The 57,671-nt window shown below is 60.2% G+C and carries 47 protein-coding genes and 1 pseudogene (2 of these 48 cut by a window edge); 21 read left to right on the forward strand and 27 right to left on the reverse strand.

The features are described 5' to 3' along the window. On the forward strand, positions 1-703 hold the 3' portion of the coding sequence (locus HUU46_05580) for a hypothetical protein (protein ID NUM53096.1). The gene continues 869 nt to the left of window position 1, outside the view; the window shows 703 of its 1,572 coding nt (coding positions 870-1,572); the start codon falls outside the window, past its left edge; its stop codon occupies positions 701-703. Here HUU46_05580 and HUU46_05585 read toward each other — a convergent pair. From HUU46_05585 to HUU46_05605, 5 genes are all read right to left on the reverse strand, one after another. Continuing rightward, positions 647-1,408, reverse strand: coding sequence for a hypothetical protein (locus HUU46_05585; protein ID NUM53097.1), 762 nt, complete (start codon positions 1,406-1,408; stop codon positions 647-649). The genes HUU46_05580 and HUU46_05585 overlap by 57 nt on opposite strands. Beyond that, a complete protein-coding gene (locus tag HUU46_05590; GenBank protein NUM53098.1) occupies positions 1,321-2,508 on the reverse strand; it encodes a Fic family protein in 1,188 nt (395 codons plus the stop codon). The genes HUU46_05585 and HUU46_05590 overlap by 88 nt, the downstream gene beginning before the upstream one ends. Before the next feature lie 150 nt (positions 2,509-2,658). Beyond that, positions 2,659-3,744: a glycosyltransferase gene (locus tag HUU46_05595; protein ID NUM53099.1), complete on the reverse strand. Its 1,086-nt coding sequence runs from the start codon at positions 3,742-3,744 to the stop codon at positions 2,659-2,661. Then, positions 3,741-4,928 (reverse strand): glycosyltransferase, encoded by a 1,188-nt coding sequence (locus tag HUU46_05600; GenBank protein ID NUM53100.1) that lies wholly within the window; start codon positions 4,926-4,928, stop codon positions 3,741-3,743. The genes HUU46_05595 and HUU46_05600 overlap by 4 nt, the downstream gene beginning before the upstream one ends. Positions 4,929-4,934: 6 nt before the next feature. Then, positions 4,935-5,294 carry a hypothetical protein gene (locus tag HUU46_05605; protein NUM53101.1) on the reverse strand — a complete coding sequence of 120 codons (360 nt, stop codon included), beginning with the start codon at positions 5,292-5,294 and terminating at the stop codon, positions 4,935-4,937. 1,408 nt (positions 5,295-6,702) lie between these two features. Between HUU46_05605 and HUU46_05610 the strand changes: the two genes are divergently transcribed. After that, positions 6,703-7,884, forward strand: coding sequence for an AIPR family protein (locus HUU46_05610; protein NUM53102.1), 1,182 nt, complete (start codon positions 6,703-6,705; stop codon positions 7,882-7,884). 155 nt (positions 7,885-8,039) lie between these two features. Here HUU46_05610 and HUU46_05615 read toward each other — a convergent pair whose 3' ends face one another. After that, the gene (locus tag HUU46_05615; GenBank protein ID NUM53103.1) at positions 8,040-8,378 is read right to left on the reverse strand and encodes a helix-turn-helix transcriptional regulator; all 339 of its coding nucleotides are present in this window, start codon (positions 8,376-8,378) and stop codon (positions 8,040-8,042) included. Between the two features lie 30 nt (positions 8,379-8,408). Further along, on the reverse strand, positions 8,409-8,678 hold the full coding sequence (locus tag HUU46_05620; protein ID NUM53104.1) for a hypothetical protein: 270 nt from the start codon (positions 8,676-8,678) through the stop codon (positions 8,409-8,411). 662 nt (positions 8,679-9,340) lie between these two features. Here HUU46_05620 and HUU46_05625 point away from each other — a divergent pair. Beyond that, on the forward strand, positions 9,341-9,523 hold the full coding sequence (locus HUU46_05625; protein NUM53105.1) for a hypothetical protein: 183 nt from the start codon (positions 9,341-9,343) through the stop codon (positions 9,521-9,523). Here HUU46_05625 and HUU46_05630 read toward each other — a convergent pair. Next, positions 9,520-10,347 (reverse strand): universal stress protein, encoded by an 828-nt coding sequence (locus HUU46_05630; GenBank protein ID NUM53106.1) that lies wholly within the window; start codon positions 10,345-10,347, stop codon positions 9,520-9,522. The two genes, HUU46_05625 and HUU46_05630, sit on opposite strands and share 4 nt — an antisense overlap. Before the next feature lie 371 nt (positions 10,348-10,718). Here HUU46_05630 and HUU46_05635 point away from each other — a divergent pair, with 371 nt between their 5' ends. After that, the gene (locus HUU46_05635; GenBank protein ID NUM53107.1) at positions 10,719-12,440 is read left to right on the forward strand and encodes a hypothetical protein; all 1,722 of its coding nucleotides are present in this window, start codon (positions 10,719-10,721) and stop codon (positions 12,438-12,440) included. Between the two features lie 225 nt (positions 12,441-12,665). Then, positions 12,666-13,136: a hypothetical protein gene (locus HUU46_05640; GenBank protein ID NUM53108.1), complete on the forward strand. Its 471-nt coding sequence runs from the start codon at positions 12,666-12,668 to the stop codon at positions 13,134-13,136. 58 nt (positions 13,137-13,194) lie between these two features. On the opposite strand, the gene hisB is transcribed toward HUU46_05640, so the two are convergent. From hisB to HUU46_05655, 3 genes are all read right to left on the reverse strand, one after another. Beyond that, a complete protein-coding gene (hisB, locus tag HUU46_05645; GenBank protein NUM53109.1) occupies positions 13,195-13,788 on the reverse strand; it encodes an imidazoleglycerol-phosphate dehydratase HisB in 594 nt (197 codons plus the stop codon). Positions 13,789-13,872: 84 nt separating this feature from the next. Then, positions 13,873-14,598 (reverse strand): metallophosphoesterase family protein, encoded by a 726-nt coding sequence (locus HUU46_05650; GenBank protein NUM53110.1) that lies wholly within the window; start codon positions 14,596-14,598, stop codon positions 13,873-13,875. Between the two features lie 200 nt (positions 14,599-14,798). After that, positions 14,799-15,254, reverse strand: coding sequence for a hypothetical protein (locus HUU46_05655; GenBank protein NUM53111.1), 456 nt, complete (start codon positions 15,252-15,254; stop codon positions 14,799-14,801). A gap of 144 nt (positions 15,255-15,398) precedes the next feature. Between HUU46_05655 and HUU46_05660 the strand changes: the two genes are divergently transcribed. The 3 genes from HUU46_05660 (at position 15,399) to HUU46_05670 (ending at position 18,133) form a co-directional block, all read left to right on the forward strand. Then, complete coding sequence (locus HUU46_05660; GenBank protein NUM53112.1) at positions 15,399-16,730, forward strand: Gfo/Idh/MocA family oxidoreductase; 1,332 nt, start codon at positions 15,399-15,401, stop codon at positions 16,728-16,730. Between the two features lie 135 nt (positions 16,731-16,865). Continuing rightward, a complete protein-coding gene (locus HUU46_05665) occupies positions 16,866-17,165 on the forward strand; it encodes a hypothetical protein (protein ID NUM53113.1) in 300 nt (99 codons plus the stop codon). 95 nt (positions 17,166-17,260) lie between these two features. Then, on the forward strand, positions 17,261-18,133 hold the full coding sequence (locus HUU46_05670) for a Gfo/Idh/MocA family oxidoreductase (GenBank protein ID NUM53114.1): 873 nt from the start codon (positions 17,261-17,263) through the stop codon (positions 18,131-18,133). A 125-nt stretch (positions 18,134-18,258) separates the two neighbouring features. Here HUU46_05670 and HUU46_05675 read toward each other — a convergent pair whose 3' ends face one another. The 4 genes from HUU46_05675 to HUU46_05690 all read right to left on the reverse strand — a co-directional run bounded on the left by HUU46_05675 (position 18,259) and on the right by HUU46_05690 (position 25,355). Beyond that, complete coding sequence (locus tag HUU46_05675) at positions 18,259-20,364, reverse strand: sulfatase-like hydrolase/transferase (GenBank protein NUM53115.1); 2,106 nt, start codon at positions 20,362-20,364, stop codon at positions 18,259-18,261. A 117-nt stretch (positions 20,365-20,481) separates the two neighbouring features. After that, entirely contained in the window at positions 20,482-21,282 is an 801-nt protein-coding gene (gene purQ / locus HUU46_05680) for a phosphoribosylformylglycinamidine synthase I (GenBank protein NUM53116.1), read from the reverse strand. Positions 21,283-21,295: 13 nt separating this feature from the next. Beyond that, the gene (locus HUU46_05685; protein NUM53117.1) at positions 21,296-24,301 is read right to left on the reverse strand and encodes a phosphoribosylformylglycinamidine synthase; all 3,006 of its coding nucleotides are present in this window, start codon (positions 24,299-24,301) and stop codon (positions 21,296-21,298) included. Further along, positions 24,294-25,355: a phosphoribosylformylglycinamidine cyclo-ligase gene (locus HUU46_05690; protein ID NUM53118.1), complete on the reverse strand. Its 1,062-nt coding sequence runs from the start codon at positions 25,353-25,355 to the stop codon at positions 24,294-24,296. The genes HUU46_05685 and HUU46_05690 overlap by 8 nt, the downstream gene beginning before the upstream one ends. A gap of 140 nt (positions 25,356-25,495) precedes the next feature. Here HUU46_05690 and HUU46_05695 point away from each other — a divergent pair, with 140 nt between their 5' ends. Next, on the forward strand, positions 25,496-26,377 hold the full coding sequence (locus HUU46_05695; GenBank protein ID NUM53119.1) for a LysR family transcriptional regulator: 882 nt from the start codon (positions 25,496-25,498) through the stop codon (positions 26,375-26,377). 1 nt (position 26,378) lies between these two features. On the opposite strand, the gene HUU46_05700 is transcribed toward HUU46_05695, so the two are convergent. The 5 genes from HUU46_05700 to HUU46_05720 form a co-directional block, all read right to left on the reverse strand. Further along, positions 26,379-27,962 (reverse strand): fused MFS/spermidine synthase, encoded by a 1,584-nt coding sequence (locus HUU46_05700; protein ID NUM53120.1) that lies wholly within the window; start codon positions 27,960-27,962, stop codon positions 26,379-26,381. A gap of 91 nt (positions 27,963-28,053) precedes the next feature. Beyond that, entirely contained in the window at positions 28,054-29,670 is a 1,617-nt protein-coding gene (locus tag HUU46_05705) for an aldehyde dehydrogenase family protein (GenBank protein ID NUM53121.1), read from the reverse strand. Positions 29,671-30,089: 419 nt separating this feature from the next. Further along, positions 30,090-31,361: a CCA tRNA nucleotidyltransferase gene (locus tag HUU46_05710; protein NUM53122.1), complete on the reverse strand. Its 1,272-nt coding sequence runs from the start codon at positions 31,359-31,361 to the stop codon at positions 30,090-30,092. Positions 31,362-31,410: 49 nt separating this feature from the next. Beyond that, positions 31,411-33,573, reverse strand: a complete 2,163-nt coding sequence (locus HUU46_05715; protein NUM53123.1) for a hypothetical protein — start codon at positions 33,571-33,573, stop codon at positions 31,411-31,413. Positions 33,574-33,605: 32 nt separating this feature from the next. After that, positions 33,606-34,931, reverse strand: coding sequence for a hypothetical protein (locus HUU46_05720; GenBank protein ID NUM53124.1), 1,326 nt, complete (start codon positions 34,929-34,931; stop codon positions 33,606-33,608). Positions 34,932-35,071: 140 nt separating this feature from the next. On the opposite strand from HUU46_05720, the gene HUU46_05725 reads away from it, so the two are divergent. Beyond that, positions 35,072-35,239, forward strand: a complete 168-nt coding sequence (locus HUU46_05725; protein ID NUM53125.1) for a hypothetical protein — start codon at positions 35,072-35,074, stop codon at positions 35,237-35,239. A gap of 32 nt (positions 35,240-35,271) precedes the next feature. Beyond that, a complete protein-coding gene (locus HUU46_05730; protein ID NUM53126.1) occupies positions 35,272-37,473 on the forward strand; it encodes a hypothetical protein in 2,202 nt (733 codons plus the stop codon). A 12-nt stretch (positions 37,474-37,485) separates the two neighbouring features. On the opposite strand, the gene HUU46_05735 is transcribed toward HUU46_05730, so the two are convergent. Both HUU46_05735 and HUU46_05740 read right to left on the reverse strand, forming a co-directional pair. Then, positions 37,486-37,695, reverse strand: coding sequence for a BrnA antitoxin family protein (locus HUU46_05735; protein ID NUM53127.1), 210 nt, complete (start codon positions 37,693-37,695; stop codon positions 37,486-37,488). A 25-nt stretch (positions 37,696-37,720) separates the two neighbouring features. After that, a pseudogene (locus HUU46_05740) lies at positions 37,721-37,994 on the reverse strand (BrnT family toxin). 108 nt (positions 37,995-38,102) lie between these two features. On the opposite strand from HUU46_05740, the gene HUU46_05745 reads away from it, so the two are divergent. The 4 genes from HUU46_05745 (at position 38,103) to HUU46_05760 (ending at position 45,506) form a co-directional block, all read left to right on the forward strand. Beyond that, entirely contained in the window at positions 38,103-39,098 is a 996-nt protein-coding gene (locus tag HUU46_05745) for a radical SAM protein (protein ID NUM53128.1), read from the forward strand. An 83-nt stretch (positions 39,099-39,181) separates the two neighbouring features. Beyond that, positions 39,182-40,138: an NTP transferase domain-containing protein gene (locus tag HUU46_05750; protein NUM53129.1), complete on the forward strand. Its 957-nt coding sequence runs from the start codon at positions 39,182-39,184 to the stop codon at positions 40,136-40,138. 296 nt (positions 40,139-40,434) lie between these two features. Next, complete coding sequence (locus HUU46_05755; protein ID NUM53130.1) at positions 40,435-43,770, forward strand: UTP--glucose-1-phosphate uridylyltransferase; 3,336 nt, start codon at positions 40,435-40,437, stop codon at positions 43,768-43,770. Further along, on the forward strand, positions 43,767-45,506 hold the full coding sequence (locus HUU46_05760) for a hypothetical protein (protein NUM53131.1): 1,740 nt from the start codon (positions 43,767-43,769) through the stop codon (positions 45,504-45,506). The genes HUU46_05755 and HUU46_05760 overlap by 4 nt, the downstream gene beginning before the upstream one ends. Positions 45,507-45,893: 387 nt before the next feature. Here the strand turns inward: HUU46_05760 and HUU46_05765 are convergent, their stop codons facing one another. Then, positions 45,894-47,270 (reverse strand): sulfatase-like hydrolase/transferase, encoded by a 1,377-nt coding sequence (locus tag HUU46_05765; GenBank protein ID NUM53132.1) that lies wholly within the window; start codon positions 47,268-47,270, stop codon positions 45,894-45,896. A gap of 615 nt (positions 47,271-47,885) precedes the next feature. Between HUU46_05765 and HUU46_05770 the strand changes: the two genes are divergently transcribed. Beyond that, on the forward strand, positions 47,886-48,971 hold the full coding sequence (locus HUU46_05770) for a hypothetical protein (GenBank protein ID NUM53133.1): 1,086 nt from the start codon (positions 47,886-47,888) through the stop codon (positions 48,969-48,971). 61 nt (positions 48,972-49,032) lie between these two features. On the opposite strand, the gene HUU46_05775 is transcribed toward HUU46_05770, so the two are convergent. The 3 genes from HUU46_05775 to HUU46_05785 all read right to left on the reverse strand — a co-directional run bounded on the left by HUU46_05775 (position 49,033) and on the right by HUU46_05785 (position 50,473). Continuing rightward, the gene (locus HUU46_05775; protein NUM53134.1) at positions 49,033-49,536 is read right to left on the reverse strand and encodes a GNAT family N-acetyltransferase; all 504 of its coding nucleotides are present in this window, start codon (positions 49,534-49,536) and stop codon (positions 49,033-49,035) included. Further along, positions 49,533-49,799 (reverse strand): DUF1778 domain-containing protein, encoded by a 267-nt coding sequence (locus HUU46_05780; protein NUM53135.1) that lies wholly within the window; start codon positions 49,797-49,799, stop codon positions 49,533-49,535. Before HUU46_05780 ends, HUU46_05775 begins: the two co-directional genes overlap by 4 nt. Before the next feature lie 80 nt (positions 49,800-49,879). Beyond that, positions 49,880-50,473: a sigma-70 family RNA polymerase sigma factor gene (locus HUU46_05785; protein ID NUM53136.1), complete on the reverse strand. Its 594-nt coding sequence runs from the start codon at positions 50,471-50,473 to the stop codon at positions 49,880-49,882. Between the two features lie 193 nt (positions 50,474-50,666). On the opposite strand from HUU46_05785, the gene HUU46_05790 reads away from it, so the two are divergent. The 4 genes from HUU46_05790 (at position 50,667) to HUU46_05805 (ending at position 54,052) form a co-directional block, all read left to right on the forward strand. Next, positions 50,667-51,668: a GHMP kinase gene (locus tag HUU46_05790; protein ID NUM53137.1), complete on the forward strand. Its 1,002-nt coding sequence runs from the start codon at positions 50,667-50,669 to the stop codon at positions 51,666-51,668. After that, complete coding sequence (locus HUU46_05795) at positions 51,668-52,564, forward strand: prolyl oligopeptidase family serine peptidase (protein ID NUM53138.1); 897 nt, start codon at positions 51,668-51,670, stop codon at positions 52,562-52,564. Before HUU46_05790 ends, HUU46_05795 begins: the two co-directional genes overlap by 1 nt. A gap of 17 nt (positions 52,565-52,581) precedes the next feature. Then, positions 52,582-53,058: a GNAT family N-acetyltransferase gene (locus HUU46_05800; GenBank protein ID NUM53139.1), complete on the forward strand. Its 477-nt coding sequence runs from the start codon at positions 52,582-52,584 to the stop codon at positions 53,056-53,058. A 208-nt stretch (positions 53,059-53,266) separates the two neighbouring features. Further along, positions 53,267-54,052, forward strand: a complete 786-nt coding sequence (locus HUU46_05805) for an enoyl-CoA hydratase/isomerase family protein (protein ID NUM53140.1) — start codon at positions 53,267-53,269, stop codon at positions 54,050-54,052. A 106-nt stretch (positions 54,053-54,158) separates the two neighbouring features. On the opposite strand, the gene HUU46_05810 is transcribed toward HUU46_05805, so the two are convergent. Further along, positions 54,159-54,947, reverse strand: coding sequence for an HAD family hydrolase (locus HUU46_05810; protein NUM53141.1), 789 nt, complete (start codon positions 54,945-54,947; stop codon positions 54,159-54,161). Between the two features lie 544 nt (positions 54,948-55,491). Between HUU46_05810 and HUU46_05815 the strand changes: the two genes are divergently transcribed. Beyond that, on the forward strand, positions 55,492-57,671 hold the 5' portion of the coding sequence (locus HUU46_05815; protein ID NUM53142.1) for a DEAD/DEAH box helicase family protein. It continues 982 nt past the right edge of the window; 2,180 of the gene's 3,162 nt are visible here — the first part of the coding sequence; it begins with the start codon at positions 55,492-55,494; the stop codon falls past the right edge of the window.

Here is a 57,671-nt window from a genome sequence, read left to right on the forward strand (position 1 = left end):
CATGCTGCGCCTCGCCCCGCAATTGCGGCCAATCGACCTGACGCACATGATCGGCGGCGGGCAACTGCTGCTGGCGAATGTGCTGTTCGTGCTGGGACTGATTGTCGTCGTGTTTCGCATCATGGACCATCCCCGGTGGCGGGTGCCGATGATCAGCATTACGACGACGCTTGTGATCATCTTCTTCGCGATGCAGTGGCGTTCGATCAAGACGTGGCACGATGCGGGTGAATACGTGCGCGGCGTGCAGAAACTGGCCCAGGAGCGCGCCGCGCAAGTCGGACAGATTGGCGTGCTGCCCGACATTCGCTACTACCGTGGGGCGCCGGTGTGTCTGTCCGACGCGATTCTGGATGGTGTGCCTATCTTGCCGGTACACACGAAGTCGTTGGCGGCCGGCGAAATCTCGGTTCGAGAGTGGTCGGAGCGTGGGGGAGAGGTAGTCGTACCGAGTGCGATAGACGCGCCGCTTTTCACCCATTTCCCCAACGCCGACCGCGTCGCAATCGAATCGCCACTGGAATTGCGAACGGTTTGGGGACCAGCGATGCCTGAAGGAACGTTTACGGTTTCGCGCGAGCCGGACGGCGCGTTGCGTGTGACGATACGCGGAAAAGGGCTGCCAACTTCGATCGTCCCCGGCGCGTCAGCGGGGGAAGAACCCGGTCGCGAACCCGAGCCCGACGCTGACGCACAGCAGTAGCGCCGCGACAATTGCGGCAGCGGACACCGCTCGCGCGCGCGACGCGTATGGCAATACGCAATAGCCGATACCGTATGCAATCGGAACAAATGCGGGCACGGAAAGCCAGTCCAAGTTCGATGCGTGGTACCGCCACATCCCGGCCGCAACGAACAGGTTCTCGCCGATAACGCCGATGATCGTTGCCATAAGGAATGCGTGAACGGCCGCGGCGCGGTTGCTCCAGCCCATTTCTACGGTGCGTTTCGTGACGTAGTAGATGTGCGTTGACGCGAGCCAACCGATGAGCATGCAATAGACCGGTGTGTGCCATACGATGGGACCGGGCGCGAGGTATTCGCCCCACCATCCCACCGCCCACGTGACGAGGCCTTCGCCGATGGGCCACGCCGCGCCGATGTATGCGCCAAATACCAGCGCAGGACGCAGACTGTCGCCCACGGCACGCGCGCGCAACGTCTGAATGCAAAGCGGGACGAGCGACGCGAGGGTGCACACCCACGCGGAACCCCACCATGCGTTCGCGATGAAGAATACGAACGACGCCGTGTTGGTGGACAGGACGACCGTGTCGGTGCGGTTCCAGTGTTGTTTTATGTATGCGATCGTTTTCGTCGTCAGTGGTCCAAGAAGCTGTGCGACTTCGCTTTCGGCATCTCGTTTACGATGCGGAAGAACTCGGTCTCCGTAATCTCGGTCGGCCATTCCAGGCGCGCGAAGATTTTCGTTCCAGACGCTGTGCGTTCGCCGTCGATCGCTTTCAACTCGAACAGCATGGACATGTCGCGATACCAAGCTTTATCTGGATTCTTGAGCGCGGAGTAGAGCGGCAGCGTTGCCTCGCAGAAGTCATCCACCAGCATGTCCTGCTCGAGGAGTAGCGTAAGCATTTTGATTTGCCGCTCGGCGATGACGCGCTTTCGCGTACTCTTCAACCGATTGAACAGGTCGTACATCTGGTTTCGAAACAACGCCTTTGAAACGTTAATGCGGATTTCGTCCAGCAATCGACGGCATTGGAGTTCGATTCCATGCAGGCCAAAGATCAAAAACGGCGTCAGATCGTTGTCGTTGGCGCGGACTTCCGCGAGGGCGCGCAGGTATGCGTTCTTTTCTTCATAGTAGTAGTTCGACATTGCGATGAAGAGCGTGTCGCGTAGGCCGCAGCGTTGCAGGAGGAGGGCCTCGATGGCGCGGGCGGTACGGCCGTTTCCGTCGAGAAAGGGGTGCATCGCGGCGAAGTGATAGTGTGCGGCGAGGGCGCGGACGAGGGGGTCGTGTTCCGCCATTTGCTTTGTCAGCGCGCCGCAGTATGTGTTGAATGCCGTTTCGCACTCCCTGCCGCCTTCGACGCCCCTGTGCCGCGGCGATCCGAAGGTGACATTTTGATCGTGACCGCGCAGCGTTCCGGGCGGACAGTGGTCGTCGTCGGCGTTCGTCACGATGAGGCGGTGCACTTCGAGGATGGTACCGCGGTCGATCGGATAGTCGTTCGGAAGACTTGCGATCCATCGATAGGCACGGACGGCCGCCGCAGCCTGGCGTTGGGACCGTGTGCTCAGTTCGTCGAGATCGTCGGAGAGCGCGGCGTCGAGTTCCCTTTCGGTGAAGTCTGCGCCTTCGATTCGGGAGGTCCCCGCGATTTCGCGTTTGAGTTGTATTTGTTGGAGTCTCTCGGCCCAGCTCCGCTGGTACGGGATCGTGGTCAACGAGAGCACCGCGGCCTTGGCAGTGGTCAATGGTGCGAGGATGGCTGCCGGGAGGTACTTGCACCAGTCGGTTGGGTGTAGGTATGGAATAGCCATAAAGTGATTATAGCACAACTCATTTCGCGGTTTATTTCGGATAATATAATGCTGTAAGTCATTGAATTATAATATGTTATATATATTTTTAGTGAAGCAACTCGACGAAATAAAACTCGATTCATTTCCAGTCCATTTCCGCTCCTATCTCTAAACATTTCGGAACAAGGAGTCGTAGACCGCCAGATTGCCGGAGACCATCGCGTCGGCGGTGAATCGGGTGCGAACCAGTTCGTATGCGGCCTCGATCATGCGGCGCATCTGCCCGGCGTCGTGAAGCAGTCCCGCGATGGCCGATCCGAGTGCTGCACTGTTCCCGACGTGCACCAGTAGACCGGTCTCTCCGTCGCGGACCATTTCGGGGATGCCGCCGGCGTTGGTGGCGACGACCGGTACGCCGCAGGCCATAGCGTCGAGGACCGAGGTGCCGAGGCCCTCTTCGCTGCTGGACATGACGAAGAGATCGAGTGCGCGAAGGAGGCGCGGGACGTCGTTGCGCTGGCCGAGGAGCGTCACGGCGTGCCGGATGTCCAGGCGGTCGATCTGCGCTTCGAGTTGTGGACGCAGAGGACCCTCGCCCGCGATGACGAGGCAGAACCGCGGAATTTCCTTGAGGACGTGCGGCACGGCGTTCAACAGCGTTTCGTGGTCCTTGTGGCCGACGAGCGCGGCGACGTTTCCCGCGAGCGGGACGCCTTCGGGAATGCCCAATTCGGCGCGGTGGAGCGGGTCTACATCAAACCGCTTTAGATCGATGCCGCTGTGAACGGTGCACAGTTTCGATTCCGGGATGCCGAAGTCGCGCATGACCCGCGCGATGCAGCCGGATATCGCGACAATGCGGTCGGGCTGGTTGTACTTCCACTGGCTGAACACGTTCGCGTTCGGCGGGAAGTCCACGCGGCGGGACGCAACGACGCGCCCGCGGCCCGCGATTTTTTTTGCGAGCGCGGCGTAGGTGATTGCATGGCTGCTGTGCGCGTGCAGGATGTCGATGGCATGTTTGCGAACGGCGCGGGAGAGCTTGCAGGCCGTGACGATATCGAACTCGCCGCGACAGGGCACGGGAATTCGGACAAGGTCCTGGACCCCGTGATCGCGCGCGAGGAATTCGCTGTCCGGTTTTCCCGCGATAAAGCAACGGTGGCCGCGTTCGGCCAGGCCGCGAATGAGATAGCTTGCCTGCTGCTCGCCGCCGCGCCAGCCGGACTGCTCGTCAATGTGAAGGACGTTCACGCGACCTTTCGCTTGCGCGCGGCGTGGATTGCGAGCGCGCGGCCGTAAGCGTCGAGCGTGCGCTGGGCCAGAAGATCGAGCGTGAACTCGTCGGAGACGCGCTGGCGCGCGGAGGCGCCCATCGCCGCGCGCACAGCTTGATCGGCGACGAGCTTGCGCAACGCATCCGCCAGGGGGCCGACGGTCCCTTGCGGAACGACATAGCCGTCGATTCCGTCGCGCACAATTTCTTTGGTGCCGCCGTGATCGGAAGTGACGATTGGTTTTCCGGTCGCCATTTGTTCCATGACGCTGAAGGACGAAGCCTCGCAGTCGATCGAGGGCTGCACGCCGATGTCGAACGCCTGCATGCAATCGCCGATATCGTTACGAAACCCCGCGAAGTGGGTGATGTCGCCGATCCCCAATTCGCGGGCGCGCTGTTTGAGCGAATGTTCGAGCACGCCTTGACCGAGCACGAGGAGTCGGAGACCGGGAAAGTCGGGCATGAGTTGTGCGGCGGCCTCGAATAGAAGACGATGGCCTTTCGCGTCGGCGAGGCGCGCGGCGATGCCGACGACGGCATGCGAATCGTCATAGCCGAATTCAGACCGCACGCGCGCGCGCGCGGCGGCGTCCGGACGGAACTTCTCGGGGTTGACGCCGTTGTGAATGACGCACATGCGCGTGGCGTCGAACACCGGGCGCGGCGCCCGCAGATCGAAGACGGCCTTACACACGGCAATCTGGTAGTCGGTCCAGGCGAGGTTCAGTTTCCGGTTGGGCCAGTTCTCGTTCACGACGTAGGTGTTGTGGCGCGAGCGGACCATGCAGACGGGGTGGCCCATCAACTGGTTTGCGAGCGCGCTGACCCAGTGGTCTTGCGAGCCGTTCGCGTGGAGGACGTCGGGGCGTTCGCTACGGACGAAGTCCTGGAGGGCGCGAATGTCGTGCCACCACGCGGCGGGCCGCGCGCCGCCCCGGTATTGGAGGCGGTTGTAGACGTTTGCGCCCGCATCGCGCGCCATGTCGGCGAGCACACTGTCGGTTTTGCAGCCGACGGTGATGTGGTGGCCGCGCGCGACGAGATTGCGGGCCAGTTCAATGACGTACCGCACCTGACCGCCGCCCTTCAGGTGAGGGTCGGTAATCACGATGCGCAACGGCCGCCCGGCCACCGCGCCGATTGCGACACCGTCGGTCACGGCCGGCTACTCTTCCTCTTCGTCTCCGCGCGACGTGCGCACGGCGACGGTCTCGTCGTGCCAGTCCTCGACAATGGTGTCGGGGATATCGAGTGGCTGGTTTTGGTCCAGGGCCTGCAACAACGACCCGATTTTGTCGTTTGCTCCGTCCAACCGGCCAATTGCCGCGTCCAGTTCGTCGTCGATAGACTTCAAGTCGTCATCACGATGGATGACGAACTTCGATTTCTTAGCCATGTACTTCCCTTGTCCTGTCCAGTCCAAATTCGCGCCGACGCCACGAAACGTCGCCTCGCCAAGCGACGCGCCCCGGTGTTCGCCCCAGTCGTGGCGCCTTCGTCCGCGCGCGTTCGCAGCCGTATCCATGCCGAAATTAAATCGTCGCGGGCCGCTGCGCAAGAACCGAAGTATTCTCACATATTAGCCCAGCGTGTTGCACTCCGGGCGCGGGAAGCGAGGTAGCGAGTAGCGAGGAAGGTAGGAAGCAAGAGGATGACATACGGGCTATCCGTTTGGCGCTTACAGGGGGGGTGTAGAAAAGTTTTTTGACGATTCAAGGGGTGATTTGATTGACGCGTTGGGTGAAATTCGTGACGGGCAACGGGAAGTATTGGAATATTGGTTTTTGCATGGTCGGTCTCCTGGGTGCGTGGCTGGCGTGTTGTGGAGTGGGACAAAGCAGAGCTTTTCAAGAGTGCGTTCCCAAGCGGAAGCGTGGGAACGAGTCAATATTGGCTTTTGCATGATTGGCCTCCTGGGTGCGTGGTTGGCGTGTTGTGGAGTGGGGCAAAGCAGAGCTTTCCTCCTTCGCCCTTCCGTGTAGCAGGGGTCCGGGGACAAGTTCAAGAGTGCGTTGCGAAGTGGAAACTTCGTAACGAGTACGAACGAGTGAGAAGCTCCGCTTCGCCTCCTCAAACACCAAACGCGCGCCAATCGCCATGAACCACGAAACCGCCCGCTCACTTCTTTACCCACGGCGTTGCACTATCTTGCACTCAGATTTCGGAGGAGTAGTCTGGAGCACGCCACCGCGGATCACGCGGATCATGTGGATGGGATTCACGACGAAGGCGTACACGGTCGGCAAGTGGTGCGCTCGTGGTCAAGCGCTGCGGACCATCGGGGGACGGCGGCCGATCGTGTATTTTCGACGGAGTTCGCGACGTGCCGGCGTAGCGAACGACTGGATCGATTGTCTGATGTTGGTGATGTAAAACGATCTCGTACGGGTCAGCGCCAGCTCCCGAACGGGCCGGCTTTGCGGCGGAAAGGGCTTTTTCGCAACTGGATAGGCTCGTGGGACGGCTCCTGTAGCCCCGCAATCGTGGGCGCAAACGGAGATCGCGTTTACAAAGCGATCTCTTGAAGACTAACACTCCAGGAGAGCTTAAATCGTAGTCCCTGAGTATCCCATGCCCCGCGTCCTGCCCGATTCCACCTTGATTCGTTCTGAAAACTATAGACTCAACTCCTGTTCGCGTTGGCCAAGGAACTCTGCAGGCGTCACGTAATTCAACTCGCCGAGTTGGCGCGTGGACGAGCAATGCTGGTGCCGTTGCTTAAAGAGGGTGCGGGCCTTAGCAAGTCAATGAAATACTTCGACATTCAAGAATTCGTCACGCAACGAGAGGAATTGACAGTATCTAGCCGCGCACTGTAGGCTTATGCCTGGCCTCGATAGGACGCTTGGCACATTGGGTGTCGGTGTTTCGCTATCGTAGGATGTTCAACTGGCAGTGTGCTCATTGCGCGCCACTTGCTGAGGAGATGCCTCATGGCAACGTTTAAGTTTTCCACCCAACAGTTCCGTTCCCTTCCATCCCCAACAAATACTTCCCGTGTCGGCCTATTCTTTACTCTTGCTGCGAATGTGCCCCGCGAGTTATGGGACTGGCGAGAGGTGAATCCGCGTGAAGTAAACCAGCGCAGCGCGGTTTACAAGTCGATATCGCAAACCCTGACGCAAGAGCCAGCCCGTTTTCATGAGCGTAACCGAGGAATAACTTTGGTCGCGAAGGAGCTCACCTACGACGAAAAGCGAAAGGAGGTAATACTCAAGTTTGACGACCGGAGGCTTCACGGTGTGGTAGACGGCGCACACACGCTCGATGCCATCTTAGAAGCCCAGGCGCAACCGCCAGAGGATGGATGGCCAGCGCACGTGTTTATCAAGACATTTGTAGGATTGGACAGTGATCAAATAGCCGAGATTGCCGGCGGGCTCAATACAAGCCAACAGGTAGATCTTAAGAGCTTAGAGAATCTGCGAGAACACTTTGAGGAACTTAAGCGTGTCCTGGCAAACGAAAGCTATGCCAATGCCATTGCTTACAAGATGAACGAAGAAAAGCCCGTCGATGTAAGGGAAGTACTCTATTATCTTGCAGTTTTTGATCGGAGCGAATACTCTGACAAGAATCATCCCGTTGCCCTATTCGGCCGAAAGGAAGGGATCGTGCGACGCTTTGCCGAACAAGCAGCTGACAAGTCCAACGGCGACTCCTTTCGGACACTGATCGCTCACGCACCGGAGATTCTACGCTTGCGCGACATGATAGAGAAGCGTGCTCTTGAGGTGCCTTCAATTGGTCGATATAAGGCTGGCAAACGGGTACGAGTACGTAGCAAGACAAACCATAAAAACCACCTGAACTTTCTTAATGAGCACGTGGACGGCAAGATACCCTTGGGTTGGATTATGCCGATGCTCGCTGGCTTCCGCGCGAATGTGGAATGGCACACCCGTGGCAAAAACACTTTCGCTTGGACAGTGCCTCTAGACGAACTTCTTGATTCGTGCATCCAACAGCTGGTTCTTGGCATCCAAGACGTTCACGACCAGGAGAACAGTCGGCCGGAGTTCGTAGGGCGCAATTCTATTGCATGGCGAATGAGCTACAACACGGTGTCGCAGGCGATCTTGGAATGGCAATTGAGACGTGCGCGGAAATCTTGAATCCAAATGGAGATTGAGTTAGCGTGTGGTCAGGTGTCTTTGCGGACCACACGCTAGCAGTTTTGACCTGAGTCGACGTGGATGCGCGTCGAGAATGAAAAACACCCCCGACTCGACGCGAAATCAGGGGTGTGAAATTCCAACTCAAGAGGGGATCAGATTCGTTCTAGGCTGCTCCCGACGTGTACAGATCGTACCCATTTCGGCTCGTTGAGCTTCGACAGTTGCCTAACTACGTCCGATTCGATTTGGTCGAGTTCGTTCAAATCTGTTTCTGCGATAGACACCAAATGAGCGAGGTTAATGCCTAGCGCGTATGCTGCGCTTGCGAAAGTTGTAATTGAGGCAGTTTCTCCTTTCTCAAGCGCTGAGACGGTGGCTTGGGAAACTTTCATGGTTTTTGCTAGGTCACCTTGCTTCTTGCAGCGAAGCACCCTTACCACTCGTAGTGCGTGCCCCATTCGCTCTGTAAGTCCATCGATTTCATAAATCATCGTGCTAATTTCACCTAGGTTTTAATAGATTTACTCACTCGCGCGGATTTTCAGGCCGCACAGGCCTAACGCCGCACTCTTCAACTCTTCAAACTTCTTAGTGCCTGCTTGGATTTCGCCCCTCTTCCACTGCCGTAACATTTGGGCAACAGCAAGCATAGGATCATCTTCCGCTGCAATCACGTAGTCATTCTCAAGCTTCTCTATGATATCCTGGCGTATACGGGATCGAACGTACATGACATAGTCTACGCGTTGCAGCAACTCTTCAACTGCAAGATTGTTACTTCCTTCCTCCATAATTGTGTACCTCGCTTTCGTCGCGGTTGTCCCGTTTCAACGGGAGAACGGACAGGCCGCGCAAGTTTGTAGCTACTCATCGATAGTCCTCCACTTTATGTTCTCAAGTTCACCTCCCTACTCAGACGCCCGATACTATACTTGAAGTTCCGATATTTTACAAGAAGTTTATTTTCTGCGGGAAATTCAGGGAATTGCAGGGGCAGCGATGATGAGAAGGTTCAAGGGCAAAGTGGAGATTTGCGTCCCTGGGTAGCTCGAATGTCGCGTTCTGGGTGTAGTTCTCCTTGCCTGCGGAGGATAGGGCAACGTTGGCGAGTGACCCCAGCGCCAGCGCCGGGGGATATAGGGACGCGGAATCGGGTCTTGAGTAGGTATTTCGCGTGCGGCGCATTTTTTTTTGGAGCGAGTGAGGCAGTGATGCGCGAGTCCAGCCCAGCATCAGGTTACGAAGATCCAGAATAAAACTATGGTCGTCTGGCGGTTCGCGTCATTCACGCCAGCGCAATTCGAGATTTTTTGTAGCTGCGGGCGTGGGCATTACTCGATTTCGACGCCAAATACTCGATTGCGAGTCGTCATGGGTCGTTGATTCACCCAAGCGAATGGGAATTCATGGACTGAATGGACGGGATGGACAGGATGGACGGTATTTGGGACGTATGCCGATAAGCGATTACGATTACGATTGCGAGGATGACTACGAGCACGATTACGAGGACGACTGCGAGCACGATTACGAGCACGATCACGAGCACGAGCACGAGAGGACGGCAGCACGCGCGCATTTGAAGTGTAGATCGATTGTGCGCCTGCGTATTGATGTAGTTGTTATAACCGGCTAGCGGGTGAGCAGGAGGGGGCAGGGGGCGTGGTCGAGTGTGTAGGCGGTTGTGCTGCCGCCGACAAGTTCGCGGAGGCGGTTGTGGCCGAACGCGCCCATGACGATGAGGTCTGCGTTTGTTTCGCCTGCATAGGCGACGATGCTTTCGCTGGGTTCGCCGTCGCGCACTTCGTAGTGCGTGGTGAGACCGTGCGGCTCGAGATAGGTGCGCGCTTCGGACACGACGTGTTCGGGATGGGCGCCGATCACGAGCACGTTGAGCGGCGCGGCCCACGTCGCGGCGTACTCGGCGGCGACGTGCAGCGCATGTTTCGCGTTCGGGGATCCGTCGTACGCGACGATGAAGCGGGACGCCTTGGGCGTGTCGTGCGCGGTTACGAGGACGGGCCTGCGCGAGCGGCGCACGACCGCTTCGGTGGTCGATCCGAGCAGACCTTCGAGCCATTCGCTGTGCTCGCCGCTGCGTCCCATGACGATGAGATCGCACAACTCGCTCTTTTCCGTAATGACGCGGGGAACGACGCCGGTCGAGCGTTCGCAGGCGCATGGCACGCCCGAATCGGAGCAGAGCTTTGTGACCACGTCGAGCGCGGCCTCGCCGCGTTGTTCGAGGATCATGCTGATATTGCCCTGATAATTCGCAAATGGGGCAGTGCCGAGTGAAGCCGAGACGTCGCGCAGGATGGGCCCTTCGAGCAGTTTGATATCGACAACGTAGAGTCCGTGAACGCTCGCGCCAAGGCGCTTGGCCACGCCCACGGCGTACCGCGCGCCGATTAGCGCCTGTTCGCTGCCGTCCGTTGGAACAAGTATGTGTTTAATCATTGGTATCCAGTTAGTTGGCACGGGTTGCGGCACATGCGCGACCCGCCCGGCTCGAGGCGAAGTATAGCCAACGCAGGTATCGCAAATACACTTGGCCGTGTACTGCGCAGCGTCCGGGCGCTTATACTCCGTTCGGGAATGTTTCAGAGCATTTCAAGGCCGGCTGCACCGCGTGCTCGTGCTCGTGAGTCGTCATCGTGGTCGCGGCTCGATCTTCGATAATCGATTACGAATGACGAGCAAGAGCACGAGCACGACTAGCCGGGAAGGTAGGGACATGCAGAGTGGATCGATTGTGGCGGCCGGATCATTCGGTGTAATTGCCATAGGGAGTCTGCGGGATGAACGTGAAGCGAATGCGGAGACCGATATTGAGGGTTATGTTATTCATCTTGTGTGCCGCCGTCCTTGCCGTTGCAGACGATAGTAGTAACGCGCTTAGTACGTTTCAGTTGGGTGCGCAATCCGGTGCGGCAGCGTACGACGAGGCGCTTGCCGTTTCGTGTTTGCAGGGGGTAATCAATCGCGATGCGCCGCGGCTGTTTGTGCTGTCCTCCGCGAATGCGCGTCCGAAGTATTGGCTCGACGTGATGTCCGAAGAGGGAAATTGGCTCGCCGCGCGGACGCAAACGCCGGCCGCCGATCTCGATGCGTTGCGCGACCTCGCGGGCGAGTGCGTGAAGGGCGCCGTGATCTGGGACCCGAATGTGCCCGCGACGGTGAACGTTGCGACGACGATTGCGGGGGTGAAGGACGCGGTGGCGTTGAGTCCGGAACTTGCCGATCAGGTGCTCGCGAAGTGGAACCTTCCGGTGCTCGACGATCTGCGGGGCAAGTTCGATGGGAGCGAGTCCGGCAGCGCGAAGAATGACGCGTACCGGTGGGCGATCCGCGAGTATCTGGCGAAGGGGTTGTGCTCGTCGAAACTGATTTGCCTGTTCGAGGACGCGGCCCAATGCCGGGACGCGGGGAACATCAGCTACGTCGTTACGCGGGACTGGGCGGTAAAACAACGCGCGTTCGTGTTCGACCTGTCGCCGTGGGGCGATGAAGTGCCGTGGGACGATCGGCAGCAGCCCCTGGGTACCGACATTGCGACGTACCGGATGGTGCTGGAAGAAACGTTGAAGCAGTCCGCCGGCAAGCACATGACGGAACTCACCGGGTTCTTCGCGTTTTGGAAGTACAGCAACGTCGGCGGCAACCCGAGCAAACATGAGCCGGTCCCGACGGAGTGGGAAACGGTGTGGCTCATATCGCCGTACAACTGCTACCAGAACACGATTTCGAGCGATTGTTACAACCAGTCGTTCCACAGTCAGGCGCCGGCCGCGCGATTGACGCAGCGCCGTCCGGCGCAATCGATGAAACTCGAAGCAAAGGCGTATGTGTGCATTCTGATGGCGGACTACGATTCGGCGACGCCGCTGTACGATTTTCTGCCGAATCACTGGGGCGATTCGGGGCGGGGGAGAATTCCGTTGGCGTGGGGGATCAATCCGAACCTTATCGAGACGTATCCGGATGTGATCGCGCACTTCTACGCGACCGCGACCGATAACGATTTTTTTACCGCGGACGCGAGTGCGGCGGGCTATTTCAATCCGAACCGTATCGAAGCGCAATATCTTCCGCTGATGGTGGAACACAACAAGCGGTTTTTCGATCGCGCCGATATGTCGATTGCGCCGATGGTGCTCGATTGGGCCGAGCCGACCGCGGCGGTTAAGGACGCGTTCGCGCAGTTTGCGCCGGATGGATTCGCCACGATCGTCATGGATATGCATGGGAACGGGGGAACAGTCCCGAAGCCGCACGTGTGGAAGGGCATGCCCGTGACCGAACTCATCAACAACACGTGCAATTTCTCGAATCCCAAACAAACGGCGAATGCGATGTACGGGGCGATCAAGGACCGGGGCGTGGAGGCGCCCGGGTTCTATTTCTTTCGGATTGTGTGGACGCCACCCTCGAAGGTGATTGAGTCGCTCGATGTGTTTCGGGCGGACCACCCGGAAGTGCCGATCAAGGTGGTCGATCCGTTCACATTTTTCGCATTATTTCGGGAAAAGTACAATTCAAAACCGGAATAGCGGGTAGAGAGTTCGCTGGAAGTGGTTGATTTTGCTTGCCTTACGGGCGGTTTTGTGGCAGAATCGTACTGTCTCCTAAACGGCCGTCCGGTGCGGTGGATGTCCAGTAGGTAGAAGTAGCCAATTCGCGGGGGCGCGAAGGTGCGTCGTGCGTCCGAAACCTGCCAGATTCCTCTTGGGCCAGTTCCTGCCTTTTAACGCCACGCCCTTGGGAGTGCGCGCAACATGATTGAGAAGCCCATCGAGTGGCGTCGTTTTGAACGAGTGGAGTTGGAGGGAGACGTTGCGCGGACTGCGCCGCGTGGCCCGGTCATACCAGCCGTGCCCAATCCGCCATCGCTCCTGCAAGAATTCGAGCGCGTGCTGCGCGAGAACGAGCGGTTGCGTTTGGAAGTCGCGACGCTTCGCGCGGAGGCAGACAGAAATGGTGTTGGAACAGAAAAGTTTCGTAAGGAGTTAAGGTCTGCCAGTGTCGAGCTGGCAATGATCGAAGGGCCTGCCCCGAGCGCGGGTTCGGCTCCATCGGTTGAGCCTGTCTCGCCTGAACCGGCGGCTGAAGCCATCGGCGAATCGCCGAGTCCGGTTGCCGCGGTGGTCGCCGAGTACATTTTCGGTCAGCCGACCGAGGGGAATATACGGCTTGTGGAAGACGCGCTGCGCGGGCGGGGCCTCTTGGGCAAGGAAGGCGGGGCGTAAAGCCAGCGCACGAGCATTTGCCTCTTCGACAGGCGCTCGCGAATCGCGGGCGCCTGCATTATTTTTCCAGCATGCCCTTCGTGGAGGGCACGCCGGTGACACGCGGGTCGAGTTGGGTCGCGCGGTCGAGAGCGCGGGCGAAGGCCTTGAAGATGCCTTCGATACAGTGGTGCAGGTTTGAGCCGTAGCGCAGGACGATGTGGAGCGTCGTGCGGCTGTTCACTGCGAAGGCGCGGAAGAACTCTTCGGTGAGCTCGGAATCGAACTCGCCGACTTTGCCGCGGGGCAGGTCCGCTTCGAAGACGAGGAAGGGGCGTCCGCTGAAATCGATGGCGACCTCGACGAGGGCTTCGTCCATGGGGACAACGGCGTGGCCGAAGCGGGCGATGCCTTTCATGTCGCCGAGCGCTTGGGCAAAGGCTTTTCCGAGACAAATTCCGACGTCTTCGACGGTGTGGTGCGCGTCGATTTCGAGATCGCCTTTTGCGTTGACGGTGAGATCGAAGAGGCCGTGTTTGGCGATGTGCGTGAGCATGTGGTCGAAGAAACCGATGCCGGTGGTGGCGTCTATGGCGCCGGCGCCGTCGATGGCGACGGAGAGATTGATCTTGGTTTCTTTGGTTTCGCGGGATATTTGAGCGGTGCGTGGCATTTAGCGATTTGACCTGTCGATTACGATTACGAGCACGATTACGAGCACGAGCACGAAAGCGCGCCGCAAAGAAAACTGTATGTGCTATCGCCCCATGGTCAGGCGTTCCGCGAGGAAGGGGGGAAGGCCCGCGTCGCGGATACGTCCGGCTGCGGCGGACACATCGTATTCGGCGCGGACGAGTTCGTACTCGTTTTTCTCCGAATCGAAGAGGCCAAAGGCCGCTCGGGAGTCCCCGTCACGGGGTTGGCCGACCGAGCCCGGGTTGATGAAGAACGTCTTGCCGTTGCCGAGTTGAAACTTCGAGTCGTCGTCCACGCTGTATAAACCGTCCGCCGAGAATATCCCCGGGCTATGCGTATGCCCGAAGAAGCAGAGGCGGTAGTTCTGGTCTGTGACGTATTGGAGATGCGGCAACACGTCTTCCCATGTGAACAGATAGCAGTCTCGGTCCGTGGGGGAGCCGTGGGCGGCGAGAAAGTGGGGGAACTGCATGTTGTCGGGAAGTTTTCGGAGCCATTCGAGGTTGGTGGGCGAGAGGTGCTCGCGTGTCCACAGCGCGGCCTGAAGCGCGACGGGATTGAATCCCCACGGTTCCTCGATGCCGCAGGCGACGGCGTCGTGGTTGCCGCAGATGGTGGGCATACCGCTCTCTCGGACGATGTCGGAGCATTCGTTCGGGCTGGCGTTGTAGCCGACCACGTCTCCGAGGCAGACGACCTGGTCGATGGAGAGTGACTTGATACGCTCCAGAACGGCCTGCAGGGCCTCGAGGTTGGCGTGGATGTCCGAGATTATCGCGTATCGCAAACGAGGAACCTTGCGTTTTGGGCTGATTCACCGGAGCGGGCCGCCCTTAATGGATCCCTCGCTTCCGGCCCGCTCGGCGGGTATTTTGCATGGTTTGGCGGGAGGGGTCAAGCCGATGACGGGAGGGAGGTATGGGACGGATGGGAATTTTGGACCGAGCACGGCTGTGGGCCGAAGCCGGAGGGGGGAGAGGGCCGGCGCTACACGCGCGGGATCGAGCGCATGTACCCGGAGATCAGCACGATGACGACAGCGAGTGCGACAAGCAGGCCTTGCCAGAGTTTAGCGTTGGCGCGGAGTTTTTCGGACCACGGCTTGAGCGAGGCGAGCGCGATCGCAAGGGCGAAGACAACGAGCGCGAGTAGAAACTTGATTCCGAAGAGCATGTGATAAATCGACTGCCCCTTGTGCGCGGGCGCCTGGATGACGAGGTAGTTGTAGAACCCGCTAATCAGAAAAAGCAGGATGCACGTGTGGATGAACTTCATCCAGCGCCGCGTGACGGCCGCGCGCAATTCCGCGCGGGTCTTGTCGTCGAGCGTCTGTTGCGCGCTGGGCATCAGCACGAACCGCACGAAAACCGCGCCGCCCACTGCGACAATTGCCGCGAGAATGTGCGCCCACCGCATGATAAGGGGAAGGACCAAATCGGACATGACCGCGACTCCTTCAAAAGACCGATGGCACACAGTGTACCGATCCGGACACCGGCACCGCACCTTTTTTGACTTGTGCCGTCCACTTGTGAGATATCGGCAGCTTATCCGCATCCGTGCGGCGTGGGGTAGAGGGAAACGTCCATGAGCAAACCGGTTTCACGCAGGGATTTCATCAAACGCGCGGCCGCGGCGTCCGTTGCCGCTCCGCTCATTGCGCCACGTCTCAGCCTGGCGCAGCCGCCCTCCGGCAAGCTGCAACACGCCGCCGTCGGCGTCGGCGCGCAGGGCGGCTACGGGCTGAAGGAAATCTTCAGCAGCGGCAAGGTGGACGTGGTCGCGCTGTGCGACGTGGACGCGAAGAACCTCGAAGGCGCATCGAAGCTGTATCCCGGTGCGCGCCTGTACCGCGATTGGCGCGAGATGCTCGAGAAGGAAGAGAACAACATCGACTCCGTTAATGTCGGCATTCCGGATCACATGCACGCGCCGGTATCGATGACGGCAATCCGCAAGGGCAAGCACGTGTTCTGCGAGAAACCGCTGACGCACGAGGTGTATGAGGCCCGCCAGCTCACACTCGCCGCGCGCGAGTTCGGCGTCAAAACGCAGATGGGCAACCAGATTCACTCGCACGAGTTTTACCGCACGGCAGTGCACTGGATGAAAGAAGGCGCCATCGGCAAAGTCCAGGAGTGGTACTCGTGGACCGGCGCGCTCTTCCTGACCGGCGACAAGAAGCGCCCCGAACCCGCTCCAGTGCCCGACCATCTCGATTGGGACCTGTGGCTGGGCACCGCGCCGGAGCGTCCGTACGCACCGGAGGTGTATCACCCGTTCTGGTGGCGGCGCTGGCGCGATTTCGGAAACGGCGCGACGGGCGATTTCGGCTGTCACATTTTCGACACCGTGTTCACCGCGCTCGACATTGGCGCGCCCTTGACCGTCTGCGCGCAGGTCGAAAGCGTGGACGGCGACCAGTGGCCGGAATGGACGATATCGCGCTACGTGTTTCCCGGCGTCCCGATGAGCGCGGGAAAAACGATTACTGCGACGTGGCTGGACGGAGGCAAGCGGCCGTCGTGGACCGTGTCGCGACATTTGACAAAAGATTTTGCGATGCCGTCGAGCGGATCGGTCGTCATCGGCGAAGAAGGCACACTCGTCATTCCGCACGTGGGCGAGCCGTCGCTGCACCCCATCCACAAGTACAAGGACTATCCGAAGCCAAAGCTCGAGCCAATCAATCACTACCACCAGTTTGTCGAAGCCGCGCTCGGAAACGGCGTCGCCGGATCGCACTTTGACTACGCGGGCCCGCTCACCGAAGCGGTGCTACTTACCACAGTCGCGGACCGATTCCCCGGTCAAACGCTCGAGTGGGATGCGCGGAAGATGCGCTTCGCGAATTCGCGGGAAGCGAACAAATTTCTGCGCCGCAAATACCGCGATGGTTGGCAGGTGAAAGGACTCTAAATCAACGCCACGCCGTAATATTCGTTGAAAAATTCGGGCCCCTCCGCTATCCTACTGTCGCCCTCTCGGGCTGGGGGACTGTTTTTTTGAAGCAGTTGCGGTTTGGGCCGCAGTCCCAAAGAGGAGAACCGACCTATGGCGAAGCGAACGAGCAAGAATCCGGTACAAGAGATGTTGGGCATGGCGGGCGATTTTGTCGTCAAGCAAAAAGGCAAATGGGAACACAAAGATTGGGAAGCGTTTGTCGAGAAAGTGCAGAAGGCCGGCGTCGATCTGTCCGATGAACTGAAGAAGAGCCTTGGCCATATTCTTGAAGCGACCAAACGTTTTTACGGTGATGTATCGAGCATTCCCGACAAGAAGCCCGCAAAGAAGGCCAAGCCAAGCGCCAAGGCCAAATCGAAATCGAAAGCGAAGGCCAAGTCCAAAGCCTGATTCTCTTTTGGTGCTCACGAGTCCGTTTGCCCGCCGGTTGTGTGGCAGCACATCCGGCGTGGCGTATACGTTTGCCATGATGTAAAGGAAAGTTGATGTTTCGTCTGGGCATTGTGGGTTCCGATAACAGTCACGCCGAGGCGTTTTCGCGGCTGACCAACCTCGAGGGCGAGAACCGGATTCCCGATGTGCTGGTCACGCACATCTACGGCACGGACGAGGCCCGCACAAAGGAAGTCGCCACCAACTGCGAGATTCCAAACATCGTCACGCGCACGGAGGACATGATCGGTCAGGTAGACGGCATTCTGTGTGTATGGCGACACGCCAGCAAACACAAGAACGATTCGTTGCCGTTCATCAAGGCGGGAATTCCCGCGTTCGTAGACAAACCACTCGCGCATACGGTGGCGGACGCGCGCGAACTGATCGACACTGCCGAGCAGGCCAAGGTCGGTTTCACGTCATTTTCGACGTTGCGGTTTTGCGTGCCGACCGTGCAATGGCTTGCTTCGTTGAAAGATTCGATCGATGTACCTGTTTCCGGCGTCAGCACTGGGCCCGCGGAAGTGGACAGCGAATACGACGGGCTGTGCTTCTACGGCGTACATACGGTCGAGCTCATGCACGCCGCGTTTGGTTACGGTGTGACGAGCGTCACGGCGAGCGAGCACAACAAGTACATCATGGCGGTCTGCAAATACGCGACCGGCCCGATCGTGGCCTTGAATTTTCAGTACAACGAACCATACGTCTTCCATATATCCGCGTTTGGGAAGAAGGGATTTTCCGATCACAAAGTTGATTCGGGGACCAGTTACGTCGAAGGCATGAAAGTCATCATGGAAATGATGCGCACGGGAAAGTGGCCGCTGACGCCACAGCAACTGATCGAACCCGTCCAGGTCCTCGCCGCCATAACGAAATCGCTCGCGGAAAAACGCGAAGTCGCGTTGTCGGAAGTGTAATTACTACTGCGCGGCGCTCGTCTGCCATCCCTCGCTCCACAAGGGACTGTCCCCGATTTCAGTCTCGAGGATCCGAAGCGTACTGTTAGGCCGATGTCCGAAATCGGGGACTGTCCCTGATCCGTCTACGGCGCAGCAGCCGTCTGCCACCCCTCGCACTGCATGATGAAATACTGATCCAGCTTGTCGGTCCAGTTCTTTGTCGCCTGCGGAGAACGCGATGAGATGTCCCGCATCGGCGCTCCGGCCCGTACGTTTGTCAGGTCGTACAACGCCGCCGCCGCGGGCGGGCCCACGGCCCTCATGGTGAACGGCTCGCGCTGCGTCGACCAGACCAAACGCAATTTCGCGTTACGAATGCTGAGCATCAACGGATTGCCGACCATCGAGATGGGTTCACGCGATACCGGCGCGTTGATCAAGTCCGCTGTGCTTGCGTAGGGACCCAGCGTTACGTGCATCATCCTGGCCAGGGTGGATGCGACATCCTCGAGCCCTGTCAGTTCGCTGCGTTTTGCCGCGGTCACGCCAGGCGCGGACAGCACGAATGGCACGCGCAAGCTCCAATCGGCCAACACGGTGTCGTCGGGCAGGTAACTCCCGCGCGTCGATGTCACCACGATACAGGTCTTGGCTCCCTGCGCATTTCTCACGTGCCCGATGAACTGCCCAACTTCGCGATCGAGATATTGGACCGCGGCGTTGTACAGCGCGCTTGGCGTCGCGCTGGCCAAATCGGGAAGGAGGGAGCGGGCGTGAAGTTCTCTCGAGCGCGGATTGCGCAGGTCGGTCAGGCGGACGAGCAGGAAGTAATTTGTGTCTTTGTGCGCGTCAAACCAACGGCGCGCTTTGCTCAACGTTTCACTCGAACCCATGGCGGGACCGGGCGCGTTCGGATCGAGTTGCACACTCGCAGCGGGCGGTTCCGCGATGTAACCGTCGTCGAATGTGTCAAACCCGCGCTCGAAACCCCGTCCGTGCACGAGATCGCCCCAGCCCTCCCCTTCGGTGAACGCTGCTGTTGCGTACCGCTCGCCGCGCAACGCTTCCGAAATGGTCTTGAGTTCCTTTGGCAGCGGGCCTGCGCGGTCGCCCAGATAACCGTGCCGCAGCGGTGAAACGCCGGTAAGCAGCGTCATGCACGATGCCGCGGCCTCCGGCGCCGGCGCATAGGTGAGCGGATACGTCAGCGCCGCCGCTCCAATACGTTCGAGATTCGGCGTCGTTCCCTTTGCCGAACCCATGCTCGACACGCGATCGGCGCCAAGTCCGTCAACAACGATCAGGACCAGGCTGGGATTCGATTCATTGCCCTGCATTCTGCGAACGTGCGGCCCGTCGATCAGGAGCGTTCGGTCCGATGTGAGGACTGGCAGAACACCGACTGCTTTGCGCCACTTCGATTCCTTCTCCGTGGACCAGCGCACGACGCACGTGGTCATCTTGCGGGGAACATCTTCGGCAGGGATTTGGAGGTAAGACCACTCGCCGGCCGCCAAATCAATCGAACCCGAAAACTGCGTCGTGGTATCGCCGCGCATCTCAATCGTGAGGTAGGCGACTTCCAACGCGTCTTCAAGCGCGGTTTCGGGCGGGTTCGCGCAGCCGATCATGAGGCATTCGCCGATCGACGCGGTCGCGTTGGTGGTCAGCACGGAGCCTTCGGGTAGTGCGCGCGCACTCGCGTACGCGGTACCGACGCGGTAGGTCTGCACTTCCTCCGGCGCTTTCGGCCGCGCCTTCTCGACGCTGCCGGCCCAAACCTCGAACATGATAAAACCGGCTAACAGCAAGGGCATACCGCTCGCCATCCACGCGACGTTCCACGCGCGCGGACCGGATTCGCTGCGCAGAATCGCATAGAAGCCGACCAGTTTTAGCGTCGCGTGAATCCCGGCGAATGCGGCAAAATAGATGAGCGACTCGAAGTCGTTGAGCGCCGGGTGCGGCCAATTTACGTCGAATCGGGCGAGGTAGGGCAGGAAGGCGGCGACCGCCCCGTGCGAGAGGCATTCGCCCAACAGCGGCCAATTGGTTTTCGTGGGCCAGGTGAAGCGCACGAGCCCGACGTAGAGCAATTGAAGTCCGGCATATGTGGCCGCAACGCCGCAGGCCACCATCAACCCCGGCGTCAGTCCCGGCACGTAACCCTGTTCGCCCAAGGCCTGCCGCGCAAATAAACCGGTAACGCCCGACGAGATTCCAAGCGTGATTGCGTAAACGAAGATCATCGTTCCCTCAAACGAGTGAGTGTACGCAGTCCGGCGCCCCGTTCACAATCGGTCGGGTGCAATGGATGTCTTGGATGCTACCTGGCTTCTGGCGCCCGAAGTCGTTTCCACTGCGTCTTAACCAAGCAACTCCCGCTCGGCATATTCCACGGCATTGCGAAAGACACGCAGCCCGATTCCCTCCTCTGGCCGAGCCTCGCGTGTCCAAAGAGGATGGTGTGTGCGCTCGGTGTGGGCTTCGGGATGCGGCATCAACCCGAACACGCGCCCGGTCGTGTCACAAATGCCCGCCACGTCGTCAATCGATCCGTTCGGGTTGGCCGGGAAGTCGCCGCGCGCCGCTTCGCCGTCGTGCAGGCAGTAGCGCAATACGATCATGCCGCGATCGCCAAGCGATTTGAGTACGTCCGCGTCGCGCGGGATAAACTTGCCCTCGCCGTGGCGCACGGGCAATTCGAGTTGGTCCAATCCCTTTACCCAAACGCATGAGGTGTTCTTCGCGGTCTTTAAGTGTACCCACCGATCTTCGAAGCGCCCCGAGTCGTTGTGCGTCAGCGTCACTTCCTGCCGGAAATCGCCTTCGAGCATGGGGAGCATGCCCATCTTCACGAGCACTTGGAATCCGTTGCAGATGCCGATGACAAGCTTTCCCTCCGCGACAAACCGCCTGAGCGCGTCGCCCAGCTTGTAGCGGAGCCGGTTCGCCAATATCTTTCCCGATGCAACGTCGTCGCCGAATGAGAACCCGCCGGGCACCGCGAGTATCCGGTACTCCTTCAGCATGGCGGGCCGCGCAATGACGTCATTGAGGTGAACGCGGACCGGTCCCGCGCCCGCGCGTGCGAACGCGTCGGCCGTTTCATGGTCGCAATTGATACCGAATCCGGTCAGGATGAGTGCGCGTGTCGTGGTGCTCATAATTAATCCATCGCTACCAGCGGAGCGTGCGTTGCCACGCTTCTTTCAATTCGGGAAGGCTTGCCTCGTCCGCGTAACCGTCGCGTCCGCGGATGCGAAGCACCTCGAGCGGAATTACGGAGCCTATCCGCGTTACCGGGACGCCGTCCATGGCGGACTCAAACTCCGCGGCTTTCGCAGCGGGCACAGTAACCACGAAGCGGCTTTGCGATTCGCTGAACATCGCGATCACATCGTTCGCGGCCGGTATCTTCGTTAGGTCAATCTCCATGCCGAACCCGCCTGCGAACGCCGACTCGGCAAGCGCTGCGCCGAGTCCGCCGTCCGAGCAGTCGTGGCACGACGAAACATAACCACGGCCGATCGCGTCCGACAACTTTTCGTATGTCATGCGCGCTCGCTTTGCATCGACCTTGGGTACGACTGCTCCGAGTTGGCCGCGCAGCGCGAGATATTCGCTGCCGCCCATCTCGGGCTTCGTTTCACCGACAACGTACACGGCGTCGCCGGCGTGTTTTACGTCCATCGACACCACTTTGGTCACGTCGTCGATGATTGCGGCGGCGGTGAAGAGTACCGTGGGTGGAATGGAAATCTTCGTGCCACCGATCTTGTAGTCATTTTTCATACTGTCTTTGCCACTGATCAATGGGATGTCGTAGGAAGTGCAGATGTCGTAGAGCGCCTCGCAGCAGCGCACGAGCTGGGCGAGTTTGTACTCGCCGTCGGGCGTCTTCTCGCTCTGCACCGGATCGGGCCAGCAGAAATTGTCCAATCCGGCAATGCTCCCGATGCGCGCGCCGACTGCGATGAGGTTGCGCACGGCCTCGTCCACCGCGCTCGCCATCATCCAGTAGGTATCAAGATCGCTGTACTTGGGCGCGATGCCGCACGACACCGCGATGCCGCGTTTGGAACCGGGCACCGGACGAATTACGCCGGCGTCGCCGGGGCCGTCGTGGTCGACGCCCTGGAACTGTTTCAGCACGCTCTGCGCGAGGACTTCATGGTCGTACATGCGCACGAACGATTCTTTGCTGCACACGTTTAGTGAACCGAGCACGGCCTTCAAGTCGGCGATGAGATCGCTTTGTTCAACGATAATCTCCCGCGTGACGGCGGGCGGCTCCCACCTCGCTTTCAGATGCATTCTCGGCACGCCGTCATGCAGAAAGTGCATGTCGAGCGCGCCGATCAGCTTGCCTTCGTAACGGCATTCGAGGCGGCCAGAGCCGGTGAATTCGCCGAGGACAGTCGCTTCGACCTCGCGGCGCCTTGCCAAGTCCAGGAAGGCGTCGACCTTGTCCGGCGGAACAGCGAGAGTCATGCGCTCTTGCGCTTCGGACAGGAAAATCTCCCATGGCGCGAGGCCCGGATACTTCAGCGGCGCGCGTTCAAGATGCACGACGGCGCCGCCCGAACCTTTCGCCATTTCGCCGATACTCGATGACAAACCGCCCGCGCCGTTGTCGGTGATGTTCGAAAAGAGGCCGAGGTCGCGCGCTTCGATCAGAAAGTCGGCCATTTTCTTTTGCGTGATTGCGTCGCCGATTTGCACGGCTGTTGCGGGCGAACCTTCGTGCAACTCCTCGGACGAAAACGTCGCGCCGTGAATCCCGTCTTTGCCTATGCGGCCGCCGCACATGACAATTCGATCGCCGGGCCGGGCTGTTTTTTCGTGGCTGGGTTGGCCGTTGATCGTTGCGGGGATGAGACCGCCGGTGCCGCAGAACACAAGAGGCTTGCCAAGGAAGCGTTCGTGAAACACGATCGCGCCGTTCAGGTCCGGAATGCCGCTTTGGTTGCCGCCGTCCTTCACGCCTTGATGCACACCGCGCAGCACGCGCCGGGGATGCATCAGGCGCGCGGGGATGTCGCCATCGTAGAACGGCGACGCAAAACAGAACACGTCCGTGTTGAAAATGCAGCGGCAACCAAGTCCGGCGCCGAGAACATCGCGGTTCACGCCAACGATGCCCGTAATCGCGCCGCCGTACGGATCGAGCGCGGAGGGGCTGTTGTGCGTCTCCGCCTTCAACGCGAAATTCCAGTTCTTGTCAAACCTGATAATGCCGGCGTTGTCGTGGAACACGCTGACGAGCCAATCGACGCGCTTGCCGACTTCGTCCGTCGTCGCCTTTACGTAGGACTTGAACAGGCTGTCGATCGTGCGCGTGTTTCCCGCTTCGTCGGTGTACTCGATGACGGCATTGAATATCTTGTGTTTGCAGTGCTCGGACCAGGTTTGGGCGAGGATTTCGAGCTCGATATCTGTCGGCTGTTGCGGCAGGCCCGCGGCGGCCCGCCACGTCTGGACGGACGCGTCACCGTAATGCGCTTGTATCGCTTTCATTTCGCCAAGTTCGAGCGCCAGCATGCCGTCGCGGCTGAGGGCCATGAGCGCGTCGTCGGAAATGTTCAGATCGATTGTCCGCACTTCTGCGCTGCTGCGTTCGGTAACGAGGGGCAGCCCGAGCAGGCCGTGACCGCCTATGTCCCCGAGCTCCGACGCCGGCTTCACAATCCAACGCTGGATGAGTTCATTTGCGAGCAGATCGCGCGCAATGCGCTCGCATTGTTTCGCGTTGACGCGGCCCTTGAGCGCGTACAGGGTCGACTTGTAGACCGCGTCACCGGGGGAGAGGGCGCGCCCAATTGTATCGGCGATGCCTTCCGCGGAACTCTTGCCGATGTTATCGGTGACGCCCGGCCGGAACCCGACTTCGATCGCGAAATCGAAATCGCGGGCCAGCAGGGAATCAACGGCCGAATCCTGAATGATCGGATCGGTGAACAGCTCGCGGCGGACGAGTTCGAGTTCTTCTGTGCTCAAATTCGCGTGGATGGTATACACGTCGATTGCGCGCACGTCCTCGATGTGGATGCCCAAATCGTCCGCCACGCGGGCGCGAACGCCAAGGCCCGCCGGGTCCGGCATGCCCTGTTTCATCCCGACCTCGATTCGGTGCACGGCGTGTGACGTCGCGGCGGGGGCGGTGGCAGCGGCCTCTTTAGGCATAGCGAAGTGTTCCCGAGTAGGTTACGCGGCGCTCTCCCTTGATAACGCGGCCGATAACCCGGCCTTCGCTGCCGGCCTGATCGAGTGTCTTCAACGCGCGCTCGGCCTCGTCCTCGGATACAATCACGAGGTAGCCCATGCCGCAATTGAAGGTGCGCAGCATTTCAAATTGTTCGACTTGACCCGCCCGCTGAAGGAAGCCGAAAACCGGCGGCGCAGTCCACGCGTCGAGATTGATTTCGACGCCCGTTTCGTGTGGCAACGTGCGGGGGAGATTGTCGGTGATGCCGCCCCCGGTGATGTGCGCCATTCCTTTGACCGTCACGATTTTCATGAGCACGCGAATAATCGTCGCGTAACTGCGGTGCGGCTCGAGCAGCGCTTCGCCGACCGTTCGGTCGACGCCGGGCATCGGGTCGCTGCAATCGAGTTTGGCGACCTCGAAGCATATCTTGCGCGCGAGGCTGTAGCCGTTGGTGTGTAGTCCTGATGATGGCAGGCCAATGACGACGTCGCCAGGCTGCACTGTCGAACCATCGACAATCTTTTTGCGATCGACGACGCCGACAATCGTTCCAGAGATGTCGTATTCCCCGGGCTGGTAGAGTCCCGGCATTTCCGCGGTCTCGCCGCCGATAAGCGCGCAGCCCGCGTAGCGGCACCCGTTGGTCAGGCCGCGAATGACTTCTACAACCACGTTGGGTTCGAGCCGCCCAAACGCGAGATAGTCGAGAAAGAAGAGAGGCTTCGCGCCCTGCACCAGAATGTCGTTGACGCAATGGGAAACCAGATCGACACCGATCGTGTCGTGCTTGCCCGTCATGAATGCGAGCTTAATCTTGGTACCAACGCCGTCTACGCTCGATACGAGCACCGGTTCGTCCATGCCCTTGGTGTCGAGGCTGTACATCGCGCCGAAGGTTCCGATATCGCACAGCACGCGATCGTCGAACGTTTTGTTCACGAGGTTCTTTATTTCGCGGACTGCCTTGTCCGCGGCGTCAATGTCGACGCCGGCGTCGCGGTACGTCAGGCCGCGTTTGTCGTTGCTCATACAGGTGCACCTCATCGAATCGCGTTCGGGCCCGCGGGGCCGATGGCACGCGAAGCATGCGGTTAGATTACGGGCAGGATGGAGATAAAGCAATTGAATTAAATCTATTATGCCGATAAGATTTTCTGATTGGAGATCCGATGACCCTCGAGCAACTACGTTTCTTCCGCGCCGTAATTGACGGCGGCAGTTTTCGCGCCGCCGCCGAACGGGTGCACCGCACTCAACCCGCCATTACCCACCAGATTAAAGCGCTCGAACGCGAATTGGGTCACGTGCTGATCGACCGCAAGACGGCCGCGCCCACGCCTGCCGGCAGACTTCTGTATACGCGAGGCAGTGCGCTGATCTCCGACGCGGATGCGATGCGGGCTGCGATGCAGGATTTTGACGAGACACAGGCCGGCGAACTGCGCCTCGGTACGAGCGACACAACCGCCCTCTACACCTTGCCCCCGATAGTGCGCCGGTTCCGCCGCGCAAACCCCGGAACACGGCTGCATATCGTGAATCGCCCGACCGAGGTCATCGCGCAGATGGTGCAGCTCGGGGACTTGGACATCGGAATCGTGACGCTGCCGGTGTCGTCCGCGCAATTGATGGAACGCGTGTTGTTCGAGCAGGAACTTGTCCTTGTCGTGCCACGGCGGCACCGGATGGCGACGCGAACGATCGTACGCGCGCGCGATTTGCAGTCCGAACCGCTGCTGTTGCTCGAAGACGTGACGCGGACCGGAAAATTGCTGCGCGAGTTTTTTCGGATGAGTGGGTTTACACCGAACATTGTTTTGGACACGAGCAGTTTTGAAGTGATCAAGCGGTACGTGGCGGAAGGTATCGGCATATCGTTTCTGCCGCGCGCCGCGGTTAGGCCGCGGGACACAACATTGCACGTTGTGCGCGTGCCCGGTTTGCCGCGCGTCACGATAGGCGCCATTTGGAGGACCGGCGCATACCAGACCCGGGCCGCGCTGAATTTACTCGAGCTGTTCGACACACCGCGCAAGACCCGGCGCCGTTGACTTAGCGGCCCTGTGCGATATCCACCGGCGCGTTGTTGTCCGTGTACAGCTTGCCGTCCCGCGCGGCGGTGTGAGCGGCGGAGAACTGCGTGAGGCGTTTCGGAAAGTTTGGCGGAAGGTAATTGCCTTTCGCGGCAAGTTGCGCCGCGAGATCGGACAAGTCTGCGGGGTGCGCCAGCCACGGGCCATCGGGCCAACCTTTGCCGTCCCGCGTGCCGTTCGGCGCGAGCTTCGCCGGGTCTATCTTCTGCGCGAGATACACGGTGTTCCAACTGGATTCCGCCTGAAACACGTAGACCTTTTGGAAAACGGATTCCAGCGTCTGCAACATCCCGCGCACAATGTTGTCGTTCGATCCGCCATACTCGCCCATTACGTTGTACACGAGACAGCCACCGTTCTCGATGCGATCGAACGCGCTGCGAAAGAATTCCTGGGTCGCAAGATGGTAGGGGAGATACGCGCCATTCGGCCCGGACGCGTAGGCGTCCATGATGATCGCACCGTAGGTTTGCTTCGTGCGTTGGATGAAGGTCCGGCCGTCAATCGTGACGATGCGCAGGCGCGGGTCTTCGGGCAGTTCGAAATACTGCTTGGCGACCTTGACCACGGCAGGATCGATTTCCGACACCTCGATTTTCATTTCGGGATAGTGCTTCAAGAAATACTTCGGACCGGTCCCTCCGCCGAGTCCCACGAACAAAACGGATTTCGTCGTTGGGTCCAACACGAGCGGCGCGTAGAAGAATTCGGTGTACTCGAAGCCGCCGGCGTATGCGTCCGTCTTGAACATTGTCGATTGGGGCGAGCTGTCGAAATACAGAATCCGTTTCTCGGCTTCGTCGCGGACCAGAATGTGGTGGTACGCGGAGTAGTTCTCGTAGATGGTCTGCGCGAACGCGGCTGGCGCAAGAAACGGCGCGCTTGCCACGATCAACGCGGCTACCGGAGCGGTTTTGCGCCGCGCGGCGAAGTGAGCGAACACGATGAACACTCCTCCAACGACGAGCGCCGCGCAGGTCGCGTACAACGATTCACGCACGCCCCAGGTCACGAACAGCGTGGAGGTCGCCATGGTTCCGCAGATGCTTCCCAATGTCGAAAGCGCCGCGATACGTCCCGCGCTCGAGCCGACTCTGTCCAAGCGCGTGACCGCGAGGCGAATGGCCTGCGGCATGACGGTGCCCAGGGCGAGCAGGGGAACGAGCGTCGCCGCCGCGGACGCGACCAGCGGTTCCCACCAGCGCATCACTTCGCTCTGCGCGACGTGTTCGGCGGTCTTCACGACTATCGGTTCCATGAAGACTGCGCTGAAACCGGCGATGCACAAGACGACGCCCAGCGGCGCCCACGAGCGAAAGCGGTCCGCCATCCATCCTCCCAGCGAATAGCCCGCTGCCAATCCGAGCAGACACACCGATATCTCCGCGGACCACACCTCGAGCGAACTGCCGAAGAACCGCTGCAGCATGCGCACGGCGATGAACTCGTAGATCATCACCGCCGCGCCCGAAACGAAGACGAGCACGCCGAGACACAGCGCCGGGACAAATGAAGCAGACGATACATTTTGTTCGTTGGACATGATGCGCCAGTATACCGAATGAGCGGAGCGAATCGGAACGAAAATGGGCGGCCACGTTTGGCCGCCCATAAAATCGATCACGAGTGCCGGTCTACTTCCGCTTTGACTTCGACAGTTTGCGGAGCTTGCCATCGATCGAAATCAGACCGAGCATCTTCGACAGTCCCGTCTTACTGTGCAAGACGTCGAGCAGCGCGCTCAGCAGCGCGTACTTTTCCTTCGAGTAGGGAAACCAATGCGGCTCGATCTTGTTGCCCGCGTCCACGATGACGGACTTGATGTGCGAGAAGCTGTGCAGCCCGTGCGGGCCGAAATAGCGGCCGAACCCGCTCTCTTTCGTTCCGCCGAACGGCAACGCCGCGTTGCCCTGCGTCGCGAGCACATTGTTTATCGACACGTTGCCGCTCTCGATATTCCGCGCAACGCGCTCCGCACGCGCGAGATCGGTGGACCACACCGCTGCGCTCAACCCGTACGGCGTATCGTTCGCCATGCGCACGGCTTCGTCTTCAGACTTGAACTTCTCGACCGTGATGACCGGTCCAAATGTCTCCTCCGTGATCACGCGCATCGAATCGTTCACGCCCGAGATCAATGTCGGGGGATAGGCGTGCGAATCGCCCTCGCGCTTGCCGCCGGTGTGAATGGTCGCGCCTTTCGCGCGCGCGTCCTCGACCAGTTCCTCGACCTTCTTCACCTGGAACGGCGCAGTCATGTGGCCTACGTCGAGATCGCCCGCATCGGGTTTGTCGCCGTGTTCCGCCGCGTGCGTCAGGTCCTCGATTTTCGAGGCGAGCGCCTTCACGAAATCGTCGTGGATGCGTTCGTGCACGAGCACACGCTCGATGGACGTACACGTCTGGCCGCAGTTCATCAGACCGCCCCACATCGCGCCGGCGGCCGCCCGGTCAATGTTCACATCGTCGAATACGACCATCGGGTCTTTGCCGCCCAGTTCGAGTTCGACGGGAATTAGGTACTGCGCGGCCTGTTCCATGATCTGCTTGCCCGCGCGCGTGCTGCCCGTGAAAAGGATTTTCGCGGGACGCTGATCGATGAGACGGCGGCCCGTCTCCTTCCCGCCGTACATCACCGTGATTGCGTCCTTCATGAAGCCGCTGCCTTCGATAATCTCTTCGTACAGGCCCTTGAGCGGCGTCCACTCGGACGGCTTGAACACGATCGAATTGCCCGCGACAAACGCCGTAATCATCGGCACCCACGCGAGGTTGAACGGGAAGTTCCACGGCGAGATGATCAACACGGCGCCCATCGGTTCGTAGTGGATGTACGACTTCTTGCCCTGCAGAATGATCGGCGTGGGGACCTTCTCATCCGCCAGATACTTCTCCGCCGTGTTCTTGTAGAAATCGATGATCGACAACGCCTGCGCGACATCCGCCATCAACGCGTCCACGCGCGACTTGCCCGTCTCCTGCACGATGCGATCGACGATCTTCTCCTTGTGCTTGAGAATGTAGTCGCGCAGCTTCAGCGTCTCTCGAACGCGGTCGGCAACCGGCATCGCGCGAATCTTCTCGAACGCCGCGCGCGCCCGCGCAAACGCCGCGGTCACCTCGGCGTCCGCCGGTTCGCGGAAGGAGTACAGCACTTTTTGCGTGCGCGGATCGCGCACGACCACCTCGGACGCGGACGCGCCGGACGTCTCGATGCGGATCGCTTCGGGGGCGAGCGTAGCTTCAGGCATGAGGACAGACCTCCTTCGTGGGCCGGGAGCGGTTGACGGCGCATTGGCTTGCATTTACCTAAGAGTAGGTAACACCCGGGCCGAAACGCTCACAACCGTGCGGGCACCTTGCAGATTCCGACTCCAAAACCGTGAATTCACTATAGCAGAGGGTACGATCTGTGGCAAGGGGGGCGCCCAGTCCAATCGCGAGCGAATTGCGCGTTGCCGGCCGCTCACAGAGCGTGTGTCTACCGGGTGTCGAGCGCCCGCGACTCGACGAACTGCAAGAGTCGCGCCGTCGGTTTCCATCTCGCTGTATCGTAGCGACGACGTCTTTAATGTTCGTGGAAGCAGCATGACAAGCCGGCGGAGCACCGGTGCACCAAGTGGGACGACAGAGGTCGGACCTGCGGCATAATCGCGTCTGCCGCAAATTGCTAATGCGGCAACGGCCAATGGGAGCGGACGTACTCGAGGGCGGCTTTTTTTGTGGGGATGCTGCCTTCGAGTTGGGCGTCTTCGATGGTGCGGAGGATTTCGCCGAAGAGGGGGCTGGGGGTGTAGCCCAGGGCGATGAGGTCGTCGCCGGTGAGGAGGGGGGTGGGGCGGATGGCGTCGGGCGGGATCTTGTCGACGTAGTGTTCAATCCAGTCGATGGTTTTGGTGTCGCCGTGGCTGGCGAGGCAGTCGAGGCGGCCGAGCTGCAGGAGTTCCGGGAAGCCGGGTTCGCGCACGAAGCGCTTGAGTTTGCTCACGCGCATCTGCGGGGCGTGGGCGAGGCGCATGTGTTGGTCGACAAGCCAGACGATTCGCTCGGTGTCGTGGTTCGACATGCGTAGTCGTTTGCAGATCGCCTCGGCCATTTCCGCGCCTATCTTGTCGTGGTTGTTGAAGCGGATGCGGTCTTCGACCGTCATCGTTGCCGGCTTGCCGACATCGTGCAGCAGTGCGCCGAAGGCGAGCGTGGGCGGCGCGCCCTTGAGCATGTCCGCGAGAATGAGGGTGTGGGTGAACACGTCGCCTTCGGGATGGAACTCCGGCGGCTGCTCGACGCCTTTCATTTGCGCGATTTCGGGCAACACGTGTTCGAGCAGGCCCGTCTCGTCCATGAGTTCGAGGGCGCTGCGGGCGCCGCCTTCGGTGAGGATTTTGGTGAGTTCGTCGCGAATTCGTTCCGCGCTGGTTGTCGTCACCAGATGCGCCATCTCGCGGATCGCGTCGAACGTGGCCGGCTCGATGGCGAACCGGAGACGTCCCGCGAAGCGCACGGCGCGCAGGAGCCGCAGGTGATCTTCGGCGAAGCGCTGGCGCGGTTCGCCGACGGTGCGTATCAGCCGGGAGTCGAGGTCGTCCTGGCCGCGCACGTAGTCGACGATCTGTTCCGATTCCGGGTCGAAGAACATGGCGTTGATCGTGAAATCGCGGCGTTGCGCGTCTTCGACTTCGCCGCGAAACTGAACAAACGCGGGGTGGCGTCCGTCGGTGTACGGGCCGTCCGTGCGAAAGGTCGTGACTTCAAACTGCGCTTCGGGCAAAACGACGACCGTCACACCAAAAGACGCGCCGACATGAATCGTTTTGTCGAACAGCGCTGCGACTTCGCCGGGCGTAGCGCTCGTGGCGACGTCGTAATCCTTCGGCGGTGTGCCAAGCAGCATGTCGCGCACGCATCCGCCCGCGAACAGGGCGCGGTGCCCGGCGCGGCGCAGCGTTTCGCAGATGCGTTCGGCCGCGGCTCGGTTCGGACTTGCGAGCACGTTACTTCCCGGCGGCGAGGCGGGCGCCGTCGTGCACGTGCCGCCGCGGGAACAGGAACCATACGGCGCAGAGAATTGCCACGAACACGCCGCCGCACGCCACGAGCACGGTGACACTCGCGCCGGGATTCGCCGCGCGTTGCGCGATGGCGAGCCATGCGGCGGAGCCGATGACCAGGAGCAGCGTGGTCCAGCGAAATTCGGGTTCGGGCACCATGATGCACAGGACGATCCACAAAAACGCGTGCGCGAAGAGGAGGACGGCGCGCCACTCGCCGTCGGACGCGATCGCCAGCGTGCCCGCGCCGATAGCGCCGGCGAGCAGGAGTGCGACTACTTGTGCGAGGTGGTCGATTGTGCCGCGCATCAATTCGCTCTGCACGCGCCACGGGAAGCACCGTTCGACGGCGACGCACGTCACGATTAGCGCCGCGGCCATGAGCCAGACTTGTGCGCCGGAAATCGCAGCGCCCGGATGGACCAACGCGTAGAACCACAGTCCCGCCGAAACGGCAAGAGCCGCGACCGCGCTCAGCTTGAGGCCCGCGGCCCGCAGCGCGACGCCCGAAAACGCGAGGCACAATGCGCTGCCCGCGAGAACTAGCGGCGTGTATGCAGCGCCGGCGAATCGGTGAACGAGGACCGCGGTGGACCCGATCGCGACTACGTACGGGATCGACGCGCTTGCGTGGTGGTCGGAGCTGCGCCCGCCGCTAATGCGGGCGAGGAATCGTTCCGATCGGTAGCCGCCGACAAAGGTGTAGGCTGCGAGGAGCGCGGTGTACAGCGTGAACATCGGCTGCTCGTGGAACCCTTCTTTCCCGACGTACAGGAAGAAATAAAAGCTGACGTGCGACGCAACGATCAGCATCACCGCGCCCACTTCGATCTGCGGCGTGCGAAGCGCGACGCCAATTACCGCGAGCGCGAAGCTTGACAGCGCCAGCATGAACGGCAGGGACGGAAGGTTGCCGAGATCGGAGATCATCAGCAGAGTCAGTAGCAGCGCCGCGCCGGCCGCGTGCAACAGCGACACGGTCGAGGACGGCACGTCGAACATCGTGTCCGCGAGAAACCAGTGGCCGCTCAATCGGCGGTGTTGCGGTTTCACGCTGCGAATGTGCGTGGCGTAATACCACGCCGTAAGGAGGAACACGCCGACCGCGAACAGTCCCTGCAGCCAGTTCGAGTACAGGGCGCGCTCGCCGACGTAGAGTGGTCCCGTAAACTTCATGGCCTGCATCGTCAACACGAAGGTGACGATCAGAACCGCGACATTTGCCGATTTCAAGACGACAATCCCCGTCCAGTGGTGGAGCGCGGCGAGCAGGAGGCATTCGACGGCCAAGGCCGCGAGAAACCACGCGCCGTCGAGGATGGTGTTCATCGCGAAATTGAAAAGCACCAGCGCGGCGGCGACGAATATCTGAAACAGGTAGTTGCGGTGGGTGCCGCTGCTTTCGGCGTACACGGCGAGCAAAACCGCGATTCCGCCGAGGCACGCGTAGATGGGGCCCGCGTTCGTCGCGCCGTACAGGTTCAGTCCGTGCCAGACCAATGGGTAAAAGGCGAGGCAATTGATCGTGCCAATCAGCGCGGATCGGCCACGGCCACGGCCGATTCTGCGCGATTCCATCACGCACAGCATCGACACGAGCGTGTGCCACGCGGTCAGTGCGCCAAACGCGGTCCAGGCGTACGCGCGTTCGGATATCGGCAATGTCAGCGCCGGACGCATCAGATAGAGCGCGAACGCGGGGTACACCGCGCACACGGCGAAGAATAGGAAACCCAGCGTGAGCCGCCTATACAGAAACAGTGCGATCAGCGCGCAGGCGCCGCAGGCCATGAGCGCGGGGCTGACGCGAACGCTCGCCAAGCGTTGGGTCGCGGTCGACCAATCGCTGAAATCGATGTCGCGGACGGAGTAGTTGACCGCGACGGCCGCGCCGGTCGCCAGCGCCATCAAGACCATGATCGCGCGAATGGTCCATGCGCGGCCCGTGGGTGGCGGCGGCTTCGGCAACGGATCGCCGATGCGGCGCCCGCGCGCGGACGATCGCCGATCCGCGCGCAGCAATTCCAACTCGCGCGTTAACTCTGCGACGCGTCCTTCGAGTTCGCGAACGCGATGATTCGGGTCCTGTTGCACGTCCGGGGTCATGCAATCAGTTTACTCGTGCGCGATTCGCAACGCTAACGCTGGTCCGCTGGTCGCAGGGCGAACCGCGTCGTTCCCGTTGGCGCCAGTTCGATTGCGAGTAGCGTTTCCGTCTTGCCGTCGGGAAGCGCGCGCACCTGTGTCTGATGGGGCAAGCTGGTCCCGTCGCCGGCGGTGAGGACGTTGTCCGGCGATGCGTTCGAGACTTTGAAGTAGGCCATGACTGGACTCGAGGGCATCGGCAACACGCCGGGTTTTGGGGGCGGGGGCAATTTGAAGAGCCAGGCGGTCGTCGCGACAAGTACGACGGCCGCCGCGGACGCGAGCCACTTTGGGCGAATGCGCGCGTAGATCGTGCCGGGAACCGGGCGCGCACCGTAACCGAAGACGACGACTGCGAGCAACGCGAACATCACGCTGCCAACCGGCCATGATATCTTCGCCAAGGCCATAGCGACGCGCTGCATGATTGCAGGTGGCGCAGAGGGTGGAGGCGGGGCCGGTTGTTCAAATGCGGCTTCGATGTTCACGGGCTCGCTTCCGACTTCCTGATCGATCGTGAAATAGCCCGTCGATCCGTCGAATCGAACGAATTTAGCGCCGGCAACGGAAACTCGCGCGAACGGCATCGCCCCTAGCCCGCGGATTGCTTCCTTCAGTTCGTCGTTCGATTGGCACGCCAACAGCATGATCGACGCGCGCCGCGGTCCGCTGTAGGTGCTGCGATAGCCATAGCCGCCCGAGATGCGTCCAATGCTGTTGCGAAAGTTGATCATCGAAGCAACTTTTTCATCGAGATGTCCGAATTGAATCCATGGTTCGGCGACAACAGCGGCGGAATTCGGGTTCTTACCGTTGAAGGAAGTCTGCTTATTCAACTCTTCTTCGGAACTCATTACCAGCGGCATCGAGAACTTCGCGCCGCCGTACCATCCGAGCAACAAATCCGGCGGTGTTCCGTGCGGTTTAACGTCGGCCACGGCAAATATGTGCGTTGGATAACAGTAAAGGTCAATTCCGATGTCCGCTTCGAGATCAGTCCACCACAGATTGGAGAGGCCGATTCTGGCCAGGACAGGCCCGGTCTCGATCTGTACCGACCCCGGCCCATTTACCTTACCCGTGTTAAGCGTGGGGCACAGCGGCACGTCTCCAATCAATTCCTGATCGCCGGACGTAAACTTTTCGATTAGGGCGTCCGTGCAGTTGACCAGCATCGAATACGTCTCGCCGGTCACGAGTAACTTGTGTGGCGTACCGCCGTCGTCGCGGACTTGTACGGTGCCCGGTTCTTCGGCTGCCGCCGCCCCCGCGACGTGGGCCGCGAAAACACACCAACATGTCAACACGATTCGTTTCATCTTCCAACCGGCTCCGCTGCGTGGCGAAACGCAGCATGCTACCCGCGGCAGGCGTTCAGTTTCCATACGTTGCAGGGTAGGCCCTTGCGCAATATACTCCCTTGCGGGGAACTTATCTCGAACAGCGGGAGGGCACTGCAATGACAATGGCCGGGTTGATTGTCTGCGTAATTGGCATCGCGGGGTTCCTCGCCAACTATATGGGCTTTTATCCGATGAGCGGCGTCATGGGGGACAACCGCCTCTGGGTGGGCGTGATGGTAATCGGTGCGATCACCGCGATTCTTACCCGCCGCGCCAGCGACTGACTAAGGGCCGCGTCGACCAGTCTGGGGGATTCATGAGTACAGGGAATCATTCTGCGTTGGGTGGCGCCACTGCGTCACGTGTCCTTTTGGTCCTTTCCTTTTCTGCGCTTTCCTTGCTTGCCGCGGCAGACGACTTCGCCCCGCGCGTTGAAATACTCACGCGCCACGTTCAGCGCCTGCACGCCATCACCGTGCCCGATGCGGATGCGCCAACTAAGGCGGAAAAACTGAAGCAACTCGAAGACGCCGTGGCGAAGGGGGCGGCAAATTCCGAAGAGTTTATCGCGCTGTACAATCAGATTGACGACGTCCGAATGTGGCTCTGGTCCCACGCGACGGACCAACCACGTATCGCCGCGGGGAGCTTTGCGGAATCGGACGGCGCCTGGACGATATCCGCGCCTTCCCTCACGGTGACGCTGGCGAAATCCGACCTTGGAATAACGGTGAAGACGCCGGAGGCCGCATGGCAGTTCGCGCCGTGTGAGGACCGCGACATCGTCATGCCGGGAAAGGCGATTGGGCTGCTCAAGGCGGGCGCGCGCAATGTCGAGGAATTCCGCACGGGGTACAGCGTGGGGCTTATCGCAGTTTTCTCGGAATTTGCGGAAGCGCCCGGATTGGAAGTTCGGCTTTGTCTAAACGTAATTGGCAACGCATTGGTGTGCGAGTTCATCGCGACCGACGACGGGCAGACCTTTACGGACGTGTACTGGCCGAAGGCGATCGTCACCGGAATCACCGCCAACGATGTTGCCGTGATTCCGCACATGCAGGGCATGCTGTTGCCCGGCGACTGGCACCAGGAGATCAAACAACATAGTCTCGTCAATTCACGCACGCTTTACATGCCGTGGTGGGGACATCTTGCGAACGGCGTGCGCGGCGCGGGGCCCGGTGTCGTCGCGATTATCGAGACGCCCGACGACGCGGGCGCCGATTACAGACACGCACCGGGAGGGCCTACGGTGGTTGCGCCGTATTGGGCGCCGAGCCTCGGCAAAATGCGGTACCAGCGCGTCATCCGCTATATCTTTGACGACGACGCGACCTACGTCACGCTTGCGAAGCGCTATCGACAACACGTGCAGGAAACAGGGCGTTTCGTATCCCTGTCGGAAAAGGCGCTGCGTACGCCCAATGTGAACGAAGTGATCGGACGTCCCGTGATTCACATCGGGGCCCTCTATCACTTCGTGCGCGAAGCGTCGCTATTCAATAAGGAACGCATTGAGAACAACCACGGCCTTACGACGTTCGAGGAACTGGCGAACGGCTTGAACGAATTGAAAGTGCGCGGTGTGGAGGACGCGTACATCCACCTCGACGGTTGGGGCTTCTACGGCTATGACAATGGACACCCCGACGTGTTGCCGCCCGGCGAGGAGCAGGGGGGATGGGACGGCCTGCGCGCGTTCGCGGACACGTGCGATCGGCTCGGCTACCTTTTTGCCGTGCACGATCAGTACCGCGATTTTTACCTCAACGCCGTGTCGTTCGACGATCGCCTCGTGGCGTACCGATTCGATGGCACCTGCGAACAGCATTCGACGTGGTGCGGCGGTCCGCAGACGATTCTCAACCCGCGTTTCGCTCCGGACTATGTGCGCCGCAACCATGACCTGTTCGCCGCGAACGGCGTGCAGGTGAAGGGCGCCTATCTCGACGTGTTCTCGATCGTGCCGATCGAGGAAAGCAGCGAGAAATCGCACCCCGTCTCGCGCAGCGAATGCGCGCGCTATCGCGCGGACTGTTTCGATCTGCTCCGTGCGCGCGGTTACGTGGTGAGTTCAGAAGAACCAACGGACTACCTGGCGCCGCACATCGATCTGGTCCATCACGGCCCGTACGCGACGTACCCGAACATTGGCGGTGGCGATGCGCGCGGCATCCCCGTCCCGCTATGGAACCTCGTCTATCATGACGCGCTACTGCTGCCGTGGGACATGGGCGAGAACGGCGGTTGGGGCACGCCGGCCGGCGACGCGGGATACCTGCACTGCTTCCTGAACGCGGGCCTGCCGTATCTGGGACTTGGGGCGGGCCCGGACCAGATTGCGCGCATGAAAGAGGCGTGCGCACTTAATCAACGCTGCGCCACGAGCGATATGGTGTCGCACGAGTTTCTGGACGATGCGTACCGTCAACAGCGCACGACCTACAGCGACGGCACGACAGTCACGATTGACTTCGCTGCAAAGTCCTACACGATTGAGCCACCGGCCAATGGCTGAATCGTCGCTCCGCTAACGAGATTGTGCCTCGATATAAGAGCGCAGCACGGCATTGATTCGTGTCTGATATCCCCGCCCTTGTTTGCGGAACCATCCCAGTACATCCGGGTCGATGCGTATCGAGACTAGTTCCTTGGGTTTGGGTAAGCGCACTTCCATCCGCTTGAACACCCTCGGATCGATCTCCGGCGCCTCGCCCAGATCGATCTCATTATCGGGCATGGAGGCGAGCTTTCTCCATTTTGTCCTAGACTTTTTCGTGGTAGATTTTTTCTTCACGTTTTGTCGCCTTTCGCGCGGATACGATGCGGATCGAGTCCGTGTCCCGCTCTACAAACACGACTACGGCGACGATTGACTTGAGTATTCCGAATCCCAAACCATCTATCTTCCCCGTAGTCCTTGCGATCATCCAAGAACAGCACCATTGGGTGTTGAAACATGGTCGGTACATCAACAAAATCAATTCCGTGTTTGCGAATGTTCATTCGATTTTTTGCTTCGTCCCATTCGTAAACGATTTCCTATAGTGTAGATACAATTTGTATTGATATCAAGGGCGGGTATGCGGGGGATGCACCTGTCGAGTGCGTTTGACGATCCGGAGAACACAGCGCTACGCTGGCGGCATGAAAGTCGTGGCAGGAGGCGGCCCGAAAATCAGCGGGCATCTTACTATTGATCCCTTTGCCCCGGCATATCTCGCCTTACACGAATCTGGCGCACTTTCGGCGCGGGTCGAGCGGGCGCTTGCCGAGTTGCGCGATTGCTGCGCGTGTCCGCGGAATTGTCATGTCAACCGCATGGCGAACGAAACGAAAGTGTGCAACACCGGGCGCTACGCGCGCGTCGCCAGCGCATTTCCGCATTTTGGGGAAGAGGATTGCCTTCGCGGACGCAAGGGATCGGGGACCATCTTCTTTGGTTTGTGCAACCTGCGCTGCGTGTTTTGCCAAAACTGGGACATCAGCCAGAAGGTGTCGGGCGCGGAGATGACCGCGGACCAAATCGCGGACGTGATGATCGAATTGCAGGGCTACGGTTGTCACAACATCAACTTCGTCACGCCGGAGCACGTCGCGCCGCAGGTCATTGAGGCCGTTGCGGCGGCCGTGCCGCGAGGCCTTCGCCTGCCGATTGTGTACAACACGAGCGCGTACGACTCGGTATCGTCGCTGCGGTTGCTCGACGGCCTCATCGATATCTACATGCCGGACTTCAAATTCTGGGAGCGCGAAACCGCGAAGCGGCTGTGCAAGGCGAAGGACTACCCTGATCGCGCGCGCGAAGCCATCGCGGAAATGCACCGGCAAGTCGGGGTGCTCAAGTTTGGCCCTGATGGCATGGCGCGGCGCGGCGTGCTTGTGCGTCATCTCGTCATGCCCGGACAAACGGCGGAAGCCGCGGCCATTTTTCGATGGCTCGCCAATGAACTCTCGCCGGATACCTACGTCAACATCATGGGACAGTATCACGTTGACTACCAGGTCGGCTCCATCGCCAGCAATGGCACGGCCAAGTACACCGACATCGAACGTCGCGCCACCGACGCGGAAATGCGCGATGCTTTCGCCGCTGCGCGGGATGCCGGCCTCTGGCGTTTCGACGCACGCTGGCTCCCATGAATACCCGCCTGTGGTTTGTACCGCGAACGCGCCCCAAGTAGGATTGCGCTCGCAGTGCACGTGGGAAAATTGGAGAGGCGCAGGTGCAGATTCGGAAAGCCGTTATTACCGCGGCGGCGCGCGGGTCCCGGTTGTATCCCGCCGCGGATACGGTGCAGAAAGCGATGTTGCCGCTGGTGGACCGCGATGGTCTCACCAAGCCGGTGATTCAGATCATCGCGGAAGAGGCGATTGAAAGCGGTATCGAGGAGATTGTAGTCATTTGCGCGCCGGGCGACGAGGCGAACTACCGGCGGCAGTTTCAGTCGTTGCGCGAGAATCTGCTCGAAGCGTACCGGGGCGCGGAGTGGGCGCGTCTGCAATCCGAAAAGATCGCCAGCCTCGAAGGCCGCCTGCGGTTTGCCGTTCAGGATGAACCGTTGGGATACGGCCACGCCGTCAGTTGCGCGCGGCCTATCGTGGGCGACGAGCCGTTTCTCCTGCTGCTCGGCGATCACTTGTACGTATCGCAAATCGAGGGCAAGCGCTGCGTCGAGCAACTGGTCGAGTTGGCGCAGCGCGAGGACTGCGCCGTCGCCGCAGTTCAGGCGACGCGCGAACATCTTGTTGGCCGCTACGGCACGTTGACGGGTAAGCGCCAGCAGGGCGCGCCCGGCATCTACCAAATCGATCGCATTATCGAGAAGCCGTCGTTGAGTCAGGCCGAGTTGGAACTGCACACACCGGGCCTGCGCGTCGGGCACTATCTGTGCTTCTTCGGCATGTACGTGCTCACGCCGTCCCTGTTCGCCATTCTCGACGAGGCGCTGCATTCGAGCAGCGAAAAGCACGACGTTGCGTTGACGCCCGCCTTGCAGGAATTGGCGCGCCGAGAACGGTTCCTTGCGCTGGAACTAAAGGGCACGCGCTACGATATCGGCGCAAAGTTTGGCCTGCTGCAAACGCAACTCGCGCTCGCGCTCGCGGGCGCGGACCGCGAGGAGATGATGACGGTTGTCCTTGAACTGCTCGCGGAATCCGCGCGCCGCTCGAAGCACTAGTGGTTCATACTATTTGTTCGAGCGAGTGCATTCCACGCCGCCTTGGGAAGAGGAATCTCAAATCTCAGATTTGAAACCTCAAATGGGAGAGGACATCGGGAGTCAGGAGTTGGAAGTCAGTAGCCGGGAGTCAGGCGTGATGCGTCACGATTCGGGGATCCAATCGATCCGGACAAAATGGATCGGGGGAAAAGTGCCGCCGCGTTTCGACGGGCGCAGAACTGCGGCGCGCCTCGAGACGCCGCTGTACGCCAGCCACGCGCAATTCCGAATGGAACGAGCCACTAGGCCGTAGCATGGACCCTTTTATCGAGACCATCACCAGCGACCAGTCCGTCGTGCGCGAACGCGCGTTCCGCGAACTGTGCGAAGGCAAGAGCGTGGCCGAACTGTTGCAGTCCTGCGCCGAGTTGGAAACGTTCCGCCGAAAGTCCGACAACCTGTACGAGCGCGTACGCGCGACCTTGTTCCTGTATGCGGCGCACCGGTTCTATCTGTCCGAGGCGCGCGAGTTACCCGAGGCCGGCGCAGTTCCGTTTGCCGCGGTGCGCGATCTGCACGAGCGGCGCTTCGAGGAAGCGATTGCGCAGTTCCGCGCGGCACAGCAGGCTAGCGGCGCAAACGGCGCGCTGATGAGCGCCTTGGCCGAAGGTTACCACCATCTCGCGTTCCAGACGCTCGCGGACCAGGTGCGCCGCAGCGTGCGCGGGAGCCGCGGCAACCAATGGATGTTTCGCGTCGGACACGCCGACAACCATCCGGTCCGAATTCGGCCCGAACTCTTGCGCCGAAGCGACGGCTCGATCTTGTATCCCGTGCTCACCGAGCGAACGCCGGTACGGCTGGACCTCAGCCATAGCGGCTGGTCCGACATATTTTTTCTCGGCATGGATTATCCCGAAGGCGCGCGCGTGGTGAACATTAGCGTTGACCTCGGGGTATACGGCCGCGACACGGACGTTCGCCCGCCGGTCGAAGCGCATGTACGTGTGATACCCGAACCGGTACTGCGAATTTCGAGCATCGATCTCGGTGTGACGAAGGACATCGTGGACCTCGTCGATCTCTTCAACTTTGGGAATGACTATCTCAGCCTCGTGAAAGCCGGGGTTATCGCGTCCGGGCTGGTGCCGGCTTCTTTCGAAGGCACTCACCATTCCGTTGCCGCGGTTCTTGCGTCTGTCGTCGGTCCGGGAATGGGGATTGAGCTAGTCACGAAAGTAAACGACATTCCGAAAGGGTCGCGTCTCGCGGTATCTACAAACCTCCTCGCGAGCATTGTCAGCGTGCTCATGCGCGCGACGGGACAGACCGCGTCGCTCGAGGGCGGGCTGACCGAGAGCGAACGGAGGCTGGTGGCTTCGCGCGCGATTCTCGGCGAGTGGCTTGGGGGTAGCGGGGGCGGGTGGCAAGACAGCGGCGGTGTGTGGCCGGGTATCAAGGTCATCGAGGGCGCGCCCGCGAAGGAAGGCGAACCGGAATTCGGCATCAGCCGCGGCTGTCTTTTGCCGCGGCACCATGTGCTGGGCAAAGACGAAGTCCATCCGGAATTCACGGAGCGATTTGCGCAGTCGCTGGTGTTGCTCCATGGCGGCATGGCGCAGGACGTTGGGCCGATCCTGGAAATGGTCACGGAGAAGTATTTGCTGCGTTCCGCGGACGAATGGCGCGCCCGGCAACACATGCGCGCAATATTCGACGGCATACTTACGGCGCTGCGGAAAGGCGACGTGAAATCGCTCGCGACGCACACCACACAAAACTTCGACGGGCCTTTGAGGACCATAATTCCCTGGGTGACGAACTATTTTACCGAAACGATTATTTCGCACGCGCGGGCCGCGCTTGGGCGGAACTATTGGGGATTCCAGATGCTCGGCGGCATGTCCGGCGGGGGCATGGCGATGTACGTTGCACCGGAGGCGCACGCGGAATCGCGCGATCGAATTCTCGATATCATGCGCGCGGCGAAACTTGGCGTCGATGACGCGCTTCCCTTCGCGATGGAGCCGGTCGTGTACGATTTCCGGATCAACGAGCGGGGTACGTGGGCGACACTGCACGCCGGCGAAGATGCGATGATGCCGTCGCGGTACTATGCGCTCCAGGTACCGGAACTGGTGCGCCATTCGGCCGACGCGTTGCCGTACTTGCGCCGGGCGGAACTCGATCACTTCACCGCGAGCAGCAAGGAACCGATCGAGACCTTCGGCCTCCTGCGTACAATCGTCAGCAATTTGTTCCGCGTCGCGAACCCGGCATCTCGTTCAGAGCGTATCGAGTGGGACCGGGAATCCGAGGCGATCAAGGCGCAGAACGGCTTCGACGTCGTGCAGCACGAGCAGATTCGCGCAGACTTGAGGGCAGGCCGCATCGGGCTCGCGCATAATCGCATGTCGGTGGAGACCGCCATTGACGATGTGCTTGACGCAGACGTCGCCAAGCTCTCTGACCAGACAAAGCACGCTTCACGCGGCGAGCGCGCACTGCGCGAAGGCCGCGTCGCCGTGCTGTCCCTTGCGGGCGGCGTGGGCAGCCGATGGACCACCGGGGCGGGTGTCATCAAGGCGTTGAATCCGTTCGTCAGCATTGCCGGGAAACATCGCAGTTTTCTCGAAATTCATTTGTCAAAGTCACGCGCAACCGCGCAGAAATATGGGGCACATCCGCCTCACATCGTTTCGACCAGTTTTCTCACGCACGCGCCCATCGAGCGCCACCTTGCAGCGTCGCAGCACTTCGGATACGGCGGTCCAGTGCACTTATCGCCGGGCCGATCGATTAGCCAGCGGCTGGTGCCGATGGTGCGCGACCTCGTTTTCCTCTGGGAAGAGATGCCGCAGGAAACGCTCGACGAGCAGAAGCAAAAAGTGCGCGAGGCCGTGCACGGAGCGCTGACGCAGTGGGCGCGCGACGCAGGCGAAGGCAGCGACTACGCCGACAACGTGCCCATCCAACGCTTCAATCCGCCCGGCCACTGGTACGAGGTTCCAAACCTTTTCCGAAACGGCGCGTTGGCGCGGTTGCTGCGCGAGCGTCCAAACGTCGAGACCATCATGCTGCATAACATCGATACGCTTGGCGCCGATTTGGACCCCGCTGCGCTTGGCTGTCACCTCGAATCCGGCAACGTCCTCACGTTCGAGGTGGTGCCGCGGCGCATCGGCGACAGCGGCGGCGGTCTTGCGCGGGTGGGTGGGCGCGTGCGCCTGCTCGAAGGCCTCGCCCAACCGCGCGAGGAAGACGAGTACAAACTCCGGTACTACAATTCGATGACAACATGGATTCAAATCGATCCGCTCCTGAATGTGTTCGGCCTGACGCGCGACGACTTAAACGGGCCGGAGGAATTCATCGCCGAGGCCGTGCGCAGAATGGCGCAGCGTTTGCCCACGTACGTAACCATCAAGGACGTGAAGAAGCGCTGGGGCCACGGACAAGAGGATGTGTACCCCGTGGCCCAGTTTGAGAAGTTGTGGAGCGATATGAGTGGACTCCCGGATGTCCGCTGCGGATTTCTCGCGGTACCGCGTTTGCGCGGGCAACAACTCAAGGACCCCGCCGAACTTGACCCGTGGGCGAACGACGGCAGCAAAGACCACGTCGCGTCCCTGTGCGTGTTTGACGCGTGACCACGCGCGGCGCGTTTGCGCGGTACGGCGCATGGGTCCCGCTGGCTATCGCCGCTGCATTGGCGGCGACGGGCCTGGGCACGGGTTTTGTCGGCGACGACGCGTATCACCTGCTGATTCTCCATGGCGAGCGCACGCCATCGGTTGACGGCAATCTCTATTCGTTCATGTCCGGCGATCCCGAAGTTACGCAACAGTTCATCGAATCCGGACCGTATCCGTGGTGGACATGGCCTGAAGCGAAGGCCGTTTTTTACCGCCCCCTGACGGTCGCGCTGCAACGGCTGGACTTTGCCGTGTTCGGAAACCATGCCGTGTATTGGCATATCCACGGGATCGCGTGGTATCTCGCGATGGTCTATGCATGGATTCTGATCGCGCGCAGATCGCTCTCCGCGCCGATTGCCTTTCTCGCGGCGATCCTGTTCGCGATCGACGAATCCCATTGGATGCCCGCGGTCTGGATCGCGAACCGTAACGCGGTTGTTGCGTGTGTGCCTGCGTTGTTCGGTCTATACGCGCACCTGCGATGGCGGGAAAACGGTTGGAAGCCGGGCCTTCCACTTTCCATCGCCGGATACGTTCTCGGCATGTTCGGGGGCGAAGCCTGGCTCGGGATGGCGGCGTACGTGGCGGCGTATGAACTGTTTCACACGCGCGAAACGATAGCGCGCCGGTTCCTGCACCTCGCTCCCGCGGCGACCTGTGCCATCGCGTACGCTGTCGCGTACAAACTCTCGGGCTACGGCGCGTACGGTTCGGGCAGCTATACCCAACCGCTCAGTGCGTTGTACTTCTCCGAAGCGCCGGGGCGCATACTCGCGCTGATCGGCGGTCTGCTCCTCTCCTCGCCGGTCGATGCGTGGGCATTTTTCCCGCAACTGCGCTGGGCGCTCATCGCCATTGGAATATTCTCCCTCATCCTATTCTCCGGCTTGTTGCACCGGTGCTGGCCCGGGCTGGACGAGCGCGACCGCGCTGCGCTGCGCTGGCTCATACCCGGCGGAATCCTGTCGCTCCTTCCGGTGATTGCCGCATTTCCGATGGGCCGTCTCCTGCTCGGGCCGTCGCTTGCGGGCAGCGCAGTCGTCGCCGTGTTACTGCGCCACTGGTGGATGACCCGGCGGAAACGGCGCATTCAACTCGCAGGTGTCGCGTGCGCGGCGCTTGCGTTTGTCCACATCGTAGTCGCCACCATTGCGTGGCCCGCGCAGTCCGCGATTATCACGTTTATCGGGTATTGGGCCGATCGCGTTTTTCTCGAGGCGCCGATCGACGACGCGCGCGTTTCCAGGCAGAAGGTTTTCCTGCTCGCCGCGCAGGACCCGTTCACATTGATGTATCCGCCCATCGTTCGTCGGCTGAAAGGCAAGCCTTTGCCGGAGGGATGGCACGCGCTATCCGCCTCGATGTCGGACCATGTGTTTACGCGCACTGGGGCGAACTCGTTCGAGTTCGAGTCCGCGCGCGGACCGCTCGTGGACGGCGTATTCGCGGACATCTTGCGGGGCCCTGACCATCCGCTCGCGGAGGGCGACACGGTCAGCCTCGGCGATGCGCGGATCATTGTGCTCGATGTTATCGACGGAAGGCCGAGGAAGATTCGCGTCGAGTGCGACCAGCCGCTCGATGGTCCGCGGTACGTGTTTCTGCAATGGATCGATTACCGGCTGCAACTGTTCCCGTTACCACCGGTGGGCGAGTCGCGGGTTGTCAGGTACGCTAAAGCAAATTGAAAATGTTGCGTAGCTGTGCTCTCGTTTTCGTGCTCGTTTTCGTGCTCGTAATCGTAATCGCAGACTCGATCCGCACCGAAACCTACGGGACATACCGGCTACGACCTTTCTTGAATCGCGCGAGCACAATTCGAGAATTCTCTTAGCTGCGGGCGCGGGCATTGGTCGGTCATGAAGCCAAACACCCGATTACGATTACGAAGACGATTACGATTACGAGTCACAATGGGGCATGGATCCACCCAAACGAATTCAGATTCATGGAATGGATGGACGGGATAGACACGATGGACGGCACTAAGGACGAATGCCGATTATCGATTACGATTACGAGCACGATTACGAGCACGAGCACGAAAATGCGGCTACCTGGTTACTGAAATTGCTCTAGCCCGTGACGGCGCGCTGGCGCTGACGCGGGCGCTGCGTGCGATCCCACAACGGCGCGACGTTGCGCGCGTTCCACGCGTCCCAATCTGCCTGCAGTTCCTTCACCACTTCCGGCATTTCCGCCGCGAGGTTCTTGTCTTCGTGAATGTCTCTTGTAAGGCTGTACAACGCGAGCGGCTCTTCCGCCTGCTTCACCAGCTTGAAGTCGCCTTTGCGGATTGCCATGTTTTCGCCTTGCCGCCAGTACAAGGCGTCATGCGGCGCGCCGGACGCTTTGCCGTTGAGATAGGGGAGGAGACTCACGCCTTCGCATTTCGCCGACGCGTCGAGTGTCCCGCCCGCCGCCGCGATCGCCGTCGGCAAAATGTCGAGCGAATTGACCGGCTGCGAATAAGTGACGCCCGCGGGAATTTGCCCCGGCCATTGCATCATGTATGGCACGCGTATGCCGCCCTCGAGCACCTGTCCCTTGAACCCGCGCAGCGGATCGTTCTTCGACGAGATTTGCGCCGTCGGCCCGCCATTGTCGCTGATGAAAATCACGAGCGTGTCACCGGTCAGCCCGTTCGCGTTGAGCGCGCCGAGGATGCTGCCAACGCCGGCATCGAGTGCCGACAACATTGCCGCAAACTTCCTGCGCTTTTCGTCCGAAATCGAAGCGAACGGCGCCAAATAGTTTTCCAGCGCGTCCATCGGGGCATGCACCGCGTTGAACGGCATGTACAGAAAGAATGGATGGTCCTTGTGCCGATTGATGAAATCGCACGCCTCACGCGCGAAGTCGTCGGTCGTGTAGCTGATCTCCTTCACGGCCTCCCGCCCGCGCAGGATTGGGTTTTTCGCATCCGCGCCGGCGTTCACATACGAATGCGCGCCACCGAGGAACCCATAGTATTCGTCAAACCCGCGGTCCATCGGGTGGAACCCATCCTGTCCGCCGAGGTGCCACTTACCAACCATTCCCGTTGCGTACCCGAGCTGTTTCATGCGCTGCGGGAACGTCGTTTCCGACAGGGGCAGTCCGACGTTCTTCGCCTCCGTGCCGGCTGGACCGGGATTGAACTCATGGCCAAAGCGCTGCTGGTATCGACCCGTCATCAGGCCTGCGCGCGTGGGACTGCATACCGGACACGTCACGTACCCGTCCGTGAATCGCACGCCGTTCTTGGCGATGGAATCGATATTCGGCGTCAGGATGTCTTTCGAGCCTTGCGCACTCAACTCGCCATACCCGAGATCGTCCGCGACTATGAGCACGACGTTCGGCTTTCTGCGCGCGGCGGTCGCGGTAGCGGTGGTCGTGCACCCCGCGCCGTTTATCGCGGCAGCGACCCCAAACGCACCGCACAGCGAAATGAATTGGCGTCGATTCATGTCAAGTCTCCGTATTGGTCCATGCCGCTTGAAACTTTTGGCAGGTCTATAGCGCAGACCCCGCCAAAGGGGTGACTGTCCCCGCGCCACCCCGTATATTAAATGGCACGAGCCAGAAGTTTCTTGAAGAGCACTGGGGACATGCGGAATCGTAGTCCGATCACCACTCCGTTGCAACACACCTCCACGGCGGCCATGTAGCCATTCGAAGAGAGAGTTTTTCGAACGCTACGCATTTGAGCCGGTACGACCGGAGTCGGCGGCTCCAGGCATCCGCCCTCCGAAAAGGAGTGTCACTTCTTAGGGGAATGTATTGCACCCGCGAAGCGGGAATTGCCGCTCGAGAAATTGAAACAAAGGTGTGTGGCGATTAAGACTAATGGTCCCCGTCAATGGATTTTGTTGATGTTTGTAGCGCCCGGTCTCCGTGCCGGGCGGAATTCCACGTGACTGGAACCGCCAAATTCAAATGACGCAGACCACTGGCGCAACTTCACGTGATACGCGGTCGTGGGCAGAAACTGCGCTTCGGAGGTTTGTGGCAGGATATTGTCGCGCCGAGCCATGGGTACCATCGCAAAAGTGAATATCCACTCAAATCGAGCAGAATCGGACATGTCCCGCCGCGAGTTTCTCGCTGCGGGAGGTAGCCTCGCGTTGACGGCGGGCCTGGCATATGCCGCATCAGGACCGGAGCGGCACGGCGGCGACGCCGATCTCCTCGCAAAACTCTGCACGCCAAACAAGCACCCGGAGCTTGTGCTTGCACCGTCCTACGAAGCCGGCTCCTACGACGCGTTGGCAATCGATTGTCCGTTTGTTTTCGCCGCGGACGGTCTGTACTACATGGTCCACATCGGCTTCGATGGCATCGGCTACCGGACGGGACTGGCCCATTCAAATGACCTGATTCATTGGAAGAAAAAGGGCCTCATTCTCGATCGTGGCGAAGCGGGGTCGGTCACGGAATACAACATCGCGTTGACGTGGATCGTCCGCGACAACGACTTGTTCGGTACCGGCGCATTGAAACGTGTTCAAGGCCGCTACCTTGGCACCTATCACGCCTATCCCAAACCGGGGTACGAAACCGGACCTGCGGTGATCGGACTGTGTTGGAGCGACGACTTGCGCGAATGGACCATCGAGCCGCCCTGCCTCAGCGCATCGGACACTTCGGCGGGTCCGTGGGAACAAGGCGGTCTATACAAGTCGTGTCTCGTAGAAGAGAGTGGCACGTACTACATGTTCTATAACGCAAAAACGAAAACCGAGCCGTGGATCGAGCAAACCGGTGTGGCGATATCCGCGGACCTCAAGACCTGGCGGCGTTTCGAGCGCAATCCGATCCTGCCCGTCGGACCCCGCGGCGCGTTCGACGATGTTTTCTGCAGCGACCCTGCCGTGGTTCGCGTCGGCGAAACGTGGGCCATGTTCTTCTACACCCTCGGCAGCGACGGCCGTGCGCGGGATTCCGTAGCGTTCTCCGGCGACCTCTTCGCATGGCGCAAAAGTAACGAGATTTTGATCGATGTCGGCCCGCCGGGCGCCGTCGACTCCCGATACGCACACAAACCGTCCGTCATTGTCAAAGACGGCACGCTCTACCACTTCTATTGCGCCGTCTCGCCTATGCCCGAACGAACCATCGGCGATCACAAACAGACCGAACGCCGCGGCATAGGCGTCGCCACCTCGTAAGTTGCCAGAGGAGCGGAGAATGTGAGCAGAATCGCGTGGCAACGCAGCGCCTGCCCCGCGGCTAAGGCGCGTCTAGCGACCGAAATGTTGCGAGTGGGAGGAACAAGTGCGACGAATGATCGTGGAATTGCTGGAATCCATATTTCTGGTAGAACTGCGTCGCGCGTTCGTCGATCGCGTGAACCTCTACGGCAAGAATCGCCATTTGGTCCGCGATTCGCGCTACCCGTTTGAGCGCATCGACGAGGAGCGTCTGCCCGAGGCCTCTCCCCTGAGCGGTCTTATCTACGGCAAGCTTGCCAATCAATGCCACGGGCAAGGGATACTTGGGTAACTTCTTCCGCAGCTCTTCCGGCATATTCTCGAACGCAACGGAGGAGGCAGAAAGTGTGTAATACCCGACGACGGTCGTTTCTCCGGGGTGTACGGCCACAAACGTGCGGCCAATGTGTTTGCGTTCGTGCTGCCCTGCATATCTGCGAATATATTCGTCGAGCTGCCCGCGGCCACAGCGGAATTGTTGCCGAACGTGCCGAGGTCCCAACGGCTCGATGAGCCAACTCACCTCAATCGGCGCTTTTGGTGTGACTTTACGGCATCTCGCAGCGCCTTATTCGGTCTGGGCGGTGCATCGAGCAACTTTAGGAAGAGGTCGCGATCCCTGTCGGACAGCACGACTTGTGCATGTTCGGCAACTACCTTACCCGCCTCGTCCAGCAGCGTCGCGACGACAAACTGGGTGACGGTTTGGTTTCGCAATTCAGCTGCCTGTTGGATCAACGTTTTCGAATCCGCATTCAGTCGGATATCGAGTCGTGTCGCGTTCATGCTTTGCTCCGAAGGCCCTAACGCCGGGCGCAGTATACCACGCTGTACGGCAATTTGCCGCACAAACCTTGTCTGTACGACTACGCCGATTCCTCTTTTTCCGCGATGCCTTTTTCCTTGGCGTACTCACGGAGTTTTTCGCGGAGCATTTTGCGGCCGCGGAACAGGCGGGACATGACGGTGCCGATGGGGCAGCCCATGCGGTCTGCGATTTCCTTATAGGACAGGTCTTCGATGTCGGCCATGACGACGGCGTTGCGGAAGTCATCTGGAAGGGACTCGATGGCGAGTTTGACTTCGTCATCGAGAAGTTCCATGAGTTCCTTGGCGCCGCGGTGTTCGGGCTCGTAGCGGACGGTTGGGTCGGGTGACGTGTCTTCTGCCGCCTCGGCGCCGGTCAGTTCGACGGCCGCGGGGCGTCGGGCGCGGCGGCGGTACTCATTAATATAGGTATTGCGGAGGATAGTCAGCAGCCACGCCTTGATGTAGGTGCCCTTCTCGAACTTGTCGTGGAACCGCAGGGCCTTCAGGACGGTGTTTTGGGTCAGGTCGGCGGCGTCCGCGGGGTTTCGCGTGTGGCGCAGGGCGACGGCGTAGAGCATGTCCATATGCTCGATAACGAGTTGCTCGAACTCGGGAGAACGGGCCTTCCCGTCGTTGTCGGATGGTTCCAAGGGGTTACTGCTTTCGTTGGTGGTGGGGTGGGGATCGGACGGCTTCCCCCGAGTCAACAGGAATATTCCCGCACCGTTCGGGAATATTAACAGTCTTCCGGGCAGGCTTCAACCGTAATATTCCCGCTTGAAGGTCAATGCAGCGCGACTTTATGATCCTACCGGGACAAAAAGGGGCGAATGGGGATTCGTAATGGCTTGTGAAGCAATAGCTTATGCGCGCGCTGGGCTGATCGGCAATCCCTCGGACGGGTATTTTGGAAAGACGATCAGCTTTACCATACGCGACTTCGGGGCGAAGGTGAGCTTCTACGAGCACCCCGAGGTTGAAATCGTGCCGAGTATGCGCGACCGCTCGACCTATGCGTCCGTGCGCGACCTGGTGGAAGACGTCGAGCAGTTTGGGTACTACGGCGCGATCCGGCTGGTGAAGGCGGCGATTCGGAAATTCGCGGACTACTGCGACGCCGAGCGCATTGCCCTGCCCAATCGGAACTTCCAGGTCCGGTACCGAACGACCATCCCGCGGCACGTCGGGTTGGCGGGGTCAAGCGCACTCGTGACCGCGACGATGAAGTGTCTTCTCGAATTCTACGAGGTGGAGATTCCACGCGAGATTCTGCCGAACTTGATCCTCAGCGTCGAGACCGAAGAACTCGGTATCGCGGCGGGCCTGCAAGACCGGGTCATTCAAGTCTACGAAGGCTGCGTGTTCATGGATTTCGACCGCGCGCTGATGGAGTCGCGCGGTTACGGCAACTACGAAGAACTCGACGCGGCACTCTTGCCGAATCTGTATATTGCGTACCGGACGCGGCTGGCGGAAGGGTCGTACGTGTTTCACAATAACATTCGCGAGCGCTGGCGCAATGGCGACCCTGTTGTCGTGGATGCCATGAAACAGTTCGCGGAGTTCGCGCAGGAAGTGCGCGATCTGCTACTGGCCGGACGCGGCGGCGAGATCGGCCCAATCCTGAACAAAAACTTCGATCTGCGGCGGACGTTGTACCGAATCTCAGACGATAACATCGATCTCGTCGAGCGCGCGAGGTCCGTGGGCGCGAGCGCGAAGTTCGCGGGTTCCGGTGGCGCGATAGTCGGCACGTACGAAGACGAGGCGATGTTTCAGAATTTGTTGCGCGTTTACGAAGGAACCGGCACGGCGGTGATTAAGCCAAACTTGGGGCAGGCGTGATGCGCGTCCGTCGCGCGTTGGATCGCCGCATTGCGCTGACAATGAGCGTATGTGCGATCGGCGCGGCACAGGCCGCACCGCTTGCGCATGACGCGCCGGAGACAATCGCCGCCGCGACGCTCGAAGAATTTCCTGTCAGCGTTGGCGCGCGGACGATTACCGTGCGCGTGCTGTCTCCGCCGGCAGGTAAACTTGCAGCGGACCCGGCGCTATTGTTCATGTTCGCACTCGACAGCGCCACGACACTGTCCAAGCGGCCGTATTGTCTCGCGGCGGAACACTTTCTTTCGCACGGACACCGCGCGGCAAGTTTCGATTTGCCCGCGCACGGCGATCGCGTCGGCACGGGCCGCAGCGGAATTGAAGGAATGCGCGATGCCTACGTCGCGGGCGAAGACGTGTTCGCCGCATTTGTAGACGACGGTAAAGCCGCGATCGACGAGTGCATCAAGTGCGGCCTCGCAAAACCCGGACGCATTGCGGTCGCGGGCACGTCACGCGGCGGATACATGGCGCTGCGCCTCTTGGCGGGCGACGATCGCATCGCCGCGGGCGCGGGCTTTGCGCCGGTGACGGATTGGCGCGCGCTACGCGAATTCGAGGCGGACAAGGAACGCGCCGACGTGCGCGATCTGCAATTGACCAATTTCGTCAGCGGCATGACGGGCAAGCGCGTGTTTGTCGCCATCGGAAAAACGGACGCGCGCGTGAGCACGGAGCGTTGCACGGAGTTCGCGAACGCGTTGAAGCAGGCAAATGCCGACGCGGGGCACAGCGCGGACGTGATCGAATTTCATCTTACCGATGACGCGGGCCACTCGCTTGGCGACGCGTGGTACGACCGCGCACGCACATTTCTCTTGAACGCAGTGACGGCGGCTGCACCGTCGCCATAGCCGTGTCTGAAATCGCGATATGGGCGATCACGCCGGACGACGCATCATTCCTGCCGGAGGTTGTGTATTACGCGATTCATGTTCCACCCGGCGCGTTGCCGCCCCCTCGCGACATCGTGAACGATCCGGGCGTCGCCAAGTATGTGCGCGCGTGGGGGAGAGCGGGGGACTACGGTGTGGTCGCAGTTGATCTCGGGACGAGTGAACGCGTCGGCGCGGCGTGGATGCGCTTGTTCACTTCGGGCGATCCTGGATACGGATTTATCTCGGAGGATGTCCCGGAGATTTCGGTCGCGCTTCTCCCGGAATTCCGAAACCGAGGTGTCGGATCGCGATTGATTAAACATCTCATCGACTACGCGACCGGAAAGTATCCTGCGCTGTCTCTGAGTGTAGTCGATTCGAACCCAGCGATCCGGCTCTATGATCGATTCGGCTTCCAGCGGGTGGGCATCACCGGCAATTCGATCACCATGCGGTTGGAACTGGCATAGATGGGCACGAACTACCTTCGTTAAACCGGCGGGTCGATGTAGGGTGGGAGGTTCGCCAAGCGTTAACGCCTTTCCATAACAGGAGTTACACGGTGTCTGTCAGTCCCGCGACGCGCTTGGTCTTGCGCTCTTTACGAATGATGTCTTTTTTGGTATAAATTAGGGGCTGTCCTTACCGACCGATAGGTAAATTACGAGGAGATCCCCCATGTCTGACGCAATAACATTGTCCCACGAAGGTACGGCCTCTGTCGTTACGCTCACGCTTCCCCCGTTTAACCTGTTGGATATCGAGACGATGGAGCAGCTCGTTGCGATTCATCGCGAGGCAGACGCGCACGAGGGGACGCGGGTCATTGTCACGCGATCCGGGTTGGACGGGATGTTTTGTAACGGGCTGAATCCGATGACTGTGTTGGACGCCGACCTCGCTGGGCGAAGGGCCATCTTCGAGGCCGTTGGCCGGTTGGCGGCGGGATTGTACACGCTGACCAAGCCGCATATTGCCGTACTCAATGGACCCGCAATGGCCGGCGGAGCGGTGTTGGCGATTCTCGCGGACTTTCGCTACATTGACGCGGAGCGCGGCGCAATTTGCTTCGCGGAGGCGAAGGTGGGCGTACCGATTCCCGAGGGACTCGTAGCGGTAATCGGCAATGTCTGCCAGACGCCGGCAATGCGCGAGGTGGTGATGCTGGGCAAGAATTTCGACGCGCAGAGCGCGTTGAACGTCGGCTTGGTCGATGGCATCGCGACGCGAGACGGGCTCGATGAGATAGTCGCAAAGCAGGTGGCGCGGTTGTCGCGGCTTAGCTTGGACGTGCTTGTCGCGTCGAAAGCGTCGCTGCGCGCGGCGGTGCGCGCGAAAGCCGTCGATCCCTTTGCATCGGGCTCGAGCAACGGTAAGCATTTCATGGATTTCATTGGCGACGACTACCTCGGCGAAGGGTTGCGCGCTTTTATGGAAGGACGGCAGCCGGTGTTTACAAAGTAACTGGGAAACGGGAAACGTGTTTCGGAAGAACCTGCGAGCGTTCACGCGAGTACAAGATTGTCACTCGCGATCACGTGTCCAATGCGTTCGCAGGGCTGTAACCCTCTCAGGCGGCGCTCCAATTCGGACTTAACTCGATGTCGCACAGGTTCGCGATCGAATCGACGATCACGTCGGGACGATAGGCGAACTTTTTGAGGTCTTCGTGCCGTGTGCCGCCGCTGAGGACGAGAATCGTGCGATAACCCATCTGTAACCCGCCGACAATGTCCGTTTCCATGGTGTCGCCGATCATGGTGCACTGCTCGGCAGACAGGCCCAATTCCTTTCGCGCGGCGCGCATCATGATCGGGTTGGGTTTGCCGACGCTGAACGCCGGGATGCCGGTGGCGCTTTCGAGCATGGCGGTGATTGCGCCACAGCCGGGTCGAATGCCGTCTGCAGTGGGGCAGTTGGGGTCCATGTTCGTCGAGACCAGTTTCGCGCCGTTGAAAATCATGCGCGTTGCCCGCTCCATGATCTCGAATGTCATCGTGCGGCCTTCGCCGACGACGACATAATCCGGATCGCTGTCTACGATTGCGTATCCGTTCGCGTGCAACGCCTGGAGCAAGCCGCCTTCGCCGATGACGAACGCGGTGCCGTTCGGTTTTTGCGCCGCGAGAAAACGGGCGGTCGCCATCGCACACGTGTAGATGTGGCGTTCTTCAACGGCAATGCCCATGCGCTGCAGGCGCGTCGCAACGTCGCGGCGCGTTCGCTGGCTGTTGTTTGTAAGAAACATGAACGGCACATCCATTTCGCGCAACCGGCGGATGAACTGGTCCGCGCCGGCGATCAACTGTGTGCCGCGGTAGATAACGCCATCCATATCGATCAGGTAACCACGCTTCATATCAGAACTACTGCTCCTTGCTATTTACTACTGGCCCGTCACCGGCTGCACGAACTATGCGCGACCGAGGTGTGGACCCGGTTAGGGTTTCGATTAAATCAGGTTTGGTAGAGGCAACTCACGGGCCAACGTTGGGGAGATTCGCCGTAACCTGCGCGCTGGCATGGGATTGCGTGATGCCATGAACGGTTTCTCCATGAGAAACGCGCGCAGAATTCGCTACGGCGACGTAGGAGGTATTGTCGAAACATACCGTGGTGTAGGCAGTTATAGGGCAGTAGTTCCCGCGAAAGACCGAATCTCGATCGAGCGAAACAGCTTGGGCGCGGAGTCGAAAAATGGTCGGGGCGACTGGATTCGAACCAGCGACCCCTGCCCAGGCTGCACGATGTGCGCAGTGCACCGCCATAGAACGTCCTTTCGTTGGCCCGCCTCAATCTTGATCCGCCAGCGCACACCCTGTTACATATCAGTCTAACGGGTGCATGGCGTGTCGGGCGCAGGCAATGACCGTCCCCCGTTGGGATTCGAGTGGGGAGAATTCATGGCCGAGAAGCCCAATCCTAGAAGCGAGCCGCGCGGCAAAGACCTGTTCATTGTCGACAACAGCGACACGGACTGGAAGGTCAAGAGCTACCTCCAGGAATGGACAGAGGTCGCGCATCAGTTCGACATTGCCACGGGATATTTCGAGGTGGGCGCACTGCTTGCGCTGGACGGTCAGTGGCAGAAGCTCGACAAGGTCCGCATTCTCATGGGCGACGAGGTCAGCCTCCGCACCAAACGTGCTTTCACAAACGGACTCGCCAAGGTCGAAATGGCGCTCGACGCGAGCATCGAAAAGGAAAAAGAAACGAACGACTTTCTCCACGGCGTACCGGGGATTGTCGAGGGCATTCGGTCGAACAAAATCGAGTGCCGCGTCTACACGAAAGACAAATTCCACGCCAAGGCCTTTATCACCCACGGCAAGCTCGCCGTTGTCGGCTCGACCGCCTTGGTCGGCTCCAGCAACTTCACTTACCCGGGTCTGACGGACAATGTCGAGCTGAACGTCCAGATTCAGCGCGAGGTCAAGGACCTTCAAGAGTGGTACGAACGCCACTGGAACGAAGCGAAGGACGTTTCGGAAGATGTCCTCCGCGTCATCGAACGCCACACGCGCGAGTTCACGCCCTTCGAGGTATACGTCAAGGCGCTTCAGGAGTTCTTCCGAGGCCACGAACTGACGGCATCGGAATGGGAACTGACCAAATCGCTGATGTACCCCAAACTGGATCAATACCAGAAAGAGGGCTACCACGCGCTGCTCAAAATCGCCATGCAACACAAGGGCGCTTTTCTCTGCGACGGCGTCGGTTTGGGCAAGACGTTTATCGGCATGATGCTGATCGAACGCCTCACGATGTTCGACCGCAAACGTGTCGCGCTATTCGTCCCAAAGGCTGCTCGCAAGCCAGTCTGGGAAGCCGCGCTCAGAAAGTATCTGCCCAATCTCGGCGGGGACTTTACGAACCTTGTGATTTACAACCACACCGACTTGCAGCGGGGCGGCGAATATCAGTCGCGCTTGGCCCGACTGAAAGACATGGCTGACGTGGTGATAATCGACGAAGCGCATCACTTCCGCAATCCCGGCGTAAAGGGCGAAGGCACGAAGCGGCCCTCACGGTACTGGCACATGTTTGACCTGTGCGAAGGCAAGACGGTGTTCATGCTCACCGCGACGCCCATCAACAACAGTCTACTCGACTTTCAGCACATGATCGAGCTGTTCAGCCGCCGCGAGTCGGCGTATTTCCAGAACACAGTCGGAATCCATTCCCTCGCTGGCCATTTTCGCAAGCTGGAGAAGGCGCTGGAACGCGCCGTTGGCATCGGCGTGGAACAGATGGAACTGCCCATCGAAGTGAATCAGGCGGAAGCCGCCGAAGTCATTACCGGCGATCCCCTCCTGACAAAGCTGGTCGTGCAGCGCAGCCGCGCCTACGTGCGTAAGAGCCAAGAACAACACGACGGGCGGACAGCCATTTTCCCCGAACGCCAGGCCCCGCAGGTCGCGGATTACTCGATCAAGAAAACATACGGGCGCTTGTTGAAAATGCTTGAGGACGCATTCAACAAGGAAAAGCCGCTATTCTCGCTCGCCATCTACTACCCATTGGCCTACTACAAAGGGCCGAACGACGCGATTGACACCAAGCTGGAAAACCGGCAAAAGCAGGTCGTCAGCCTGATCCGCACGCAGTTCCTAAAGCGATTCGAAAGCTCGGCGCGCGCGTTCCAAATGTCTTGTCAGGCGCTGATGCTCAAGCTGCTTGCCTTCGCGACAAAGCACAGCACGTCGATCACCGAGAAACACCGGCTGGAACGGTGGAAGGGACAACACGAGGACCTCATCGGATACGTCCGCGAGCATCAGCACGAATTCTGGGGCGACGCGGAGGAAGACGACGCGGACGCGGACATCATCACCGATGAAATGATGGAAGACATCGACGAACTTCACGAAGACGAGTACAACATCGATGAAATCCTGTCCGAAACTTTCCTCGACCTCGACCAGGTCGCCGCATTCCTTCAGGAACTACAGAAGTTCAAGCCATCGCACGACGACAAGCTGAAGGCCCTCGTGAAACTGCTGAAATCAGACCCCGTGCTCAAAGAGCACAAGGTTATTATCTTCTCCGAATACATGGCGACGGCTCGCTATCTCAGGAAGCA

It is taken from the genome of Candidatus Hydrogenedentota bacterium, from assembly GCA_013359265.1.
Lineage (GTDB): Bacteria > Hydrogenedentota > Hydrogenedentia > Hydrogenedentales > SLHB01 > JABWCD01.

Excerpts from the sequence above, each read along its gene's own strand:
- HUU46_05700 (NUM53120.1), bottom strand. The coding sequence starts at position 27,962 with ATGTCCAACGAACAAAATGTATCGTCTGCTTCATTTGTCCCGGCGCTG.
- HUU46_05630 (NUM53106.1), bottom strand. The coding sequence starts at position 10,347 with ATGATTAAACACATACTTGTTCCAACGGACGGCAGCGAACAGGCGCTA.
- HUU46_05620 (NUM53104.1), bottom strand. The coding sequence starts at position 8,678 with ATGGAGGAAGGAAGTAACAATCTTGCAGTTGAAGAGTTGCTGCAACGC.
- HUU46_05590 (NUM53098.1), bottom strand. The coding sequence starts at position 2,508 with ATGGCTATTCCATACCTACACCCAACCGACTGGTGCAAGTACCTCCCG.
- HUU46_05810 (NUM53141.1), bottom strand. The coding sequence starts at position 54,947 with ATGAAGCGTGGTTACCTGATCGATATGGATGGCGTTATCTACCGCGGC.
- HUU46_05640 (NUM53108.1), top strand. The coding sequence starts at position 12,666 with ATGATTGAGAAGCCCATCGAGTGGCGTCGTTTTGAACGAGTGGAGTTG.
- HUU46_05755 (NUM53130.1), top strand. The coding sequence starts at position 40,435 with ATGGACCCTTTTATCGAGACCATCACCAGCGACCAGTCCGTCGTGCGC.
- HUU46_05695 (NUM53119.1), top strand. The coding sequence starts at position 25,496 with ATGACCCTCGAGCAACTACGTTTCTTCCGCGCCGTAATTGACGGCGGC.
- HUU46_05625 (NUM53105.1), top strand. The coding sequence starts at position 9,341 with ATGCCGATAAGCGATTACGATTACGATTGCGAGGATGACTACGAGCAC.
- HUU46_05730 (NUM53126.1), top strand. The coding sequence starts at position 35,272 with ATGAGTACAGGGAATCATTCTGCGTTGGGTGGCGCCACTGCGTCACGT.
- HUU46_05615 (NUM53103.1), bottom strand. The coding sequence starts at position 8,378 with ATGATTTATGAAATCGATGGACTTACAGAGCGAATGGGGCACGCACTA.
- hisB (NUM53109.1), bottom strand. The coding sequence starts at position 13,788 with ATGCCACGCACCGCTCAAATATCCCGCGAAACCAAAGAAACCAAGATC.
- HUU46_05610 (NUM53102.1), top strand. The coding sequence starts at position 6,703 with ATGGCAACGTTTAAGTTTTCCACCCAACAGTTCCGTTCCCTTCCATCC.
- HUU46_05655 (NUM53111.1), bottom strand. The coding sequence starts at position 15,254 with ATGTCCGATTTGGTCCTTCCCCTTATCATGCGGTGGGCGCACATTCTC.
- HUU46_05660 (NUM53112.1), top strand. The coding sequence starts at position 15,399 with ATGAGCAAACCGGTTTCACGCAGGGATTTCATCAAACGCGCGGCCGCG.
- HUU46_05745 (NUM53128.1), top strand. The coding sequence starts at position 38,103 with ATGAAAGTCGTGGCAGGAGGCGGCCCGAAAATCAGCGGGCATCTTACT.
- HUU46_05795 (NUM53138.1), top strand. The coding sequence starts at position 51,668 with ATGCGCGTCCGTCGCGCGTTGGATCGCCGCATTGCGCTGACAATGAGC.
- purQ (NUM53116.1), bottom strand. The coding sequence starts at position 21,282 with ATGAGCACCACGACACGCGCACTCATCCTGACCGGATTCGGTATCAAT.
- HUU46_05735 (NUM53127.1), bottom strand. The coding sequence starts at position 37,695 with ATGCCCGATAATGAGATCGATCTGGGCGAGGCGCCGGAGATCGATCCG.
- HUU46_05780 (NUM53135.1), bottom strand. The coding sequence starts at position 49,799 with ATGAACGCGACACGACTCGATATCCGACTGAATGCGGATTCGAAAACG.
- HUU46_05715 (NUM53123.1), bottom strand. The coding sequence starts at position 33,573 with ATGACCCCGGACGTGCAACAGGACCCGAATCATCGCGTTCGCGAACTC.
- HUU46_05705 (NUM53121.1), bottom strand. The coding sequence starts at position 29,670 with ATGCCTGAAGCTACGCTCGCCCCCGAAGCGATCCGCATCGAGACGTCC.
- HUU46_05585 (NUM53097.1), bottom strand. The coding sequence starts at position 1,408 with ATGGCCGACCGAGATTACGGAGACCGAGTTCTTCCGCATCGTAAACGA.
- HUU46_05765 (NUM53132.1), bottom strand. The coding sequence starts at position 47,270 with ATGAATCGACGCCAATTCATTTCGCTGTGCGGTGCGTTTGGGGTCGCT.
- HUU46_05675 (NUM53115.1), bottom strand. The coding sequence starts at position 20,364 with ATGATCTTCGTTTACGCAATCACGCTTGGAATCTCGTCGGGCGTTACC.
- HUU46_05685 (NUM53117.1), bottom strand. The coding sequence starts at position 24,301 with ATGCCTAAAGAGGCCGCTGCCACCGCCCCCGCCGCGACGTCACACGCC.
- HUU46_05670 (NUM53114.1), top strand. The coding sequence starts at position 17,261 with ATGTTTCGTCTGGGCATTGTGGGTTCCGATAACAGTCACGCCGAGGCG.
- HUU46_05605 (NUM53101.1), bottom strand. The coding sequence starts at position 5,294 with ATGGATACGGCTGCGAACGCGCGCGGACGAAGGCGCCACGACTGGGGC.
- HUU46_05805 (NUM53140.1), top strand. The coding sequence starts at position 53,267 with ATGTCTGACGCAATAACATTGTCCCACGAAGGTACGGCCTCTGTCGTT.
- HUU46_05720 (NUM53124.1), bottom strand. The coding sequence starts at position 34,931 with ATGAAACGAATCGTGTTGACATGTTGGTGTGTTTTCGCGGCCCACGTC.
- HUU46_05790 (NUM53137.1), top strand. The coding sequence starts at position 50,667 with ATGGCTTGTGAAGCAATAGCTTATGCGCGCGCTGGGCTGATCGGCAAT.
- HUU46_05725 (NUM53125.1), top strand. The coding sequence starts at position 35,072 with ATGACAATGGCCGGGTTGATTGTCTGCGTAATTGGCATCGCGGGGTTC.
- HUU46_05665 (NUM53113.1), top strand. The coding sequence starts at position 16,866 with ATGGCGAAGCGAACGAGCAAGAATCCGGTACAAGAGATGTTGGGCATG.
- HUU46_05690 (NUM53118.1), bottom strand. The coding sequence starts at position 25,355 with ATGAGCAACGACAAACGCGGCCTGACGTACCGCGACGCCGGCGTCGAC.
- HUU46_05770 (NUM53133.1), top strand. The coding sequence starts at position 47,886 with ATGTCCCGCCGCGAGTTTCTCGCTGCGGGAGGTAGCCTCGCGTTGACG.